At 36.0% G+C, this 42799-nt stretch carries 43 protein-coding genes and 1 pseudogene (1 of these 44 only partly in view); 37 read left to right on the top strand and 7 right to left on the bottom strand.

What is annotated here, in order from left to right:
- Positions 1-457, top strand: a pseudogene (locus HBN50_RS13540) (hypothetical protein); the annotation flags it as partial.
- Between the two features lie 45 nt (positions 458-502).
- Here the strand turns inward: HBN50_RS13540 and HBN50_RS13535 are convergent.
- Complete coding sequence (locus HBN50_RS13535) at positions 503-937, bottom strand: hypothetical protein (RefSeq protein ID WP_273870845.1); 435 nt, start codon at positions 935-937, stop codon at positions 503-505.
- A gap of 82 nt (positions 938-1019) precedes the next feature.
- Here HBN50_RS13535 and uvrC point away from each other — a divergent pair, with 82 nt between their 5' ends.
- Positions 1020-2882, top strand: a complete 1863-nt coding sequence (gene uvrC, locus HBN50_RS13530) for an excinuclease ABC subunit UvrC (protein WP_273870843.1) — start codon at positions 1020-1022, stop codon at positions 2880-2882.
- A 23-nt stretch (positions 2883-2905) separates the two neighbouring features.
- Here the strand turns inward: uvrC and HBN50_RS13525 are convergent, their stop codons facing one another.
- Entirely contained in the window at positions 2906-3118 is a 213-nt protein-coding gene (locus HBN50_RS13525; protein WP_273870841.1) for a hypothetical protein, read from the bottom strand.
- A 147-nt stretch (positions 3119-3265) separates the two neighbouring features.
- Here HBN50_RS13525 and HBN50_RS13520 point away from each other — a divergent pair, with 147 nt between their 5' ends.
- Both HBN50_RS13520 and HBN50_RS13515 read left to right on the top strand, forming a co-directional pair.
- Positions 3266-4132 (top strand): uracil-DNA glycosylase family protein, encoded by an 867-nt coding sequence (locus tag HBN50_RS13520; protein WP_273870839.1) that lies wholly within the window; start codon positions 3266-3268, stop codon positions 4130-4132.
- A gap of 134 nt (positions 4133-4266) precedes the next feature.
- Positions 4267-5391, top strand: coding sequence for a SpoIID/LytB domain-containing protein (locus tag HBN50_RS13515; RefSeq protein WP_273870837.1), 1125 nt, complete (start codon positions 4267-4269; stop codon positions 5389-5391).
- A gap of 25 nt (positions 5392-5416) precedes the next feature.
- On the opposite strand, the gene HBN50_RS13510 is transcribed toward HBN50_RS13515, so the two are convergent.
- On the bottom strand, positions 5417-6061 hold the full coding sequence (locus tag HBN50_RS13510) for a hypothetical protein (RefSeq protein ID WP_273870835.1): 645 nt from the start codon (positions 6059-6061) through the stop codon (positions 5417-5419).
- 196 nt (positions 6062-6257) lie between these two features.
- On the opposite strand from HBN50_RS13510, the gene HBN50_RS13505 reads away from it, so the two are divergent.
- The 4 genes from HBN50_RS13505 to HBN50_RS13490 all read left to right on the top strand — a co-directional run bounded on the left by HBN50_RS13505 (position 6258) and on the right by HBN50_RS13490 (position 9027).
- The gene (locus HBN50_RS13505; RefSeq protein ID WP_273870834.1) at positions 6258-7226 is read left to right on the top strand and encodes a hypothetical protein; all 969 of its coding nucleotides are present in this window, start codon (positions 6258-6260) and stop codon (positions 7224-7226) included.
- Between the two features lie 84 nt (positions 7227-7310).
- Positions 7311-8099: a DsbA family protein gene (locus tag HBN50_RS13500; protein ID WP_273870832.1), complete on the top strand. Its 789-nt coding sequence runs from the start codon at positions 7311-7313 to the stop codon at positions 8097-8099.
- Between the two features lie 103 nt (positions 8100-8202).
- Complete coding sequence (locus tag HBN50_RS13495) at positions 8203-8637, top strand: hypothetical protein (protein ID WP_273870830.1); 435 nt, start codon at positions 8203-8205, stop codon at positions 8635-8637.
- A 111-nt stretch (positions 8638-8748) separates the two neighbouring features.
- Positions 8749-9027: an HU family DNA-binding protein gene (locus HBN50_RS13490; protein ID WP_273870829.1), complete on the top strand. Its 279-nt coding sequence runs from the start codon at positions 8749-8751 to the stop codon at positions 9025-9027.
- A 56-nt stretch (positions 9028-9083) separates the two neighbouring features.
- On the opposite strand, the gene HBN50_RS13485 is transcribed toward HBN50_RS13490, so the two are convergent.
- On the bottom strand, positions 9084-9530 hold the full coding sequence (locus tag HBN50_RS13485; RefSeq protein ID WP_273870828.1) for a nuclear transport factor 2 family protein: 447 nt from the start codon (positions 9528-9530) through the stop codon (positions 9084-9086).
- Between the two features lie 99 nt (positions 9531-9629).
- On the opposite strand from HBN50_RS13485, the gene HBN50_RS13480 reads away from it, so the two are divergent.
- From HBN50_RS13480 to HBN50_RS13415, 14 genes are all read left to right on the top strand, one after another.
- Entirely contained in the window at positions 9630-10502 is an 873-nt protein-coding gene (locus tag HBN50_RS13480; protein ID WP_273870827.1) for a LysR family transcriptional regulator, read from the top strand.
- A gap of 216 nt (positions 10503-10718) precedes the next feature.
- A complete protein-coding gene (locus tag HBN50_RS13475; protein WP_273870825.1) occupies positions 10719-11264 on the top strand; it encodes a flagellar basal body-associated FliL family protein in 546 nt (181 codons plus the stop codon).
- Between the two features lie 46 nt (positions 11265-11310).
- Positions 11311-12330 (top strand): flagellar motor switch protein FliM, encoded by a 1020-nt coding sequence (gene fliM, locus HBN50_RS13470; protein WP_273870824.1) that lies wholly within the window; start codon positions 11311-11313, stop codon positions 12328-12330.
- 11 nt (positions 12331-12341) lie between these two features.
- Positions 12342-12710 (top strand): flagellar motor switch protein FliN, encoded by a 369-nt coding sequence (fliN, locus tag HBN50_RS13465; protein ID WP_337961806.1) that lies wholly within the window; start codon positions 12342-12344, stop codon positions 12708-12710.
- 11 nt (positions 12711-12721) lie between these two features.
- Positions 12722-13867 carry a flagellar biosynthetic protein FliO gene (locus tag HBN50_RS13460; protein ID WP_273870821.1) on the top strand — a complete coding sequence of 382 codons (1146 nt, stop codon included), beginning with the start codon at positions 12722-12724 and terminating at the stop codon, positions 13865-13867.
- Between the two features lie 29 nt (positions 13868-13896).
- A complete protein-coding gene (gene fliP, locus HBN50_RS13455) occupies positions 13897-14646 on the top strand; it encodes a flagellar type III secretion system pore protein FliP (protein ID WP_273870819.1) in 750 nt (249 codons plus the stop codon).
- A gap of 9 nt (positions 14647-14655) precedes the next feature.
- Entirely contained in the window at positions 14656-14931 is a 276-nt protein-coding gene (gene fliQ, locus HBN50_RS13450) for a flagellar biosynthesis protein FliQ (protein ID WP_273870818.1), read from the top strand.
- Entirely contained in the window at positions 14928-15710 is a 783-nt protein-coding gene (locus HBN50_RS13445) for a flagellar biosynthetic protein FliR (RefSeq protein ID WP_273870817.1), read from the top strand. Before fliQ ends, HBN50_RS13445 begins: the two co-directional genes overlap by 4 nt.
- A gap of 11 nt (positions 15711-15721) precedes the next feature.
- On the top strand, positions 15722-16798 hold the full coding sequence (flhB, locus tag HBN50_RS13440) for a flagellar biosynthesis protein FlhB (protein ID WP_273870814.1): 1077 nt from the start codon (positions 15722-15724) through the stop codon (positions 16796-16798).
- A 7-nt stretch (positions 16799-16805) separates the two neighbouring features.
- Positions 16806-18884 carry a flagellar biosynthesis protein FlhA gene (gene flhA, locus HBN50_RS13435; protein WP_273870811.1) on the top strand — a complete coding sequence of 693 codons (2079 nt, stop codon included), beginning with the start codon at positions 16806-16808 and terminating at the stop codon, positions 18882-18884.
- Between the two features lies 1 nt (position 18885).
- Positions 18886-20334 carry a hypothetical protein gene (locus tag HBN50_RS13430; RefSeq protein WP_273870808.1) on the top strand — a complete coding sequence of 483 codons (1449 nt, stop codon included), beginning with the start codon at positions 18886-18888 and terminating at the stop codon, positions 20332-20334.
- A gap of 40 nt (positions 20335-20374) precedes the next feature.
- Positions 20375-21280, top strand: coding sequence for an AAA family ATPase (locus HBN50_RS13425; RefSeq protein WP_273870805.1), 906 nt, complete (start codon positions 20375-20377; stop codon positions 21278-21280).
- A gap of 10 nt (positions 21281-21290) precedes the next feature.
- Positions 21291-22076, top strand: coding sequence for a FliA/WhiG family RNA polymerase sigma factor (locus HBN50_RS13420; RefSeq protein ID WP_273870804.1), 786 nt, complete (start codon positions 21291-21293; stop codon positions 22074-22076).
- A gap of 180 nt (positions 22077-22256) precedes the next feature.
- On the top strand, positions 22257-24647 hold the full coding sequence (locus HBN50_RS13415; protein ID WP_273870803.1) for a hypothetical protein: 2391 nt from the start codon (positions 22257-22259) through the stop codon (positions 24645-24647).
- A 14-nt stretch (positions 24648-24661) separates the two neighbouring features.
- Here the strand turns inward: HBN50_RS13415 and HBN50_RS13410 are convergent, their stop codons facing one another.
- Genes HBN50_RS13410 through mazG form a run of 3 tightly spaced genes read right to left on the bottom strand, consistent with a single transcriptional unit; the run spans position 24662 to position 26835 of the window.
- Entirely contained in the window at positions 24662-25330 is a 669-nt protein-coding gene (locus tag HBN50_RS13410; protein WP_273870802.1) for a PilZ domain-containing protein, read from the bottom strand.
- 60 nt (positions 25331-25390) lie between these two features.
- Positions 25391-26035 (bottom strand): dephospho-CoA kinase, encoded by a 645-nt coding sequence (coaE, locus tag HBN50_RS13405; RefSeq protein WP_273870801.1) that lies wholly within the window; start codon positions 26033-26035, stop codon positions 25391-25393.
- Positions 26032-26835 carry a nucleoside triphosphate pyrophosphohydrolase gene (gene mazG / locus HBN50_RS13400; RefSeq protein WP_273870800.1) on the bottom strand — a complete coding sequence of 268 codons (804 nt, stop codon included), beginning with the start codon at positions 26833-26835 and terminating at the stop codon, positions 26032-26034. Before mazG ends, coaE begins: the two co-directional genes overlap by 4 nt.
- 61 nt (positions 26836-26896) lie before the next feature.
- On the opposite strand from mazG, the gene ybeY reads away from it, so the two are divergent.
- The 15 genes from ybeY to HBN50_RS13325 form a co-directional block, all read left to right on the top strand.
- Positions 26897-27439 carry an rRNA maturation RNase YbeY gene (gene ybeY, locus HBN50_RS13395; RefSeq protein WP_273870796.1) on the top strand — a complete coding sequence of 181 codons (543 nt, stop codon included), beginning with the start codon at positions 26897-26899 and terminating at the stop codon, positions 27437-27439.
- 19 nt (positions 27440-27458) lie between these two features.
- Positions 27459-28584 (top strand): peptide chain release factor 2 gene (gene prfB, locus HBN50_RS13390; protein ID WP_273870862.1). Its coding sequence is split into 2 segments (ribosomal slippage): positions 27459-27530 and positions 27532-28584, totalling 1125 coding nucleotides; the frame shifts between segments, so codons are not numbered across the junction.
- 1 nt (position 28585) lies between these two features.
- A complete protein-coding gene (locus HBN50_RS13385) occupies positions 28586-29797 on the top strand; it encodes an ABC transporter permease (protein ID WP_273870795.1) in 1212 nt (403 codons plus the stop codon).
- Positions 29797-30453: an ABC transporter ATP-binding protein gene (locus tag HBN50_RS13380; protein WP_273870794.1), complete on the top strand. Its 657-nt coding sequence runs from the start codon at positions 29797-29799 to the stop codon at positions 30451-30453. Before HBN50_RS13385 ends, HBN50_RS13380 begins: the two co-directional genes overlap by 1 nt.
- Before the next feature lie 108 nt (positions 30454-30561).
- A complete protein-coding gene (bamA, locus tag HBN50_RS13375; RefSeq protein ID WP_273870790.1) occupies positions 30562-32886 on the top strand; it encodes an outer membrane protein assembly factor BamA in 2325 nt (774 codons plus the stop codon).
- Between the two features lie 33 nt (positions 32887-32919).
- Complete coding sequence (locus HBN50_RS13370) at positions 32920-33423, top strand: OmpH family outer membrane protein (RefSeq protein ID WP_273870787.1); 504 nt, start codon at positions 32920-32922, stop codon at positions 33421-33423.
- 89 nt (positions 33424-33512) lie between these two features.
- Positions 33513-34538, top strand: coding sequence for a UDP-3-O-(3-hydroxymyristoyl)glucosamine N-acyltransferase (locus tag HBN50_RS13365; protein ID WP_273870785.1), 1026 nt, complete (start codon positions 33513-33515; stop codon positions 34536-34538).
- 28 nt (positions 34539-34566) lie between these two features.
- Entirely contained in the window at positions 34567-35052 is a 486-nt protein-coding gene (locus tag HBN50_RS13360; protein WP_273870782.1) for a 3-hydroxyacyl-ACP dehydratase FabZ family protein, read from the top strand.
- 15 nt (positions 35053-35067) lie between these two features.
- A complete protein-coding gene (lpxA, locus tag HBN50_RS13355; protein WP_273870779.1) occupies positions 35068-35862 on the top strand; it encodes an acyl-ACP--UDP-N-acetylglucosamine O-acyltransferase in 795 nt (264 codons plus the stop codon).
- A gap of 19 nt (positions 35863-35881) precedes the next feature.
- A complete protein-coding gene (locus HBN50_RS13350; protein WP_273870777.1) occupies positions 35882-36829 on the top strand; it encodes a Gfo/Idh/MocA family protein in 948 nt (315 codons plus the stop codon).
- Positions 36829-37968 (top strand): lipid-A-disaccharide synthase, encoded by a 1140-nt coding sequence (gene lpxB / locus HBN50_RS13345; protein ID WP_273870775.1) that lies wholly within the window; start codon positions 36829-36831, stop codon positions 37966-37968. Before HBN50_RS13350 ends, lpxB begins: the two co-directional genes overlap by 1 nt.
- Positions 37958-39028, top strand: a complete 1071-nt coding sequence (lpxK, locus tag HBN50_RS13340; protein WP_273870772.1) for a tetraacyldisaccharide 4'-kinase — start codon at positions 37958-37960, stop codon at positions 39026-39028. Before lpxB ends, lpxK begins: the two co-directional genes overlap by 11 nt.
- Before the next feature lie 42 nt (positions 39029-39070).
- Entirely contained in the window at positions 39071-40234 is a 1164-nt protein-coding gene (locus HBN50_RS13335) for a DUF3108 domain-containing protein (protein ID WP_273870770.1), read from the top strand.
- On the top strand, positions 40234-41391 hold the full coding sequence (locus HBN50_RS13330; protein WP_273870768.1) for a glycosyltransferase family 4 protein: 1158 nt from the start codon (positions 40234-40236) through the stop codon (positions 41389-41391). Before HBN50_RS13335 ends, HBN50_RS13330 begins: the two co-directional genes overlap by 1 nt.
- 171 nt (positions 41392-41562) lie before the next feature.
- Positions 41563-42799 carry the 5' portion of a 30S ribosomal protein S1 gene (locus HBN50_RS13325; RefSeq protein WP_273870766.1) on the top strand. It continues 488 nt past the right edge of the window, so the window shows 1237 of its 1725 coding nt (coding positions 1-1237); it begins with the start codon at positions 41563-41565; its stop codon lies off the right edge, out of view.

Here is a 42799-nt window from a genome sequence, read left to right as displayed (position 1 = left end):
TGGTGGAATCGGTGGAGTCGGTGGTGGCATCGGTGGTTACCCTGGTGGAATCGGTGGATATCCAGGTGGAAGTGGAGGCGTTATCCTAGGCCCAGGAATGGGAGGAGGACAACTTGGTGTTGGAGGAATGTATCCTTATCCAGGTATTTCTGGTGGTGGAAGCTACTGGGGGAACTCTGGTGGAAACTATTACAACCAATATCAAGCTCAATATACTCAGCAAATGGCGAATGCGGCCCAAAATCAAGCAGGACAGGCGCGTCTACAAGGTGTTATGCAGGATAATCAGATTGCAAATCAGGCACTTCAGCAAAATTATTATGATGCAGCTTCTGACTTGAACCGTTCGATGTACTATGGTGGAGCAAATACTGGCTATGGTTACGGAGCTGGAATCTATGGTGGACAATCGTATGGAATGGGAAATATTGGAGCACAGTTCTCGGTTAGATTTTAAAAAAAATTGATATAAAAAAGAAAGGCCCCATATTTGGGGCCTTTTTTATTTGTTGTGAATAAGTGTTTTAATGTCGTGTCTAAAAATAACTTCAACTTTATCATGATCAATTAAGCGATCAACTACACCAGGACCAAATTTTGGGTGATCGATAATATCACCTTTCTCAAACTTCGCTCTAATACTATACGATTGAGACTTCGTTTGGGTATTGCTGACAGCTTCCATCCAGAGGTCTGAAACAGAAGTTGCTGAACTTCTCTTTTTTCCTAAGCTCGAAGCAGCTTTCTTCGTTCTTGCTGTGACTTTCTTGGCCTTAACTTGTGATGGATCTTTATAAGAGTGAGTACTCCCACAAGTTTTACATGTTACTTTATAAATTGTATTGACGTCTTTCATTGCAACAATCAAATGTGCCAAAGTAAGCTTACATTTGTTACAATAAGAAAGAACTTCTTTACCTACGCCAAGTGTCGTCATGGATGTCCTTTTTCTGGGTGGAGAATTAAAAGTTGAAGGCATAAGAATATTCAATATAGGCGATAAAGTAAAGGCTGAAAGTTTGAGCAGGATAAAGACTACACTCCTAGACAAGTCAAAAACGTTCCCACGCTTAGCGGGTTGTTATTTACTTAAAAAGGTAAAAAATGATGAAGAAGTAGTCCTTTATGTTGGTAAGGCCAAGAATCTTCGTGCAAGAGTTCGCTCGTACTTTGATAACTCCGCTAAATCACCTAAAACTGAGATTTTAGTCGGTCATGTAAATGAAATCGATTTTATTATTACCGAGAATGAATCAGAAGCTCTAGTCTTAGAAAATAATCTTATTAAAAAGTATTCTCCAAAATATAATATTCGATTAAAAGACGATAAGTCTTATCCCTATGTTCTAGTTGATCGATCGGAACCCTATCCACGCCTGCAATATATAAGAAAACCAAAGAGAAATAAGAATACTGAAGTCTTTGGGCCTTTTGTTGTCGGTAGTAATATTTCAGAGGTTCTTCGTATTCTTACAAAGTCATTTCAGTTAAGAGATTGTAATTTACGAGAATTCAATTCAAGAAAAGAACCTTGTCTCCTTTATCAAATGAAGCAATGTAGTGCTCCTTGTGTTGATTATATTGAAAAAGAAAAATACGACAAAGATCTTGAAGATGCTCTTCGTTTTTTTAAGGGCAAGGGAAAGGAGTCAATTGAAATTCTAAAAGAACGCATGATGATGGCCGCAGAAAGAGAAGAGTTTGAATTGGCGGCAATGATTCGAGATAATATCGCAACACTTGATAGTTTTCTTGAATTCTCATCCCAAAGAAATGCTGAACTTGATGACGACAAAGACATTGATGTCTTCTCTTTTCATAATGGTGATATTGAAGTTGATATCTCTCTGTATATGACAAGAGGAGGAATTCTTTTAGGCCATAAAAACTTTCATTTTCCAAAAGCGGATTGTGAGGATGAGATTATTGATGAGGTCATGAATTTTATGTTTCAATATTATGCTTCAACATATGATTCACCTCCTAAAACAATCGTGTGCGATTTCGATCAAGAGAGAGTGGATGTATTTTCTAATGCATTAAACCAGATTTCTGAGCAAAAAGTAGATGTAAGAAGAGAGGGAAGAAAATATGCCTCTCTTATGAAATTAACAAGAGAACACGCAAAAGAACACCAACGCGTTCGAGTTAAGAATGAAGAAAGTGTCTATGTGGGGCTTAATAAATTGAAAGAACTTCTTTCTTTAAAAGAGCGCCCTGTTTATCTTGAGTGCTTTGATGTTGCGATCTTTCAAGGAAGTTCTCCAACTGCTTCTCAAATTGTCTTCCATGATGGAAAACCCGATAAGAAATCCTATCGACACTATCATTTAGAAGAAAGACCTGAGGGAAATAACGACTTTGCTATGATGAAAGAGATGCTCCAGAGAAGAGTTAAGCATGGAAAATTACCGGATGTTTTTATCGTCGATGGAGGTAAGGGACAAGTTAGTATGTTCCTTGAGGTATTAAAAGAGTGTGAATTGAATGTTCCTGTTTGCGGGATTGCTAAATCAAAAGTAAATAAGACAACTTCTTTTCGTGATACGAATATTGAAAAGACAGAAGAAAGGCTTATTATTCCTGGCCGCTCAAATCCCTATATTTTAACAAGGTGTAAATCTTTATTTCGAATTGTTACACAGATGAGAGATGAGGCGCACAGATTTTCAAGAAGACTTCACCATAAACAAGAAAAGAAAAAACTATTTAGTTCTTGGTTAGATCAAGTTGAAGGAATTGGACCAAAAACAAAAAGAGAGATCTTAAAACGATTAGATATAACGAAAGCTGAACTTGCGGCCATGGATGTTGATGAAATTGAACAATATTTGATGGTAAAAAGAAGTGTTGCCCAGTCGATAAAAAAAGTCCTGTCATAGACAGGACTTAGATGTTTGAAGGTCTAGTTAAGAATGTGGATCTTCTTTCCACCACCACTTCCACAATCTGGACATCTCGCGGTTTCTTGAACGTAGAGATTCTTATAATCAGACAGGTGAGTGTGGACGAGTTTAGATCCGCAAACTTCACATTCATTTGTTATTTTATTCACTTGCTCAGCATCGCCGAAATATTCTTCAAAAGTTTCGAACTTAAAATCCACATCTGCTGCCATGCATTCTCCCTTTAGTACTGGAAATTAAAAGGCATTTTTAGTGCCAGTAAAAACCAATTCGGAACTCTAGGGGATCTCTTTACTAGTGATGAAATAAATGAGAATTTGGGTAATAATTTACCTACCGATCCCAATAATTAGAGAAATATGAAAGAAGTTTTTGCCAGTAAATTAAAATCCTTGAGAGCTCATGAGTCTAAACGTCATTGGCTTAATAAGAACTTTGCAGGAGAGTTAATGAACTCGCCTTGGTTCTTAGATTCTTTGCCTCTAGAGCGCTCTGAGAGCGCAGATCAGGTCGTTAAAGTAGAGTTGGCTACATCTGAGCAACCGGAAGTCGCATTAACGGTAAATGAGACAGTCATGGCCCCTAAAGTTGAAACGGTCCAAAGTGAGCCAGCTGCACCACAAAAGAAGAGTTCATTTCAAGAACTGTCTAAGACTTCGAAAGAAAAACCAGAATTATCAGACTTTAAACTTGCTAGTGAGTACAACAGTTTTAACGATTACCTAAAAGATCTCAACCCTGCGTGGACAATGGATATGATTCCTGGACTTGAGGACTTTGATCAGCAAGTTGATATTCTCTTTTACGGAGAGAAACATATTCTCGATCCGATGAGTGAGGACTTCCCTCCGCATTCTCTTTTTAACAATGATCGAGATCTTCTTGGAAAGATGATCGGAGCAATGAAGATTGCTAATGGTAGATTTATTCGATCAAGTATCTTCTTTAGTGATGAGCGATCAAAAGAAAAACTGGCATATGAGATTCAGTATTTTAAGCCAAAGTTTGTTATGACTCTTGGAGCGAGTGCTCTAAACCTTGCTCTTGGAAGGAAGGAGAGGCTCTCAATTGTTCATGGCCAAAACTTTCAGGGTCAAATAAATGGAAAGAGTGGACAACATAATTATTCAATTGTGCCACTATTTCATCCCGATTTCCTAGAGATCAATCCAAGTATGAAGAGAACAACTTGGATTGATATGCAAAAAGTTATGGAGCAACTTTAGGATAGCTTGCTTCAAATTTCTTTTTTTGATTAAATATTAGAGTATTGTTGTTGGTCTCATGATGAGACCTTTGGAAATTTATGACAGGAAGTTATAAGAAAATATCTCTATTAATAGCGACTGCTTTTTTTTGCATGAGTGCATTGGCATACTCGCCAATGTCAATCAAAGTGAAAGTTGCTAAGAATCTTGGACAAGTTCAAGTTAGCGGACTTGATTTACAGAGAACAATTCATAGCCAAAATGATTATCGAAAATATTCTGGTCGAAAGAGAATTCGTTTTAATTGTAAGCGGTTTACAACGAACAATGAGGCTAATGATACTTTGAAGCGTCCTCATTTACTGGCTTCTCTTAGTTCTCCAACCGGACTAATTAGTTTAGAGAAAAATAAATTTCAGGGGAAGCTTCACGTTGTTACAAATCCCGAGAGCGAAAGCTGTGATGTAATCAATGAAATACCTCTAGAGTATTATATCTCAACACTTCTTGCTAAAGAGATGAATGCTAAGTGGCCAGTTGAATCACTAAAGGCCCAAGCTGTTGCAGCTAGAAGTTATGCGCTTCATAAAATCTACAGCAAACAAGTAAAAAGAAGTTTAGGACATGAAGGATATTATGACCTTGAAAGTTCTGAAAAGCATCAAGTGAGTGGCAACTTCTTTGATTCTACAAAGAAGACGGCCTTGGCCTCCTATAAAACAAAGGGTGAGGTATTAGTAACAAAAGAAGGAAAGGTTGTTCCTGTCTTTTTCCATGCTAGTTGTGGAGGACGAACTCTGCGACCTGATCAAGTATGGACTAATAAAGTAGATGGTTATAAAGCTGTTCATTGTGGCGCTTGTGAAGACAAGAATAAGTGGAATGGAACAATTTCAAGTAAGAGGCTTTATAAATTTTTAAAATGGGTGGAGAAGAAGAATTATCTCGATTTTAAAAAGGACTTAACTGCAACTAACTTTCGTTTCCTTTCTTCTTTAGAGAGCTCTAACTTTGTTAGAGTCTATGTAGGAGATCGTCCTTACAAGATTAAGAAGGCCTATTTTAGGCGGTACTTTGGAAGAACAATTGTCGACTCCAACCACTTTGATTTTGAATATGACTTTAAAAAGAAAGTTGCTAAATTCAAAGGTCAAGGTTTAGGACATGGTGTAGGGATGTGTCAAATCGGAGCGAGAAGGCTTGCTGTTAAGAATCTTACATACAAGCAGATATTAAAACATTATTTTCCCGACTTAAAACTAGTAACGTTATATTAAAAAAGCTCCCAGTTGGGAGCTTTTTTTAATTACAATTTACTTTTCTAAATGTGGTGACAATATCTGTCTGGCTTAATCCAACATAAGAACCATTATATTGTTCAAGACCACTATTAAGTATTCTCGTCATTTGAGCTGAATCTACACTTCCATAACCACAGTGGTTGTCTTCATCAAGAACAATCCCATAAGGGGCTCTAAAATTTGAAAGAGTTCTTTCATTAACGACATAAGGAAAATTATTTGGAGTATATGAACATAATGATACGAAAACATTATAACCTACGACAGATGATCCGTTTGTTACTTTTGCAACAGCGAGTACATCCCCATAGATACTTGCACCAATGAAGATCTTTGAAAGTGGACCTGAAATAGGTCCTTCTGCAAAGTTTCCAGCAAGAGTCGTTCTCGTTCCTGAAGCAGAAGTGTTATAAGTATATACATTATTTAATCTTGTTCCTTGCGTACAAGAGACTTGATTGATAATGCTTAAAATCTCGCTAGAATTTACTGTTCCACCTGTATTAACATTCGGATCGTAACCAGAAAGATTACCTGAGTTAGATGAACTAACAACATTCTTTTTCCCACAAGAGACCATAAGTGTCAGTAGTAGAAAAATAATAGCTGTAATTCTGGTTTTTTCGCCAAACTTACGGACTTGCATTTGTTCTCTCCTTATCCCGGGAGGGACTTTAATCCTATACAAAATCCATATCGGTAATGTGGGCAAATACTTGACTCTTATTTTTAATTTAATTGAATTTTTTGACATTTAGCCGGTCAAAACTGAAAAAAATGTCAAATTCTCTTATGATTAGGGCCTCTTCTCCCGAAAAGAAAACATATTGAGGGAGTGTTTAGTGAAGAAGTTATGGACCTTATCATCTAAGATCTTTAAAGATTTATGGGTTGTCTTTAATATTAAAAAAGCATTAGAAGATGAAGAAATCAAATTTAGACTTCTAACAACTTTAAAAATTACTGGGATAACTTTCTTTACCTTCTTAATAGCTTTCTACTTCATCGCGGTAAACCTAAATATTACTCTTCTTTTTTTTGAGTCTCACGGTTACACAAATCTTCCGGAGTTTCGATCGATCTATTATGATTTTGTGTCGAGAAGGGCGATTGAGACATTTCCACTGATTTCTCTCTATTTGATATTTGTTGTGTTTACAAGCATGTATATCTCGGATCTCTTACTTAGACCTTTTAGAGCTATTGCAAAGTATTGTGATGACTACTTAGATGGAAAGAGCCCAAGTTATGACCCCGCTTTTTTCACCGATTTAAAGCTACTGAGTAACTTCAGTGAGTGGTTCTTTAATACGATCGAAAGCTTTTATGAAAATGAACGATCGATTACGCTGAAGATTCCAAAGAAATTTACAAAAATTCATCGCCCATTTTTAGAAAAGAATTTTCTATTTCACTATGCTTTTGCGATTATTCTTCTCTCTGTTGGTACTTTGTTTATTACCTACACAATCTCAATTGATGTTTACTCTGAAGTTATTGAGCTTGCGAGAGAGACAATATCTACAAATAAAGAAGTTACTTATTTTTTAAAAGGACTTGGAGTTGAATTTCAAAATACTCTTTATGGAATCATGGTTGTGCATGTATGCTTGAGTTTTTTAGTCGTGTTTCACCTTTATAATAAGGTTGCAGGGGCCTCCTTTGGTTTCTTTGCAACAATGAGGTCTTTTATTAAAGGTAAGTATGATGCAAGAGTCCATCTCGTGGGTTACTACTATGTGAGGGACTATTCGCGTAAATTAAATCGCTTTCTAAAGAAAGTTTCTGATGATTTCCAGGAAAAAAGTTAAGGAATGATGTTTCCCATTCACTAATTTACCATTTTGATTTAATATTCTCTTTAAAATAACAATTTTTAACAAAGGGTTTTGTTAATGAACAAGTTGATCTCTGTTGCTACTCTAATGCTTGCCTTCGCAATGACTGGGTGTAACGTCTCTGAAAAACAATTAGAAGAAGCATTGGTAAAGAATCCAGATATTCTTGTAAAAGCTATCGAAGCTAATCCTGGAAAGATTATGCAAGCTCTTCAAACTGCTGCTAACAGTGCTAGACAAGAGCTAGCTAAAAAGCGCGAAGATGAAGAAAAGAAAAGATTTGATGAGAGTTTTAGTAAACCACTAGAGCCAATGATTAGAAAAGACGAGTCTGTAAGAGGAACTAAAAATGCTCCTATTACAATCGTTGAGTACTCTGACTTTCAGTGTCCATTCTGTACAAGAGGTTTTGATACAGTTAAGAAACTACTTGAAACATATGAAGGTAAAGTAGCATTTATCTATAAGCACCTTCCACTAAGTTTTCATAAGCAAGCAATGATTGCATCTCAATACTATGAAGCGATCAGACTTCAAGATGAGAAAAAAGCATTTGAATTTCACGATCTTCTTTTTGCTAACCAGCAAAAAATTCAAATGGGAGAAAGCTTTCTTAAAACTATGGCAAAGAAAGTTGGAGCTGATATGAATAGAGTTGCTAAAGATATTAATTCTGAGGCAGTTAAAAATAGAATTAAACAAGACCTTGAAGAAGCTGCAAAGTTTGGAATGCAGGGGACTCCGGGGTTCCTAGTTAATGGTGTTCCTGTTAGAGGAGCTTACCCTCTTGATCACTTTGAAAAAATTATCTCAAAGCTAAAAGAGATGGGAAAAATTAACATCTAAGAATGTCTTCTAATCTAAATTTTCTATTAAGGGCCGAGCAATCGGCCCTTTTTTATTTGATATCGACGGCAATCTATATTTAAATAAGATTAAGGGGTTATCAATGGAAGATTTAACGTATTCAAATCTAGGTAATAAAATCACAAAAAGAGTTGGTCACGGTGAATTTGATCAAACGAGTTCTCTGAGTGACTTTGTAAAGTATGAGACTGAAGGTCTAATTACTGAATACGAAATTATTATCGCCTTTTGCAATGATCTCAAAAGTGTTCTTGATAAAGATTCTATAAAAGAAATGATCAAAGATATTTTAACGATAGAAAACAATTTAAATATTCTATCCAAGAAGCATTTTGTTCGCTTTGAACTTCCTGATTTAGAAGAGTTTTACAAAAAGCTTTCTCCAGTTTTATTGCAATCTGTTTATGAAAATGTTGATGGATCATTTGATATCGATAGCGTACTGCACGGCTGGATGGAGTCTTTAAGGATTGCCATAGAGGAAGAACTCTATCTTTGGCAAGAAAAAAACCTCTAAAAATTCCTTTTTTCAAAATATTCAAAAAAAAGAAAAAAAACCATTGTCAAAGTGCCTCTTGGAGAACACAATTTCTTATAACCCTATAAACACTAGCCTCTAGGAGTATGTATGAACAAGAAAGAGCTAATGGAAGCAATCTTAAAAGACAAAGAATTAAGCCACCTAACTAAGAAAGAAGCTGAGCTTTTCCTTAACAGAATGATGGACGTTGTTAAGAAAACTGTTAAGAAAGGTGACGATGTTGCTCTTATCGGTTTTGGAACTTTCTCAAAAGTTAAAAGAGCTGCAAGAATGGGTGTTAACCCAGCAACTGGTGAGAAGATCAAAATTAAAGCTAAGACTCTTCCAAAATTTAAGCCAGGTAAAGCTTGGAAAGATATGATGTAATTCAACCTTTTGGTTGTTACAAATAGGAAGGCACGCTAATGCGTGCCTTTTTTATTTTAAAACATACTATTTCCGCTAGCTGTATCAGTCTTAACTTCTTGTATAACATCCCAGTGCTCAACAATCTTTCCATTTTCTAGTCTAAAAATATCAACAATGGCCTTGCCTTTATCTTTCTCATTTTGTTTTGAGTGAACGTGGATCATTACTAGATCACCTTGTGATACGACTCTTTTAATACTCGCACTAGAATCTGGATTCTTTTTAAAGTAGCCAGTGAAATAACCATAGAATGGCTTTGCTCCGTTTGGAACATAAGGGTTGTGCTGAATGTACTTGTCTCCAATATATGTATCGGCGGCAAGCTTTGGTTTATGTTTATTAAAGGCCATGTCATAGAAATCAACGACAACTTGAGCATTTGATTTCTCTTTTTTATCTTGAATACTTGAACAAGATGTAACGATTAAAGCAATAAGTGAAAGTGTAATTAGTTTTTTCATAATTCCTCCTAAGTGTTTAGATATCATATGCGGAAAAATAGAATTCTATTAGTCGTATATTCTTGTAGTTATTTTACGAAATACCGTATAATTAGAAGTATGTATCTAGATGGAATTTATGTCTTTATTAAGGTCGTTCAACTTGGAAGCTTTACACTAGCTGCTAAGAGATTGAATATGCCAGTCACAACTGTAAGCGGTCGGGTTTCACAGCTTGAGCAAAAACTTGGCGTAACTCTATTAACAAGAACGACAAGGAAAATATCATTAACTCTTGAGGGGGAGCGCTTCTATAGAGGCTGTGAAAATGCTATTTCCGAGCTAGAATATGCTCATGAAGAACTGGGAACATCAAAAGAGCATGTATCGGGAACATTGAAGATAACTGCACCTAGAGATGTTGTTCGTTTTTTATTAATGGACATTGTTTTAGAATTCAAAAAGAAATACCCAGACATCGAAGTTGAAATGATGGCAACAAATAGACTGGTTGATCTTGCTATCGAGGGTATTGATTTGGCCGTTAGAGTTGGACCCTTGAAAGAGTCGAGCCTTATTCAATCGAAGATATTTAGCTCAAGTGCCCATCTCTATGCATCTCCAAAGTATTTAAATACATTCTCAAGCTCTTTATCTCTTAAAACGATTGGTGATGCGGAGTTTCTTCTTTATACAGGACAAAAAGAGCAAATAGAGTTAATGAAAGGCGATGCGACTTATCTTATTAGTGATTTGATAACATCGGTTAAGGTCGATGATATGGAGCTATTAAAAGAGTTAGCAATTAATGCAAAAGGAATAGCTTCTCTTCCTGATTTTATTTGCTTAGAAGATGTAAAAAAAGGACGTCTTCTTAGAGTTCTTCCAAGTTTTACGAGTGAACAATATCACTACTACTTTCTTTATCCATCAGCGAAGTTTTTACCACAAAGAGTGCGAAGCTTTATTGATATGGCCCGAGAATCGCTTTAAGTCTGAGCATTTTTATAGGGTATCAGAGTGCACCAGGGCCTGTGATGTCAAACAGTTGACGTTTATTTTGAAGAAAATCAAAGAATTTCGGCAAAAACTGCCAGCAAATCTATCTAGGGCTTGAATCTTGAAGCCGCAATTTGTATAATTTTTGACAGTAGTAGGAAAACAGTCGAAATTTTTTCCTATAATTTTTTAAACCAGGATGGTGAATAAATGGCAGATGGAGATGCTAACGAAGAATTCCAAGGTGAACCGGCTCCTGCTGGAAAAAATCCCCTGCTAACAATTGTAATGATTTTAAACGTCATCGTACTTGGCGTGATTGCTTATTTTCAATTTGAAAATCACAAAAAGATTTCGAGTATGCCTTCTATTCAAGACATTGTGAAAGAGGCGAATAAAGATACTGATTCTGATAAATCTGAAATGACTGGTGAAGCTAAAGAGATTGGTGGAAAACTATTTCCAATTGAAGGTGGCTTTACAGCAAACCTTGCTCAAGGTGATGGACCTAAGAGATTCATTAGAACAAACCTTGTACTCAGAATTAGTGATGAATCTGATGAGAATGAAGTTAAACAAAGAAAGGCTCAAATTAGAGACTCGATCATTACGATCCTTAACTCTAAAAGACCAGAAGACCTATTAAAGGTTCAAGGGAAAGAGTTTTTAAAAGAAGAGATTAAAGCAGCAATTAATTCTTTTCTCGTTAAAGGAAAGGTTGTTGACGTTTATTACGTCAGTTTTCAAATTAACTAAACTAACAAGGATTGTTAGTTGCTAAATTTTCCCAGGAGGGGAGAGTATGGCACAGGTACTTAGTCAAGAAGAAGTCGATGCTCTATTGAACGCCGTTAGTGATGGTGATGATGATGATTTCATGGCCGGAGGCGATGATGATTTCGGCGCCGATGAGGGTGATGAAAATATACAGCCCTATGATCTAACGAACCAAGACCGTGTTATTCGTGGTCGAATGCCTATTCTCGAAATTATTTACGAGAGATTTATTCGATCATTCAGGGTATCACTTTCTAACTCTCTTAGAAAAATTTCTACGATCTCGATGATTTCAACAGACCTTTTGAAGTTCGGTGAATTTGTAAACACACTCCCGATTCCTTCATGCATGTGTATCATGAGGTTCAATGAACTTAGAGGTCCCGCACTTCTCGTTTTCGAATCAAAACTAGCTTACGCAATCATTGATTCTTATTTCGGTGGAACAGATCGACCATTTACAAAAATTGATGGGAAGGAATTTACATCGATTGAACTTTCTTTCATGAAGAAAGTTATGGATATGGCGATTTCAGATCTTGAAGAAGCATGGGCGCCAGTTCATAGAATTGATGCTCAATACATTAGAACAGAAATTAACCCGCAATTTGTTGGGGTTGTTCCTCCATCTGATGTAATTATCGCAACGACTCTAGAAGTGGAGTTTGAGTCAGCTTCTGGAACAATCATGATCGTTGTTCCGTATTCTACAATTGAACCAATTAAGCAAAAACTTTCATCAAGTTTTCAAACTGATAATGATATGGCCGACAGTATCTGGACTCAGGCAATGAACGAACATATCAAGCAGGCCATGGCCACGCTTGTCGTTAAGCTTGGTGAAGCAGACATGACTGTTGGTGACCTCATCACTCTTGAGAAAGGGGATATTATCCCACTCAATCAAGAAGCTTCAGGTGAAGTGAGTGTTGAGGTTCAAGGTGTAGAAAAAATGAAATGCCTTATTGGAACTCATAAGGGTAATAGGGCCATTCAAGTAACAAATGTAGATAAAAGTATACCAGTCGAAGTACTGGACGAATAAGGGGTTAGGCCATGAATGAACTTGAAAATCAAGACAACGTAGAATCAATCAATGCTGTGAAAGTTCAAAAGCTTGCTGATGAAGTCAAAGCTGGAGATGATGCGCTTAATAAACTAAAGGTACAAAATTTAGATTTTATTCTCGATATTCCACTCAAGGTAACAGTTGAGCTTGGAAGAACAGAAGTTGTTATCAAAGATTTGTTACAACTAGGACAGGGTTCTGTTTTAGAACTTGATAAACTTGCCGGTGAGCCATTAGAAATTCTTGTGAATGGAAAGCTTGTTGCTAAGGGTGAAGTTGTTGTTGTTAACGAAAAATTTGGTATTCGTCTGACTGATATTATTAGCCCAATCGAGAGAATTGAAACATTGAAATAATGGGAATTGACATGAAAAAGACACTTACTTTTCTATCATCTTTACTTTTAATCACTAACGTAAGTTTGGCAAAAACTGAAATTAAGTCGCTAAACTTCGAAAAAATTAGTGCTGATAAGGCGAATGTTAAAATTCAAATGAATGGTGAGATGCAAGAAACTCCAGAACTAACGATCAAAGACAATATTGTTCAAATCGTAGTTCCTAGTTCATTTGTATGGCCGAAGATTGAAAAGAAAGTAACGGTTTCAAATAACTTTGATACAACGTTAATGGCCTACCAATTTAATAAAGAGCTCGTTAGAGTTAGAGCGATTCTTCCTTACTCACTTAAAGGAAAGGAAGATCAAGTCAGTTTAACTCTAAATGATGATAATGTTGTCTTATCTCTTCCAACGACAATGGCTAAAACTAAGTCTATTCCAGTTGTTTCAAAGAACACTGCCAGTGCCAATTCTAATAAACTCGAAAAATTTGATGAGAGTTATCTAGAGAAACTTATCAAAGATAAAGAAGTTAAAAAAATTGCAGAGGCAGCTAAGACAGTAGAGACAAAAGTAGAGAATAAAGCTGTCTCTAAAGATGTTGTTAGCACAAAGATGTCATCAACAATTCCTTTTGCAAAAGAGACGAAAGAAAGTAAGAGTGAGTCTTTCTCTCTAATGTCTTATGTTTCAAAGATTGTTGCTTTCTTAGCTCTGATTATCTTAGGCTTCTATGCTGTCATGAATTTAATGAGAAAAGGTGTTCTTAAAAAAGGAAAACTTGGTTTTTTAAATGATACTAAGTTAGTTGAGGTTCTAAATACAACTTATATTGCTCCTAAGAGAAGCGTCATGATGATCAAAGCTCATAATCAGGTCTTCTTAGTTGGATCGACAGAGCAAGGACTTCAAGCTCTTGGTGAAATTAATGATGTAACAGGACTTATCAAGCAAGGTGAAAAGGAAATCGCCGGAGATAATTTTGATACGAATTTAGGGCTCGCTGAGCATTCACAAAAAGATTTTAAATTGAAAGAAGTACAGGCTCCGGTTACTGAAGAAGAACAAGGGGAAGGCCTGGCAAACTTTTTGCAAAATAATCCAGTAGGTGATCAGGTAAAGCTATCTGATCAAATTAAGTCCAAGGTTAAGGGACTGAAATCTTTCCAATAGGAAGATTTCGGGAGAGCAGGGAAGCTTGAATGAAAACATGGAAGTTAACTAAATTATTGATTTTTCTATTAGGGCTTTTTGGCTCTGGTTCTGTTTTGGCACAGGCCAAAGTGGGGCTACCGGGTCTCTCTGTCAACTTCGGTCAAGGTGTTGATCTTGTTGATACTATTGAAGTACTAATTCTTTTCACGGTCTTAACTCTTGCTCCTGCTGTACTTATCTTATGTACATGCTTCACTCGTATCATTGTTGTTCTTTCTTTTATGAGACAGGCCATTGGTACACAGAGTATGCCACCAAACCAACTTCTAATTGGATTTGCTCTTTTTCTCTCTGTTTTCGTTATGAGACCAACGGGTGAAGATATTTATTACAAAGCGGTCTCTCCTTACATGAAAAAGCAAATTACAACGACTGTTGCTCTCGATCAAATTGAAAAGAGTCTTCGTGGTTTTATGAATAAGCAAGTTCGAAAAGCTGATATTGCCCTTTTTTACGATGTAACAGGTGAAACTCAACCAACAACAATTAATGATGTTCCAATACATTTTTTAATTCCTGCTTTTATTATTTCGGAACTTAAAACAGCATTTCAGATTGGATTTCTATTGTATATTCCATTTCTGATTCTCGATATGGTTGTCGCCTCTGTTCTCATGGCAATGGGAATGATGATGCTACCACCAGTTGTTATCTCACTACCATTTAAGCTTTTACTTTTTGTACTCGTCGATGGATGGCAACTTGTCACAGGTTCACTCCTGCGATCATTTAACTAAGGATTTATAATGGGTATTGATTACTTTACAGATATTTCAAATCAAGCCATTAAAGTTGCTCTAATGATTTCAGCTCCTATGCTTTTAGGATCACTTGTTATGGGTATTCTTGTATCGCTCTTTCAGGCTGTTACTCAGATCAACGAGCAAACACTTTCATTTATCCCAAAGATTCTTGTTATCGTTGGACTACTTGCCTTAAGTGCTCCATGGATTTCAGATACTTTAACAACTTTTACGAGGGATCTTATTATTAGTATTCCTCAGATGGTAAGAGGCCAATGATAGACATTCAGATTACTGACATTTCTATTGTTATCGCTTTTTGGCTCGCTTTCACAAAGATGTTAGCGATCAATTTTCAATTGCCTATTTATGACAATCTTCCAATTCCTGGGATTGTAAAAATTCTCTCTACACTACTTATTACATACTGCTTTTTTCCATATATTCAAAATGAGATTTTAAGAGATATCGCTTATGTTGGTGTTGATCATTTTACGATGCTGACAATTATCTATTCTATTATTGGAATTACTATTGGCTACCTTGTGAAGTCAATCATGCAAATTTATATTTCAGCTGGTTCGATTATTACTCAGCAAATTGGTTTTGCAGCCGTTCGCTACTTTGATCCAAGTTCGGGTCAACAAGTTGGTCCATTCGAAAAATTAATTCAATGGTCGATTCTGATCATTATTGTTTCAAGTGGCGCTTTAATCCCAATGTTTAAAGGTGTGTTTTCATCATTTTTTACTGTTCATGCTTATTCTCTTGGGAAGATGGCAAGTAGCCATATCTTCTTTATGGATCTATTTAAGGGGATTTTCTCTGCAGCTCTAATGCTTGCTTCTCCTCTTATTTTTACAAATATGCTGATTAATACAATTTTGGGGATTATCGCTAGAACTGTTCCTCAGATGAATATTATTATGGTCAGTTTCTCAGTTAACATTGGACTGGGATTGTTAGTTTTCTTTGCTACATCAGAAGAGTTCTTCCATGTAGGTTTTAAGATATATACAGAAAAGCTTGGAGATTGGTTCCAGCTACTTATTCTGTAAAGGTGTAAAACGTGGCCGAAGAGTCAGATCAGGAAAAAACCGAGGACCCATCCGCCCATAGGATTGAAGAATTCCGAAAGCGTGGTGAGGTTGCTTCTTCTAAAGAATTAACGAGCGTTATTGTTTTAGCGGCGTGTATTCTTACGCTTACTCTTTCGCTTGTCTATGTCTATGAAGTATTCACTGAATATATTGAATGGCTCTATATGTTGGATGTATCAAATGCATTCAAAGAAAAGGCATTTAAAACAATCATAACAAAAACTGTTTTTGTTGGAATTAAAAGTGTGGCACCAATTTTTGCTGTTTCTCTTTGTGTTGGTGTTGCGATGAATGTCGCGCAAATTGGTTTTCTCTTTTCTCCTGAAGTTTTAACTTTTAAACCTGAAAGAATCGATCCAATACAAGGTGTAAAAAAGCTATTTTCAATGAAGTCTGTAGTTGAAGCGATAAAAGGATTTTTTAAATTCATCTTCGTTATGGCAATCGTATATGGATTTATAAAAGATGATATCCAAACATTTGGTGGTTTTCTTCACATGGATTTCTTCCAAGCTTTCATCTACGGAAAAGATATTCTTGCTAAGCTTGGAATGAGTATTCTTCTTGGACTTCTTATTATTGCTGTCTGCGATTTTGCTTATCAGAAATTCTCTTACAAGAAAAAACTGATGATGACAAAAGAAGAAGCAAAGAGAGAGTCGAAAGAGCAAGATGGTAACCCAGAAGTTAAGCAAAAGATTCGTGCTGTTCAGCGTGAAATGGCCCAAAAACGCATGATTTCTGAAATTCCAAACGCTGATGTTATCGTAACGAACCCAACTCATATTAGTATTGTTTTAAAATATGATGATCAATCAATGGTTTCACCAATGGTTATGGGAAAGGGTGCTGATCACCTTGCATTAAGAATTAGAGAAATTGCTAAGGAGCACAATATCCCAATTGTTGAAAATGTTCCTCTGGCAAGAGCACTATTTAAAACAGTTAAAGAGAATGAACCAGTTCCGAGAACGCTTTATAAAGCTGTCGCTGAAGTTCTGGCATTTGTTTACAAGCTTAAAAGAAAAAATAAGGCCCTAGGGTAGGTAGATTATGGAAGGGAATTTTGCTGATAAATTGAAAGCCTTAACACAAAACTCTGATTTAGCGATTGCTATAGGGTTATTGTTAATTCTTTCTGTCATGATTGTACCGGTAAATCCGTTTTTTCTAGATTTACTTCTGGCCCTTACACTATCGGCATCTGTCGTTATTCTTCTTGTATCTGTTTATACTAAGAAGCCACTTGATTTTTCTACATTTCCTTCGATCCTACTTGTAACAACATTATTTAGACTGTCACTTAACGTCGCTTCAACAAGAAATATTCTTCTTAGAGGTGGTAGTGATGGTACGAGTGCTGCTGGTGAGATCATTCGCTCATTTGGAGAGTTCGTTGTTGAAGGGAACTTTGTTGTTGGTATCATCGTCTTTATCATTCTTGTTATTATCAACTTTATGGTAATCACAAAGGGTGCTGGGCGTGTTGCTGAAGTTGCTGCAAGATTTACATTAGATGCCATGCCAGGTAAGCAAATGGCCATTGATGCTGACTTAAATGCTGGTCTCATTGATGATCGTGAAGCGAAACGTAGACGTGCCGAAGTTGCTGAAGAAGCTGACTTTTACGGGTCTATGGATGGTGCTTCGAAGTTTGTTCGAGGAGATGCCATTGCCGGTATTATGATTACGGCCATTAACATTATTGGTGGAATCATTGTTGGTGTTGCACAAAATGGGCTTGATGTTGGATCTGCCGCTCAAACATTCACACTCCTTACTGTTGGAGATGGTCTTGTTTCTCAAATTCCTGCTCTTATCATTTCTACTGCAGCTGGTATCATTGCCACAAGAAATACAAGTGAAACAAACTTAGGTACTCAAGTTGGGCAACAATTTAAGTTACATCCTAAAGCTGTTTATATAGCATCAGCAGTTCTTTTCATCTTCTCTTTAATTCCTGGACTTCCGAAAATTCCATTTATGACAGTAGGGGCTTTTTTAGCTTATCTGGCAAATAGAATGGAAAAGTCGAATGTTATTGAGAAAGAAGAAGCTCAGAAAATGGATGTTGAAGAGAAGAAAGCTAGACCAGATAATCTTGAAGACCTTCTGACACTAGAACTCGTTGAGCTAGAGGTTGGATATGGCCTTGTAAGCCTTGTCGATGCTGAACAAAATGGTGATCTGCTTGAAAGAATTACACATATGAGAAAGCAATTCGCTTTAGACTGGGGTGTAATCATTCCTTCTGTTAAAATTAAGGACAATCTTGAACTTAAGCCAGGAGGGTATAGTATCAAGATCAAAGGAATTGAAGTCGCTCAAGGAGAATTGGTTTCTGATCACTTCCTAGCAATGGATCCAGGTACAGTTATTGATAAAATCGATGGTATCGAAACTATTGAACCTGTTTTTGGATTACCTGCAGTATGGATTTCTGAAGAGCAAAGAGACGATGCCATGTACAATGGTTATACTGTTGTCGACTTATCAACAGTTGTTGCCACACACCTCACAGAAATTCTTAAAACAAATCTACAAGAACTCTTTGGAAGACAAGAGCTTGTTAGAATTCTTGATAACTTTAAAGAAACAAATCCAAAACTTGTCTCAGATCTTGTACCAGATATTCTTCCTCTTGGTGCGATCTTAAAAGTTATTCAAAATCTACTTAGAGAAAATGTATCAGTTAGAGACTTAAGAACAATTCTTGAGGCGCTTTCTGAATATGGAACTTCTGCGAAAGATCCAGAACTTCTAACAGAGTATGTTAGACAGTCGCTCTATAGAACAATTACGGAATCGATTAAGAGTGAAGCAGGGGAAATTCCACTATTTACACTTGATAGAAATATTGAAGAATCTATTGCTGGTAACTTAATTCAAACTGAACATGGTCAACAACTTTCTTTAGACCCAAAAATTACCCAGACGATTCTTGCAAGTCTTAATGAGAAAATAGAAGAGGCAACGAATATGGGAGAGAAAATGATTGTTCTTTGCTCTCCAGTGATTAGAAATCACTTTAAGAAATTAACAGAAAAGTTCATCCCAAATTTAGTTGTAGTAAGTCATAATGAATTGAGTCCAGACGCAAATATTAGGTCTCTTGGAACGGTGAGGTTGTAAGATGCATGTAAGAAAATTTGAAGCAGATACGCTTGATGAGGCGCTTAAAGACATTAAAGCGCAATTAGGTCCAGATGCTATTATCCTAAAAACTATTACGAACAAAGGTTTGAAGGGCGCATTTAAAAAGAAAAAAATTGAAATCACAGCAGCAATTTCTGAAAGAAGCTATGTGAAAAAAGATAGAGTGGATCAAGTTCTTTCAAGTGAACAGAAAGAACAATTCTATTCAAATGATTCGTCTTATATTTCAAACATGATTGATGGGCATTCTGAAAATCAGAAACTTGAAAAATCTATGAGCTCAACTGTTGGTTATGGTAAAGCTGGTCTTAATAAGCAAGTTAACTCAGTTGCAACTAAGGCAAAAGACCTTTCTTCAAAACTTAAAAGTAGTTTAGATGATTTTTTAAGCCATGAACAAGAAAGTGAAATTAATGAACAAGAACAAATGAGTCTTGATTCATTCGAAGATGCGATGATGGAAGAAACTTCTGTACCTCACCAATATGAAGAACCACGTCGTGCTTCCAATGATTATGTAGAAGTGCACAACAATCAGCATTCAAATGTTTCAAATGAAGAGATTGAAGTTCAGAAAAAGAAAATTGATGAACTAGAAAAACAACTATATGCGCTGACTAAAAATGTTGAAAAACTCGAAAAGAAAGAAGCGAGTGGAATTTATCAGTTGAGAACAACCCTAAAAAGTTTAGATATTAGCGATAACTTCATTAGAAGTATTATTAAAAAAGCAACATTTGAACTTACAGAAGATGATCAAGATAACCCTGATATCGTCTTTGAATTTGCTCTTAGAGAGATGCTTGGGGAAGTAGAGACGGCCATGCCTCTTTTTTCTTCACTTACTGAAGAAAACGCTCCAGTTGTAACTGTGATGATTTCAGATTCATCATGTGGTCAAACGAGTATGGTTCAAAAACTTGGGGCCTTAAAGTCTGATGCCGTGATTATTCGCAATCTGAAAGTTGGAGAAAAGAAGGGACCAGATTTTACTGAAAAAATGTTTGGAATTGATGTCGTTACTGTCGATTCGATTGCAGAAATTGTTTCTCAAACAAGAAAATCGGTCGAAAATGGTAAGTCAGTTTTCATTGACTATAAAAATATGAACTCAGATCTTAATGATATCAAGAAGTTCATCGACGGTATGAGAAGAGCTTTCAAGAATGTGGAAGTATTGATCACACTATCGGCCATTCACTCAGAGATATATAATAGAAAAGTCATTTCACGCTATGGAAGTTTAGCAAATGGAATGATTGTATCAAATCTCGATCTTTGTTTAAATTTTGGAGCTCTTTTCAATCTTTCGATTGAAGTTGAAAATCTCCCATTTAAGTTTTTTGGGACTGGTGAAGTAGTACCTGATGATATTGAGTCAGCAACAGCTGAGAGAGTTTTAGCAGGTATTTTTCAGTTAAATTAATTCACATCTAGGATGGATGTAAATTTTTTTTGGAGACAGGATGTCGAGAAAGAATGTTAGTGACTGGCTATTGTCACAAAATCGCTATGAAGGCGAATCGCGCTTTAGCGATAAAAAACTAGAAGGTAAAGCAACTACTATTTCAATTACTGCTGGAAAAGGTGGAGTGGGGAAGACTTCAGCTGCCTTGAAAATTGCAAAAACTCTAGCAGCTCAAGGTTACAAAACGTTGTTAATCGACTGTGACTTCAATCTTGCTAACACTGCTGTCAAGCTAGGATTGCCTGTAAATGATGATTTCTCAGCGCTTATAAAGGCCGAAAAAACTTTTGAAGAGGTCGTTCATAAAGATGGTCAGTTTCATCTTCTTAGTGGGTGTAACGGCAATTTAGAGCTCTTTGAAAATAAACTAGAATTTGAAAAAATCATTCTTGATGTCATCGTAGGTCATGAGAGAGAGTTTGATTTTATTCTCTTAGACAGTCCCGCAGGTCTTCAAAAAGATACACTGACAATCAATGCTTATAGTGATTATCGATTTGTCGTAGTTACTCCAGATAAATCTTCCATCACAGATAGCTATTCTCTTATCAAAATTCTCAATAATAAATATGGCGTAAAGCATAATCACTTACTAGTGAATAAAGTTTCTAGTCTTGGTCAATATCAAAAAATTGTAAAGACTTTGAGTGAAACAATCGATCATTTTCTTGGAGGACGTGTAAACGTTCTTGGAAGTATTGGTTATGAAGTCAGCGCAGTCGATAAATTTGACCAGACACTTTTTGGTTCGGCAAATTCTGCCATCCACAAAAATTTCATAAAGGTCGTTCATAGGTTCACCGAGGAGAACTTTGGTACTCTAATTTCTTCAAAAGAGAAATTTGAGATGCCCTTTGCTAATTCCCGAAGTGGGAAACAGGATGTTCAACCAACAATTTGCTAAGGAGTGCTAAATGTCTTCTCTAACTAAGAAGCTCAAGAACCTAAAGGATTATAGATCAACGATCGAACCAAAGGTAAAAGATGAAATCGTTGTGGAGTATGCTCCACTGATTAAATATATTGCACAAAAAATTGCTTCAAGACTTCCTGCAAATATCGAGTTGGACGACCTCATTTCATGTGGTGTAATCGGCCTTATGGATGCAATCGAAAAATTTGATCCATCGAGAGATAATAAATTTAAAACATATGCAGAATTCAGAATAAGAGGAGCTATCCTCGATGAGCTTAGAGCTCAGGACTGGGTTCCGAGAAGTATCCGTGAGAAGGCGAAGCTTGTTGAAAAAGCTTATGCAAAACTAGAATCTGAGCACGGTAGACCTGCAACAGATGAAGAGATGTGCAAAGAGCTTAATGTTTCACAAGAAGAGTTTCACGATCTTCTTACTAAGTCGAAATCAGTTTCAGTTTTAAATATTGATGATTCTTCCACTTTCAATAGAGGAGACAAGAAACTCTTCGCTGGTTTAATGGAAGATAGTAAGCATGCAAATCCATTTTCTGCTGTAAGCAGTAAAAATATGAGAGATAAGATCAAAGAGGGGATTGGGCAGTTGCCTGAAAAGCAAAGACTTGTACTTTCTCTTTATTACTTTGAAGATTTAAATCTCAAGGAAATTGGTCAAGTTTTAGATGTAACAGAGTCTCGTGTTTCTCAATTACACACTCAGGCCATCATGAAATTAAAAGCTAAATTAAGAACAGTATTTGAAACACCTGAGGACATGGTAAGCTAAGGCTTACCATTTCCTTGGTCTAAAAAATCCAACCAAATTCGTCAATTTAAAACCGGCAAAAAATTCCAGTTTTTCCTTTCTATTTCAATACTTATAACTCATAATACTTGCAAGGGTCACATCGTAATGTGATCTATAACACAGGAAGTGATTATCAATTCAGCCATTAGGGAGTACAAGATGTCTTCTAACTTCGGCAAGTCTTTGCAAGTTTATTATTTAACAGTTCTCGTTCTATTTACCTCTGCCTTAGGTTTTGGAGCTCATTTTTATTGGAAAAATGGTGCCGCAAATATTGAAGGTGTTACTGCTGTTTTTGAAGCAACAACTCAGATTGATGAAATCAAAAACAAGAACTCTTTAAAAGAAATTAAAACATTGGTTGAAAGTGATCGTGTTCGAACTTCTATTTTAAAGTTCGATCAATTATCTAAAGACGTTAAAGAGCTTAACAATGTTGAAGAAGTTGAATCATATGATTCTTTAAAATCTTCTCTTGTTGATGCTAGAAACTCTCTACAGTCATTAATTTCATTTCCTGAACTTACAAATATCTTTTTGGTATTCAGTAATAAAATTGGTGCTTTTGAAAATTATGTTGTTGAACATAATTGGAAAACACTAACAAGAATGTCTCGACGTATTAAGGCCCAAGTGTCGCATGGAAGAGTAAAAAGTCCTGGCTTTTTTAAGGTTTCCGCTCTTTCTAATCTTGTAAGACGAATTAAAAAAGATATTCATACGATGGAAACAGTAACAGAGAACTCTGTTCTTTCTCGTGCTGATAAGAATCAAATCGCTATCAAACTTAAACTTCTAATGACTGAAGTTGAGATGGTAGAGAGATATGTTGATAGCTTAAAGTCATTTTACACGAACTATACAATGTTAAGTGATTCGTATCAAAAATGGATTAAAGAGATTGAACCGGAAATCTCTTATAAGAAATTAGCTTTTGAAAAGAACTCTGAAAAAGTACTTTTCTTTATCTTTGCAATGATTATCTTTACTCTTATTGCAATTGGTTTCGGTTCTATTGTTTACAAGAGAAATAATCTTTCTAATAAGAAGAAGCTTGAAGATAAGATTATTGATAGTGTTAAGAATGGGATCGTTTCAATCGACACTCGCTTTGATGGTAGCTTTTCTCAAGACTTTATGTGTGAATTTGAAAAATATAGAGAGTATGTTCATAAGAGAATGAGCTTTGGCTCTATTTTTCAAGATGCTATGCCATTTAGTTCACTCCTATTAGATTCAAATCTAAATCTTGTTTGGGCCAACTCTCTTTTTTACGAGCATTGGAACTTAGAAAAGAATAATAAAGATAACCATGTTACATGGGACTACTTACAGCGTTTTACAAATCTTGGAGAAAATGATCCGGTTCTAAGTGCTCTTAATGAAGGCATTGCTGGAATCTATAATATTCAAGTTAAAAATGATCACGACGAAGAGGCCCTTCCTTATGAAATGTATGTATCTCCTGTAGAGTATGCATCTCAAAAAAGAATCATGATCTTCTTTTATCCATTAAGAAGTATTGAAGAAGCTCTTTCAAATCAGTCGAGATCACTTGTTTCTCCTGTTTCAAAAACACTAGATGCATTAACTAATGGTGTTTTTAACTCAGAATTTAAAGAGAAAGTTAGAAAAGATTTCGAAATCGCTGGTACTGTAGATGTTTTCGACAAGTTCATTAAGTACAACGAATTTGTAAATACACAAAAGAATGGACTTCTCGATGAAATCGAAAACTTAGAGAACACTCTTTATGATCAATATAAATTATTAGATGATATTGACCGAGCATGTTCAGAACAAGTTGATCTTCAAAAGAATACGATCTCTCACATCAAAGGCACGAAAGAAAATATCGTTTCTATGGTTGAACTTAGAAATGATATTGAAACTCTTTTGAAGCAGACGATTAATACAACTCAAAATTTATTTCAAGATGAGATGACACTGTTGACTCATGCAAGTGATTTGAATGAAATTATTGATGAGAATAAGAAGGCCTTCACAAATGTAATAAAGACGAAAGATGAAGTGAAGGTTCTAAAAAATAATATCGAACAATTCAAAACTAAACTTATGCAAATGCTTGATCAACTTATGACAGCTAGAAAAACTGAAAGTGGGCAAGCTAAAATTGATCATGCTTTATCTAAGATGAAACTTGAAATGCAAAGTTTTGAAAAGAATTTAGCGGCCTTTTCTCAAATGGCGACAAGTCTTGATGTTGGGCTTTCTAAAATGCAAATTATCATGAGTAAATCTGATACGCCGAATTTGATAGGAATTAAAAATAAGTTCAGTGTCTCAAGAGATCACTTAGAACAAGATTTTTATATGGCGAATAAGCATATAAGAAATGCTCAAATGCTGGATGAAGAAGTGATAAAATCGATTAAAGGACTTTTCAATAGCTTTAAGCAATTAAGAGAAAAGCACTTTGAAACAATGGATCTTCGAAAGCAACAAAACTATGAAGCTGATGAGTTTGTTAGTGAAGATGTTGCGAATGATCATTTAAAAGAAGATGTTCAGCCGAACCAAACAGTATAAATAACGTGGGAGGGTTATCTTTTGATAATCCTCTCTATTTCTTTTTTTCCCTCTTCATTTAATTCTTCTTCAAATTCAACACCAATTCTTATTCCTTCGATATTATCTTCTTGGCTGAGGTAAGCGATTTTTCCAACAATCGCCTTTGAAAGTTGTGTTTTATTCAAGCTGGTAAAGACAAGGTGGTCACCTTCATAGAAAAATTTATGATTTTCTTTTTTAGCGACAATACCAAATCCCTTTGTCGAATAATCGATAAGATCAAAAAGGACTTTTTGACCTTCAAGCCTATTCCCACTTTTTATATGAGCAAGAATTGTCGAATCACTATCGATTTGATGACGTTGGAAGAATCGATTTTCGTTGAGATAGACTTCCTCAGGATAAGAAAGTGAAATATCTGTTTCGTTGATTTTAAAATTTTCGGTTTTAAAGACACATGGTGGTGAGTCACAATAAAAATATAGAGGAAGCGCTTGATCTATTTCTAGGGCATAAGAGCTGGCCTTTAATTTTACGAGAATTTTCTTTTTATTGAGAATCAAATGATCGATTGTTACTTTGTGAATATTCCTGCACGGTCCGGCATTTTGCCATAGGGTGAATTCACTTTTTAAAGCGTGAAGCTCTAAGAGTGCTTTCAATATGAGAGATGAACTTGATTCTGGACGCATTTTTGCCATGTCGATATTTTGATCGGTTAGACGGCTAAAGTGAAGAAAAAATATTGTATTTCTGAGAAATTAAGATTCCTTAAGTAAGATATTAAAAATATTGAGGGCTTCTACTTTTGCTTTTGAAATATCTTCAGAGTTGTCGATGACAAAGTCTGCTCTCTCTTTTTTAGAATCAATTGGAAGCTGAGAGGCGAGAATCTTATTGATAATTTCACTAGAACTCTTATCTCTTTTTGCTACTCTTTCATGTTGAATTTCTTGAGAGGCATAGACGCAAATGACTTGATCAACAAGTTGATCTAAGTTTTTTTCATAGAGAAGAGGTACATCGTAAATAACATACGGAGCTTTTAGCTCTTCAGACTTCTTTTTGAAGAAGTGTGGTAAGAGTGAGTAAATATAATTTTCAATTTTCGTCTTTAGTTTTGAATCATTGAAAACTAAGGACCTTAAAGTTTTAAAATTAACTTGATCATTCTCTATCGATTCAGGGGCGACTGAAGAGATGAACTCTTTCGTCTCCTTTAATCCATAGATCTCCTTTACAAGCTTGTCTGCGCAAATAATAGGTAAGCCAAGTTCAACGAGATATTCTGATATCGTTGATTTTCCTGTCGCAATACCGCCGGTCAAAGCAATAACTGGAATTTCAAGATTATGTAATCTCGATTCAGAGGATTTTGTAATAAATTCTTTTTTTAATTCTTTCATTTATTATTCTTTTCTCTTCTTTTGGCCTCTTCCCAGTATGAGTCGAGTTCCATTTGTGTCTTCTGTTCAAAGCTTTCCGAATTTTCATTTAAAATATCTTCAACTGTATTAAAACGTTTTACAAACTTTTTGTTGGCCTTTCTAAGAGCATCTTCTGGGTTGATATCTAGGTGCCTTGCAAGTTGCGCGATAGAGAAGAGAAAATCACCAAGCTCTTCTTCAACTCTCTCTTTATTAACACCAACACCAGGAGCGAGTTCTTCTTTCATCTCCTGCCACTCTTCTTCAACTTTATAGATCACTTGTTGATGGTCATCCCAGTCAAAGTTAACTTTCGTTGTTTTCTTCCCAATTTTATGTGCAGAATGAAGTGCCGGAAAAATCGTGTCTTCGTGATCGATATAGTATTTCTTTTTTTCTTTTTTTTCTTCTTGTTTAATTTCTTCCCATGCTTTTTTAATTTCTTCTACGGGAATATTGTTTTCATTAGAGTCAAAGACGTGAGGATGGCGACGAATCATCTTTTCAGCGAGTACTTTTGAGACACTTTCAATATTAAATCCACCTGTCTCTTCAGCAATGACACTATGAAGAACGACTTGTAAGAGAACATCTCCCAATTCTTCTTCCATTTGCTTAAGATCGCCTTGCTCAACAGCGTGCATATACTCATAACTCTCTTCGAGGAGGTATTTTAGTAAAGAGGAGTGTGTTTGCTTAAGGTCCCATGGACAGCCATCTTCTGGATGCCTGAGCTTTTTGATTACTTCTACAAGTTTTTCAAAATTTGGGTAACTCATTATTATACTCCTGCTTATTTTTTTGATACCTTATATAGGTAGTACTATACAGGATTTATTAATGAAAATCAGACAAATTGAAGCTGAAAAGTTGATTTTACACTTTAGTGATAATGCAAGAACTCATGAGAGCTCAAAAAAGCTTGAGAAGTATTTAAAAGAGGGACTTATCGTCTTGTCTAAATTTCTTTTCAGCAAGAATTTAATTGTTAAGAATAAAAAAGTTCAGGCCGTTGAATTGAGCCTGACTCTTTGCGGCGACAAAAGGATAAGAACTCTCAATAGAGACTATCGAGGTAAAGACAAGGCAACGGATGTTCTTTCATTTCCTGTGCACGATTCACTACGCCCAGAAGGGGAAGATGATTTCTTTTTCTTCGATAAGATTTTAAATCTGGGAGATATTATTATCTCTCGTGATGTTGCTAAAAAACAGGCCAAAGAATTTGAAATAACTTACGAACAAGAAATCCTTCATTTAATGGTTCATGGACTTTTACACTTATGTGGATATGACCATGAAATTGACGATAATGAAGAGAAGATCATGTTTGATTTAGAAGAAAAACTAGTAGCTAAAATTTATAAAGAGATAGGATTTTAAAATGGATCAATCACTAAGCATTGCTCTTTCTGAGAAGAAATCAGAAATAAAGAAATTTGAAGACAGACTAGACCAACTTAGGAGGTCACTTTGAAGTAGTGCGAAAAAATGCTCGACTCGAAGAAATTCAAACTATGGAAGCAATGCCTGGCTTTTGGGACGATAATGATAATGCGACCAAAATTCAGAAAGAAAAGAACATCCTTCAAGAAGTGGTAGGCACTTATAATGGACTAAAAGAACTTTACGAAGAATTTGGAGTCCTTGTTGAATTTGCCGAAGATGGAGAAGATGAAGACTCTGCCAACGAAGCACTAGAAGTTTTTGAATCATTCTTAAATAATTTTAATAAAGCTGAACAAAAAGTCCTTCTTTCAGAAGAAGTCGATCCTAATAATGCAATTGTTCAAATTAATGCGGGTGCTGGTGGTACAGAGTCTTGTGATTGGGCCAGTATGCTTCAAAGAATGATTATTCGCTGGAGTGAATCAAAGGGATTCAAAATTCAATTATTAGATGAGCAAGCAGGGGATTCAGCTGGAATCAAATCTTGTACAATGATGATTGAAGGAAATTATGCATATGGATTTTTAAAATCTGAAAGCGGTGTACACAGACTTGTTCGAATTTCTCCATTTGATTCAGGAGGAAGAAGACACACTTCTTTTTCTTCGATGTTTGTCTCTCCTGAAGTCGATGACAATATTGAAATTGAGATTCTAGATAAAGATTTAAAAATTGATGTTTACCGTTCTGGTGGAGCTGGTGGACAGTCCGTTAACACTACTGATTCTGCTGTTCGAATTACGCACTTACCATCGGGGATCGTTGTTACTTGTCAAAATGAGCGCTCTCAATTGCAAAACAAACAACAAGCAATGAAAGTTCTACGCTCAAGACTTTACGACCTTGAAATGGAAAAGCGTCGTGAAAAAGAAAACGAACAAGAGGCCCAGAAAAAAGATATTGCTTGGGGAGCACAGATTCGATCTTACGTTCTTCACCCTTATAAAATGGTTAAGGATCACAGAACGAATTGCGAATCTTCACAAGCAGAAAAAGTTCTCGACGGTGATCTCGATAGCTTTATGGATGCCTATTTAAGATGGAGTGTTGGAGAAGTTCAAGAGGGAGAAACCAACTAAGATGGGAAAACTCTTTGGTGATCTCTATTCAATCTTGCTTAATGATCGGTCTTCCAAGAGATTTTCTCTTGGCGTTGTGCTAGGACTTGGATTTTCAATTTCAATTATTCTTTCAACACTTGGAATTATGGATGGATTTGAATTCGCTCTCAAGCAGTCATTAAAACTAGCCTCTGGGGATATTACAATTTCTTCATCTCATGGATTCTTTGATTACGAAGAAGATCTAGGTCCAGAATTAAAAGGTTATCATTTTAAAGAATATACAGGGATTGTTAAAACTGAGGGCTTTCTTGTTCTCGATGATTCTTCTATGGGTGTTCTTGTCGTGGGTGTAGACTCTACTCCTTATAGCTCAATTACAGGACTTGACTTGTCGCTGAAAGACGATGAAGTGATCCTAGGAAGCGAGCTTTCAAAAAGAGCAGTTCTAAAAAAGGATGATTATCTCTCGATTGCTTTTGCCCAAACAAATAAAGAGGTAAAAGGCCTACCTGAACTTTTTGATTTTAAAGTTAAAAAAGTTGTTAGCCATGGAATATATCAAAAAGATCTAAGAATTGTTTATGTTAATCGCAAGACTCTTCAAAATATTTTAGAGCTCGATAACAGGGTTAATCAGGTCGTAGCGAAAGTGCCAAGTCCATTTAACTATGAAGAGCGTCCTAAAGATTACACTGACCAAGTCGATCTTATGGCCGAAAAACTAGATATGAACTTAGGCTATACTTACAATGTTAGAACTTTTTGGCGTGAGTTTGATTATATTATTAAAGCGGTTTCAGCTGAAAAGAAAATGATCTCTCTTGTTTTACAGATTATCGTCATTATCTCTATTTTCAATGTTGTTGCCTTTATTATTTTTCTCAATGAAAGAAAGGTTCAAGAGATCTTTCTCTTTCGTGCTCTTGGGATGGGAGAGAAGAAGATAAGAAGAGTGTGGTACTTGCTTTGTATTTTTATTTGGCTTTCTTCTTGTGTCGTTTCTATTCTATTTGTTGAATTTTTCGATTTCTGTTTACAGAATCTTCCAATTTTTAAATTGCCTGGAAATGTTTATCAACTTGGTGAGTTGAAACTAGAAATTAGTTTTTTTAGTTATCTCTTAGTCTTTTTTAGTGCTCTTGTATGGATGTACTTTTTATCTTGGTTCACAATGAGAAGACTATCAAAGAGATCATTGCTTCAGGCCCTCAGGCAGGAGTTTTCTTAATGTCATTAATAGAAGTTAACCAACTTAAAAAGAGTTTTGGGTCCGTTGAGATTTTGAAAGGGATTGATCTTTCTTTTGAAGAAGGTGAGCATTATGTCATAAAAGGATCTTCTGGTTCAGGAAAATCTACTTTTCTCTATTTATTGGGGGGATTAGATAGGGCAAGTGAAGGAAGCGTTCATTTCCAAGGTTTTGATATCTCAAAATTTTCTGATGAGAAGTTAGCACAGTTTCGAAATCAAAATGTTGGTTTTGTCTTTCAATTCCATTTCCTTCTTCCCAATCTCACTTGTCTCGACAATATTTTACTTCCAGCTAGAATTGGCGGGCGTAAAGAAAAGAAAATCAAAGAAAACTCTGTAAAACTTGCGGACTATCTTAACGTTTCGCATTGTTTGAAGAAATATCCTTTTGAACTCTCTGGTGGTGAACAGCAGAGAATCAATATCATTAGGTCCCTGAGTTTAGCTCCAAAATTACTGCTATGCGATGAGCCTACGGGGAACCTCGACTCTGAAAACTCAATGAAAGTCACAAAACTACTCAAAGGGTTAGCACAAGAGTTTAACTCGACCATGATTATCGTAACGCACGACGGTGCCGTTGCGAATAACTTCCAGCATGTATATGAAATGAAAGATGGGCTTCTTGTTTAGACGAGTGGTGTTATAAATTCCTTTTGTAAGAATGCGTCTATCTTGATACTTTTATAAACCAGAGTATTTTTATCCATTGGACGTGGAATTTATCTTCATGGAGATTTGATGCTTAGAAGAGAAAAACTCTCTAAGATTTTGAAATATTTAACACTGACACTAACTCTAGCTGTCGGAGTTTTTTCTAATTCTAGTGCCTTCGATGACATTGGAAAGCGTAAGAATCTATTCAAAATTGATGAGATCGTATTTAAAGGTTTGAAAAAAGTTGAGCGAGAAGCTGTTCTTGGAAAGATCAATTCTAAAGTTGGGATGATGCTAGATAGTCATCTGCTTAAAAAGGATCTTGAGAGAATTTATCGCTTAAAATACTTTGAATCAGTTGAGGCCCTTAGAGAAAAGTCTAAAGGAAAGAATCAACTGGTTTTCGTTGTTAAAGAAAAGCCCGTTATTTCAAAAATTCTCATTGAGGGGAACGATGAAGTCGATCGCGATGATCTCGTTGCAGTCTTAAAAACGAAAGAATTTTCAATTGTTGATGTCAATACTATCAAACAAGATGTTGAAGCACTTCAAAAGTATTATGAAGAGAAGGGTTTCTACCTGGCTTCAGTTGATTACGATATTAATAAGGTTGAAAACGATAACGTTGAGCTAACATTTGAAGTTAAAGAATTTGATAAAGTTCGCGTTAAGAAGATCACTTTCTTAGGAATCAAGGCATTCTCTGAAGATCAACTTAAAGGTATTATGGAAACGAGAGAGGAAGAACTTTTCTCTTTCATGAATAATGCGGGTAACTTTAAAGAGTTCAATTTTCAAATTGATATAGAGCGTGTGAAGCAATTCTATCGCAACAAGGGATTTCTTCAAGTTAACGTTGGAGCCCCTGATATTACTGTTTCAGAAGATAAGCGATGGGTTTTCATTACTCTTAAAGTAAACGAAGGTCCAAAATTTACTGTTAATGATATCTATTTCAATGGAGAAGTTCTTTTCGATGAAGGAAAACTCCTTGAAGAGCTTCGCATGAAGTCTGGAAGTACATACTCGGAAGAAATTCTTAGGGCCGATATCCAGATGCTGACTGAAAAGTATCAAGATGAAGGATACGCTTTTGCTAACGTCCTTAGAACTCTTGATGTCGTTCCTGGTGAAAACAAAGTCAATGTAGAGTTTTCTTTTGAGAAAGGGAAGATTGCACACTTTGGGAATATCGTTATTAAAGGAAATACAAGATCACGTGATAAAGTTATTCGTCGCGAATTAAAAATTGAAGAGGGGATGAAATTCTCCGGATCTAAACTTCGTGAGTCTAAAGAAAATGTTAACCGTCTAGGTTTCTTTGAGCCTGGAAGTGTAATCTTTAATACTGTTAGTGTTAAGGGACGTGATGATCTTCTCGATGTCGAGATTTCAGTTAAAGAAAAAAACACAGGGCAAATATCTCTGGGAGCTGGTTACTCAACAGCAACAAAGGGATTTATTCAAGCCTCTGTTACTCAAAACAACTTTAGAGGTCTAGGGCAGTCTCTCTCATTCACTCTAAACCTTTCTAATACGCAACAGACGTTTAGTTTAAGTTTTACTGAACCATACCTATTTGATTCTAAGTGGACTGCTGGAGGAGAAATCTTCTCGACAAAGAATGAACAGCTTACTTCATATGATTATAAGAAAGTCGGTTTTGCTGCAAGAATTGGGTATCCTGTTTTTGAATACACAAGACTCTTTCTTACATATAAACTTGAAGAGACAACTCTTTCAAATATCGAAGATGAAACGATTAACGAAGAAGCTGAAAATGGTATCACTTCTTCTGTTAGAACGGCTCTTGTTAAAGATAAAAGAGACCACCGCTTTGAACCAACAAAAGGTTATTACTTAAGTTTTGCAACAGAGTATGCCGGTGTTGGTGGTGAGAAGAAATGGTGGAAAAATGAGGCCGATGCTCGTTGGTTTAAGAGAGTTTATGGTGACCTCATTTTTAGATCAAGACTTTATACAGCTAAGCTAGAAACTGTTAATAGTGAATTGATTCCAAGAAATGAGAGATTTTCTCTTGGTGGTTCAAGAAACCTTCGTGGATTTACAATTGAAGATATTGGCCCAAAGAAGACAATTCAAGTTACTGAAGATGGTAAGACAAAAGATAAGACTTTCAATGATGGAGCTCAATTTACGGCCTACACAACTCTTGAATTAGAGCACCCTCTAGCAAGAGAAGCTGGTCTGAAATGGGTACTATTTTTTGATGCTGGTAACGCAGTTGATATCGATAACTTTAATAAAGTATACATGGACTATGGTTTTGGATTTAGATGGTTCTCGCCATTAGGTGTACTTAGATTTGAATTTGGTTTCCCAATCAACCCTGATGATGAGGGAGAGAAAGGTAGCCAATTCCACTTTGATATAGGACAATTATTCTAATTTATAGAAAACGGATTTTTTAGGAGCGTTTTAATGAAAACAATTTCAACTTTAATTTTAGCCCTGGCATTTTCAGTTCCATCATTGGCCCTAACTGTTGGAAAAGTAAATGCACAAAAAGTTCTTACAACAATCAATGAAGGTAAGAGAGTTGGTGAGAAGTTAAAGAAAAAAGTAGAAGAGAAGCAAAAGATTCTTAAGAAAGAAGAAGATAAATTCAAAAAAATGCAAGAGGACTTTCAAAAGCAAACTCTTGTTATGAATGATAAAGCGAAAGCTAAAAAGCAAGCTGAGCTTCAACAAGCTTATATGAAGCTTCAACAGACTATGGGAAGTTTTCAAAATGAAATTAGAGATATGGAAGCTAAGCTTCAGGCTCCAATCGTAGAGAAAATTAAAAAAGTTGTAGAAAAAGTTTCTAAGGATAGTGGTGTTGATATCACTGTTGAATCAAGAACATCTCCAATTCTTTTTGCAAAAAAAGAAAAAGATCTAACAGAAGATGTTATTAAAGCTTACAACAAAGAACATAAGTAGAAAAAACTCTTCATTGAGTCTTTAGATAGAGGGGGAGCTGTATAGTTCCCCCTTACTCGTTTTATTGACCTAAGAAAAAGAGAAGAATAATGAAATTAGCTGACTTAAAAATACTAGACCCAAGCTTAGCTCCTTTAGATGAAAATACAGAAATAGAGATTCAAGGTTTAACAACTTTTGATTTTCCTAAGGCACAGAGTGCAGCTTTTATTAAAGATAATAAGTTTCTAAGAAAGGTGCGATCAAAAATTGAATCAAATGATTGGTCTGAGTCTTTTCTTATTTTAGAAGCAAAGTTTTTGGATCGTATTGATGGCGAAGACTTAGAATTCTTAAAGTCTAATTTTAAAGCTCTTTTAAAAGTTGATTCAGTTGCTCTTTGTATGTCTTTTATTTCAAGGCCATTCTATGATGAACTCTATTTAGAGCTTAATGACATGGTTGATGGAAGACAAATGGGAACAGCATCGGTTCATCCTACTTCATGGATTGCTCAAGGCGCGCACATTGGAGAGGGTGTAATAATTGGTGAAGGTGTTAAAGTCCACTCTGGTGCAAGAATTATGTCATTTGCAAAAATCGACGCGGGCAGTGAGATTTTTCCAAATGTTACCATCTATCCTTATGTTGAAATTGGAAAGAATTGTAGAATTCACTCTGGAACTGTTATTGGTGCTGATGGGTTTGGTTATAACTTTGATAAAGGAATCCACCATAAAGTATGGCATATGGGTTCTGTTAAAATAGATGATGATGTCGAAATTGGAGCAAACTCTTGTGTTGATCAGGGGACCTTTTCTCCAACTTTAATTGGTAGAGGGACTAAGATTGATAACCATGTTCAGATTGGACACAACGTTGTTCTAGGAATGGGGGTTATTCTTTGTGGTCATGTTGCAATTGGTGGAAGCGCTAAAGTTGGTGACTTTTGCGTTTTCGGTGGAAAAGCTGCCCTTGGTGATGGGTTTACTTTAGGGAAAGCTTGTCAGGTTGCAGGTGCCGGAATGGTTAATTGTGATTGGCCAGATGGTTCTGTTGTCGGTGGTCATCCTGCTCGTCCAGTTAAGGAGTGGATGAAAGGGATTGCTTACTTAAGAAAAATGTCACTTCAATAAAATTTGGGAATATTTTTGGGGGATTAATATGGAAATGAATAAAGAAGCAGTAATGAAATTTCTTCCACACAGAGAGCCTTTTCTCTTCGTGGATGCTATTGAAAAAGTTGAACACAATAAAGAATTAGTAGCAGGAGAACTTCTCTCTCAAAAAGAAGTTGTTGGATCGAAAGTAACAGCAATTTACAGAACGAAAGAAGATCATCCTATTTTTGCAGGGCACTTTCCTGGTAAGCCAATCTTTCCTGGTGTCTGTCAGGTCGAGATGATGGCGCAAAGCTCTAGTTTTTGTTTAAAAGATTGTGTTGAAAGTGGAAAAGATGTTGAGATGGATGTTGCTCTTGTAAGTGTGAGTGCTGCAAAATTCAGAAAACCAATTTTTCCTGGAATGGACCTTGTCATTGAAACAGAATGTACAAAGTCTAGAGGACCAATGTTAGAAAATATCTGTAAGGTTTTTCACAATGGCGAACTTATGAGTGAAGCAACTGTGATGGCCTCTGTACGACTATAATTTAAAAGAGGATTTATGACGTTAAAAATTCATGAAACAGCAATCGTCGACAAGAATGCTAAGCTCGGTGAGAACATCGAAATTGGTGCCTATTCAGTAATTGGGCCAAATGTTGTGATTGGAAATAATAATAAAATTCACTCTCACGTTGTGATTGAAGGGCATACTGAAATTGGACAAAATAATGAATTCTTTCAGTTTTGTTCTATCGGAGCAGCGCCTCAGGACTTAAGTTATAAAGGTGAGCCAACGAGAACAATTATTGGTTCAAATAATGTTTTTAGAGAGTATGTTTCAATTCACAGAGGAACTCTTAAAGATAAAGAGGTTACGACGATTGGAAATAACTGTCTGATGATGGCAAAGGCCCACGTTGGTCACGACGCGATCATTGGCGACAATGTTATTCTTGTAAACTCTGTTAACGTTGCAGGCCATGTTAAGATTGGTGACAAAGTTATCATTGGTGGTGGTTCAAATATTTCACAATTCGTAACACTTGGTCGTGGCGCTTATATTGGTGGTGCTTCTGCTATTGATCGCGATATTCCATTTTTCTGTACTGCCTATGGAAATAGAGTAAAGCTAAAAGGAATCAACATTATTGGTCTTAGAAGACAAGGTTATGATAAGCCAGTTATTTCTGAGTTCGTTGATTTCTATCGTACAATGGAATCTTCAGCACTCTCTCCAAGAGCATTCGTTGATCATGATGAATTAATGGAAGAGTACAAAGATAACACACTCGTTGAAGAACTTAGAGTATTCATTAGAGAGAGTGAGATTGGACTAGCTCCATTTGTTAAGTAATTTTTAAAAGAGGTTCATAATGAAAAAAGTGAAAGTTGCAGTTATAGGATATGGTCACCTTGGTCGTTGGCATGCTCAAAAAGCTGAGGCTCTCGAAGGTTCAGACTTCATCGCTATCGTTGAAAAATTTCCAGAGGCTCAAAAGAAAGCAAAGGAAACACATCCTAATGTTCAGGTTGTTTCTGATGTTGAAGAAATTATGGATCAAATCGACGCTGCTGTAATTGTCACACCGACTAGCTTTCATTATGACCTTGTTATCAAGTTGATTGAAAACAATAAACATGTATTTTGTGAAAAACCAATGACATCGACTTTTGAACAAGCTTTAAAAGTCGATTCTCTTTTAAAAGAAAAAGAAGGACTTGTTTTTCAAGTCGGGCACAGTGAAAGATGTCATCAAGTCTGGGATTATAAAAAAGACTATATGGACTTTTTTAATTCTAAGGCCGTCGTCAATATTAATCGCTACGCACCTTTTAAAGGGAGAGCAACTGATGTTGATGTGGTACAAGATCTTATGATTCACGATATTGATTTAATGCTCTATCTTTTTGAAGATATGCCAGTGTCAGTAAAGTCGAATGGCTTTAAAATGAGAACAGATAAGTGGGATCATGTAAGCAGTGACTTTTGTTTCGAAAATGGAAGAGTTGTGAATATAACTGTTGGGCGCAATGCTGCTAAAGAAGTGAGAGAGCTTGTTGTAACGAATGAATTTGGACAACTAGAGTTTGATCTTTTTCAAAATAAACTTTTAGTCGCGAAATCGAGTGAACAAAGTGAGTTTGTAAAAGAAATTTCTTATGAGCGAAGAGATCACCTTCTTGTAGAGCAAGAGAAGTTCTATTCATCCATTTCTATGGGAGAGAAGATCTTTGTCGATATTCAAGACGGTTTAAGAGCAATGGAAGTTATCGCTAAAGTTAACGAGAGTCTTGAAACAAATAGAGAAGTTCAATTCTAATGAAAGAGCAATGCTTAATTATCGCCGGAGAAAAATCTGGTGAAGAACATTGTCTGAGCTTTTTTGACTCGATTAAAGCGAATCGCCCTGATTGCCATTTCTTTGGCGTAGGAGGCAATGAACTCGCTGCAAAAGATATGGAACTTCTCTATCACTTGAAAGATTTTTCAAGTTGGGGTTTTAGTGAAGTTATTGGGAAAATTCCATTTTATATAAAGGCCTTTAATCACATTGTCGACGAAGTTAAAAAGAGAAACTGCAAGGTTGCTATCCTTATCGATTTTCAAGACTTCAATCTAAGGCTTGCAAAGAAACTACAAAAAGAAGGCGTTAAAGTTCTTTATTATGTCGCTCCTCAAGCGTGGGCATGGAAGGCCTACAGGGCCAAAGTTCTAGAAGAGACAGTTCATACACTCTTTACGATTATTCCTTTTGAAAAAAAATGGTTTGGAGATAGAGGGGTTCAAAGAGTCCGCTCTGTGGCCCATCCTCTTTGGATTACTTATAAAGATGAGTTAGAAAGCTTCAAAAGAGATCGTTCTTACAGTGAAATATCAAAGGAAAAGAGGTTACTTCTTCTCCCTGGAAGCCGTAATTTTGAAGTTAAAAACCTTCTTCCTGACTTTGTTGAAACAGTGAAAACTCTAAGAGCAAAAAGTAATTTGAAAGTTGGAATTGTCTGTTCTTCAAATGTTGATAAGAATTTGTATGCACCTTACCTAGATTCAATTGATGTCATTTTTGATAATGAACAATTGAGTGAAGCATTAAAGTGGGGGGATTGTTCAATTGCAGCTTCTGGGACAGTTACCTTAGCTACAGCTCTTTTTGGGCTTCCAACAGTTGTTTGCTATAAATCATCCTTTTTCAATGAATTTATTTACTATACGTTTATTACCTATGATGGTCCGATTTCTTTGGCCAATATTTTTAGAAATAAAAGAATCTTTCCTGAGCTTGTCCAAGAGGGATGTTCTCCTTACACAATCGCTAAGGCCTTTGATTCGTTAATGGGCTCTAAAGAGTCGTATGAAAATATTGTTGATGAACTCAAAGTTGTCTTTGACGAAGTTCAAGGAGAGCATTTTGATGTAGGTCAATATATGAGTGAAGTGATAAAAGAAAGCTATGAAAACTAGATTACTTAGACCTCTTATTTATATGGTAGGACTCCCATTCACGTTTCTATGGGAAAATATTTATCGCATCAGACGTTTTGCTTATAAATATGGTTTTTTAAAGCAAAACAACTTTCGTGTACCTATTATCTCAATTGGTAACTTAACTTTTGGTGGAACAGGAAAAACACCTTTCACATTATGGGTATCAGAGTATCTAGAGACTCTAGATAAAACAGTTATGATTCTTATGCGGGGTTATAAAGGGAAACTTGAAAGTTCAAGTGGAATTATTCGCAGTAAAGCGAAAATTAGAGGGAATCCCGTCGACTATGGAGATGAAGCGCTCATTCTTTCGAGAAGATTAGAAAAGACTTCAATTGTTGTTGGGAAAAATAGAAGCGAAAATCTCGACTTTTATTTTAAAGATGAAGAGCCAGATGTTGTTTTATTAGATGATGGTCACCAGCATTTAAAATTACATCGAAATATCAATATTCTTCTTTTTGATTCTCTCTTGCCAATAAATCGTTATAAAGTCGCACCTCTAGGCTATATGCGAGAAAGTTTCTCTGCCATTAAAGATGCCGATCTTATTGTTTTAGGTCGTTCTGATCAAGTAAGTGAAAAAAGAAGACTCAAACTCAAAAAATTTCTCCATGAAAAGTCTAAGGGGACAATTCCATTTGCTGAAATTGGCTATAAACCAACTGGGATTATGGATTGTTCATTTAATAAAGTTATGGATGTTGAAGGCCTAAAGGAAAAAAGAGTCATTTGTGTTTCTGGTATTGCCTCTCCATTGTCTTTTTATAGTTTAGTTGACTCTCTAGGTGCAGATATCATTCATAGGGAATCATTTCCAGATCATCACTACTTTAAACCAGAAGAAATTAGTCGACTTCTTGATCTTGCTGAAAAAGAAGATGCACTTATTTTAACGACTGAGAAGGATATCGTTAAAATCAGAAGGGTTAGTGATAATGAAAGAATTGTCTATCTCGAAATAAAAGTGAACTTCTTTAGTGGGGAAGATAAAGCTAAAGAAATTATTTCGCGAGCTTTCATTAATTCTATCTAAAGGGTACAATTTTTTTCAAAACACTTTCCTAAGGGTTTGATAATGGGACAATTGTTGAGAAAAAAACTCCCTTTTCTATCTATTGCATTTTCAGTCTTCCTATTGTCTTCTTGTGCGACAAAAGATGATCGTCTATTTGATGAAAATGAGAAACAAGCTAATGATCTCGTTGAGGTTTTTAAACTCGATGAAAAGAATTTTAATAAATTCAAAGTTACAAAAATAGCGAAGAAAAAAACTGTAGCTCAATCAAAAGTTGAAGAGAAAAAAGAAACAGCTCTAAAAAATACTCCTAAAAAAAAGATCAATAAAAAGGTTAAATCTAAACCTGTGCCTGAACAGAAAAAGGTGAGCGAAACTCTTCCAGCAATAAAACAAGAGAACGTTCAAAAAGACTTATCAGTTGTTAAGACAAATCCAAATTTCATTTACCCTGATGACTATCCTGAGATCTATAAAGATTATGATAGGGAATCAAAGAAAACATGGAAAAAGAGATCTCCTCTTTTTTATGAAGGAGAAGAGTTCACAATTGCTGTTCGTTACTTAGGAATTACGGCGGGCCATATTAAGCTCCAATCTCGCGGGCGAGTGATGCTTGGAGATAAAGAAGCCTATCATGTGAAGGGAATCCTTAAGTCCGCAAGCTTTTATGAATATGTCTACAAATTGGAAGATACTGTCGAGACGTTTATGGCAACGGACAACCTTATTCCTCTTAAGTACACGCTCTTTCAAAGAGAGAGCGGTCAAAATGTTGATGATCTCCAAGTCTTTGATCAGGATAAGCTTAAAACTTATTTCTGGTATAAAAGAGTAAAAGATGGAAAAATTAAAAAGAGAGAAAAGAATGAATATATCCCAAGATATTTTCAAGACTCGTTTTCAGCTCTCTACTTCGCTCGAGGCCTACCTCTGAAGATAGGAGATGAGTATCGCTTTCCTGTCGTTACAAGGGCCAAGCTTTGGATGCTCAAGATGAAAGTCGACAAAAGAGAGTCGATTGTCGTCAATGGAAAAAAATATGATGCTTTAAAAATTAAAGCTGAGACGAGATTTCCTGGAGTTCTAAAGAAAAAGGGCGATATTATCTTTTGGTACTCAGCTGATGAGACAAGAAAGTTATTAAAGTTCGAAGCGAAAGTTAAAATAGGTGCCATCGAAGGTGAGCTTATTAATTATAAAACAGGGGATAAGATCGAGTAATGCAAATCGATATCTATAAAGACCAACAAAATATTCTCTATGTTTGCCCAAGTAAGTATTGGGGAACAAGAGAACGTATGGCCTTAAAAGATATTAAAATTGCTCGTGATGTTGGTCACAATGTCTTTCTCTACTGTTTGCGCGATTCTTCTTTACACGAACATGCTAAGAGAGAGAATATTCATTGCTTTTTTCATCAGGGAAAGAACCGTATTAAATTTCGTCATTGGTATCGATTAGGAGAGTTGAGATCAATTATTAAGAAGTTTGATGTTAATATTGTTCATTGTTACAACTTGAACTATCTTTGGCCTCTTAGTTACTTTCTAAGAAAAGAAAAATATAAATCCCTCATATTAACTCTTAATCGAGATTTAAAAAGCTTCTATTTAAATTTCTATTTTCGTCCCTTAGTTTCTCGCATTGATCTCGTTTTCTTACCAATGAAAGAGATGCTTGAAAGTGTTCGTGGTCATTTAAACATCCCTCCTATGAAAATGGAGTTTATAGGCCTGGGTCTTAAAGTAGATCGAAAGGTTGAGCTTGAAAAATCGAAAGAGTGTTGGGATATCGGGTTATTTGTTGGTGGACATGAAGAAGATGCGAGCAATATCATGCCCGTTCTTCGTTGCTTAAACTCCCTTGTTCATGGACCTTTTTCTGAGCGAAATTTTAAGCTTCACCTTCTTTCAGATAAAAAGTGGATGGAGTTTGTGATTTTCTCGGAAGTCGATAAGTTTATAACTGAGAATAATTTAGAGGATCATGTCGAATTTCAAAGAGCAGAGAGTGTAGAAGAGTATCAAAAGAATCTACACTTGTGGATTGCCGTCAACCCAAGTGAAGCTCTTGAAGATTACACGATGACTGCACTTGTAAATAAAGTTCCTGTGGTCACTCCTCGAAACCCTTCTAGTATGGAAATGATTCGCCAGCTTGGAAGAGTCGGAAAAACTTATAAGTCCGGCGATGCGAGAGATCTTAAAAATTGTTGCGTTGAAGTTCTTTCTAAAAGTAACCAATATTGCCAGAACTTGACTTTTGTTCGCGAGCAAATTGAGAGAATGTTTGGCGGTAAGACCTACAAAAATCAAATACTTAGTCTGTATGAGAAGTCCTTGAATAAACGTCTTCGACTCTACCCTGTAAAACGATAATTTCTCCAAATTTTTCCTGTACGTGCGCGGAATTTTTAGGTATTCTGCGCGTCAAGTTTTTAAAAAATTCTGCGATGCCTCAGTAGGGGATAAGTGGACTCGGTTTTACCGGGAAAATAAAAAGAGTGGATTCTAGGGGTGGAGCCCTGGTTTTCATGAAAGAGGTGCTATATGGCAAATACATTTGAAACTCCAAAATGGATGCAAGACTACGAAGTAGTTTTCGGTGAAGACGTTGAAACAAAAGAAGCGACGGAATTCGGAAAACTTCTAGCTGAGCAAAAAGAAGAGAATTTTACTGAAGGTGAAGTTTTCAAAGGTAAAGTTGTTCGTATCGGTCAAGACTATGTAATGGTTGACATCGGATACAAGCAAGAAGGTCTAGTTCACGTTAAGGAATTCCTTAACTATGACGGGACTCTTAAAATCTCTGAAGGCGATGAAATCGAAGTTTACCTAGAGAAACTTGAATCACGTCTTGGAAACCTTGTTCTTTCTAAGGACAAAGCTGAGATCCTTAAAGCTTGGGATAAAATTTCTGAAGCTTGTGAAAAAGGAACTCCAGTTGAAGGTACAGTTGTTGCTAAGGTTAAAGGTGGTCTATCGGTAGATATCGGTGTTAAGGCTTTCCTTCCTGGTTCACAAATTGACCTAAGACCAACAAGATACCTAGACAAGTACATCGGTAAAAAGATGGAATTCAAGGTTATCAAGTTCAACAAGAAAAGAGGGAACATCGTTCTTTCTAGAAGAGCTATCCTTCAAGAGGAGAGAGGAAAACTTAGAGGTGAAATCCTTTCTCAAATTCAAGAAGGTATGGTTGTTAAAGGGATCGTTAAAAACATCACTGACTACGGTGCATTCATCGACCTTGGTGGTATTGATGGTCTTCTTCACATTACTGATATGTCTTGGGGACGTGTTAAGCATCCTTCAAGCCTACTTGCTATCGGTGATGAAATTGAAGTTAAAATCCTTAAGTTTGATCAAGAAAAAGAAAGAGTTTCTCTTGGTCTTAAGCAGGTTCAACCGAACCCTTGGGAAAAAGCTAAGGAAAAATACACTGCTGGTACTAAAGTTAAAGGTGAAATCGTTTCTGTTAAAGATTACGGTGTATTCATTGAGCTTGACGATGGTATCGAAGGTCTTATCCACGTTTCTGAAATGTCTTGGACAGGGAAAATTAAAAACCCAGCTAAGCACTTCAACGTTGGTGAGTCTATTGAAGCACAAGTTCTTGACGTTGATGTTGAGAACAAGAGAATCTCTCTTGGTCTTAAGCAACTACAAGACAACCCTTGGAATGCTATCGAATCTAAGTATAGCGTAGGTTCTAAAGCTACTGGTAAGATCAAATCTATCGTAGAATTTGGAATGTTCGTTGACCTAGGTGAAGAAGTAGACGCTC

This window comes from Halobacteriovorax sp. GB3, assembly GCF_028649655.1.
Classification (GTDB): Bacteria; Bdellovibrionota; Bacteriovoracia; order Bacteriovoracales; family Bacteriovoracaceae; genus BSW11-IV.
This window is presented reverse-complemented; position numbering and strand designations above follow the sequence as displayed.

Excerpts from the sequence above, each read along its gene's own strand:
- HBN50_RS13365 (WP_273870785.1), top strand. The coding sequence starts at position 33,513 with ATGAAATTAGCTGACTTAAAAATACTAGACCCAAGCTTAGCTCCTTTA.
- HBN50_RS13485 (WP_273870828.1), bottom strand. The coding sequence starts at position 9,530 with ATGAAAAAACTAATTACACTTTCACTTATTGCTTTAATCGTTACATCT.
- HBN50_RS13335 (WP_273870770.1), top strand. The coding sequence starts at position 39,071 with ATGGGACAATTGTTGAGAAAAAAACTCCCTTTTCTATCTATTGCATTT.
- HBN50_RS13415 (WP_273870803.1), top strand. The coding sequence starts at position 22,257 with ATGTCTTCTAACTTCGGCAAGTCTTTGCAAGTTTATTATTTAACAGTT.
- HBN50_RS13480 (WP_273870827.1), top strand. The coding sequence starts at position 9,630 with ATGTATCTAGATGGAATTTATGTCTTTATTAAGGTCGTTCAACTTGGA.
- HBN50_RS13475 (WP_273870825.1), top strand. The coding sequence starts at position 10,719 with ATGGCAGATGGAGATGCTAACGAAGAATTCCAAGGTGAACCGGCTCCT.
- HBN50_RS13385 (WP_273870795.1), top strand. The coding sequence starts at position 28,586 with ATGGGAAAACTCTTTGGTGATCTCTATTCAATCTTGCTTAATGATCGG.
- HBN50_RS13420 (WP_273870804.1), top strand. The coding sequence starts at position 21,291 with ATGTCTTCTCTAACTAAGAAGCTCAAGAACCTAAAGGATTATAGATCA.
- HBN50_RS13535 (WP_273870845.1), bottom strand. The coding sequence starts at position 937 with ATGACGACACTTGGCGTAGGTAAAGAAGTTCTTTCTTATTGTAACAAA.
- mazG (WP_273870800.1), bottom strand. The coding sequence starts at position 26,835 with ATGAGTTACCCAAATTTTGAAAAACTTGTAGAAGTAATCAAAAAGCTC.
- HBN50_RS13370 (WP_273870787.1), top strand. The coding sequence starts at position 32,920 with ATGAAAACAATTTCAACTTTAATTTTAGCCCTGGCATTTTCAGTTCCA.
- HBN50_RS13380 (WP_273870794.1), top strand. The coding sequence starts at position 29,797 with ATGTCATTAATAGAAGTTAACCAACTTAAAAAGAGTTTTGGGTCCGTT.
- HBN50_RS13445 (WP_273870817.1), top strand. The coding sequence starts at position 14,928 with ATGATAGACATTCAGATTACTGACATTTCTATTGTTATCGCTTTTTGG.
- fliQ (WP_273870818.1), top strand. The coding sequence starts at position 14,656 with ATGGGTATTGATTACTTTACAGATATTTCAAATCAAGCCATTAAAGTT.
- HBN50_RS13520 (WP_273870839.1), top strand. The coding sequence starts at position 3,266 with ATGAAAGAAGTTTTTGCCAGTAAATTAAAATCCTTGAGAGCTCATGAG.
- HBN50_RS13500 (WP_273870832.1), top strand. The coding sequence starts at position 7,311 with ATGAACAAGTTGATCTCTGTTGCTACTCTAATGCTTGCCTTCGCAATG.
- lpxB (WP_273870775.1), top strand. The coding sequence starts at position 36,829 with ATGAAAGAGCAATGCTTAATTATCGCCGGAGAAAAATCTGGTGAAGAA.
- HBN50_RS13495 (WP_273870830.1), top strand. The coding sequence starts at position 8,203 with ATGGAAGATTTAACGTATTCAAATCTAGGTAATAAAATCACAAAAAGA.
- HBN50_RS13510 (WP_273870835.1), bottom strand. The coding sequence starts at position 6,061 with ATGCAAGTCCGTAAGTTTGGCGAAAAAACCAGAATTACAGCTATTATT.
- ybeY (WP_273870796.1), top strand. The coding sequence starts at position 26,897 with ATGAAAATCAGACAAATTGAAGCTGAAAAGTTGATTTTACACTTTAGT.
- fliN (WP_337961806.1), top strand. The coding sequence starts at position 12,342 with ATGAATGAACTTGAAAATCAAGACAACGTAGAATCAATCAATGCTGTG.
- flhA (WP_273870811.1), top strand. The coding sequence starts at position 16,806 with ATGGAAGGGAATTTTGCTGATAAATTGAAAGCCTTAACACAAAACTCT.
- HBN50_RS13460 (WP_273870821.1), top strand. The coding sequence starts at position 12,722 with ATGAAAAAGACACTTACTTTTCTATCATCTTTACTTTTAATCACTAAC.
- bamA (WP_273870790.1), top strand. The coding sequence starts at position 30,562 with ATGCTTAGAAGAGAAAAACTCTCTAAGATTTTGAAATATTTAACACTG.
- lpxA (WP_273870779.1), top strand. The coding sequence starts at position 35,068 with ATGACGTTAAAAATTCATGAAACAGCAATCGTCGACAAGAATGCTAAG.
- coaE (WP_273870801.1), bottom strand. The coding sequence starts at position 26,035 with ATGAAAGAATTAAAAAAAGAATTTATTACAAAATCCTCTGAATCGAGA.
- fliP (WP_273870819.1), top strand. The coding sequence starts at position 13,897 with ATGAAAACATGGAAGTTAACTAAATTATTGATTTTTCTATTAGGGCTT.
- fliM (WP_273870824.1), top strand. The coding sequence starts at position 11,311 with ATGGCACAGGTACTTAGTCAAGAAGAAGTCGATGCTCTATTGAACGCC.
- HBN50_RS13330 (WP_273870768.1), top strand. The coding sequence starts at position 40,234 with ATGCAAATCGATATCTATAAAGACCAACAAAATATTCTCTATGTTTGC.
- lpxK (WP_273870772.1), top strand. The coding sequence starts at position 37,958 with ATGAAAACTAGATTACTTAGACCTCTTATTTATATGGTAGGACTCCCA.
- HBN50_RS13525 (WP_273870841.1), bottom strand. The coding sequence starts at position 3,118 with ATGGCAGCAGATGTGGATTTTAAGTTCGAAACTTTTGAAGAATATTTC.
- HBN50_RS13425 (WP_273870805.1), top strand. The coding sequence starts at position 20,375 with ATGTCGAGAAAGAATGTTAGTGACTGGCTATTGTCACAAAATCGCTAT.
- HBN50_RS13410 (WP_273870802.1), bottom strand. The coding sequence starts at position 25,330 with ATGGCAAAAATGCGTCCAGAATCAAGTTCATCTCTCATATTGAAAGCA.
- HBN50_RS13350 (WP_273870777.1), top strand. The coding sequence starts at position 35,882 with ATGAAAAAAGTGAAAGTTGCAGTTATAGGATATGGTCACCTTGGTCGT.
- HBN50_RS13360 (WP_273870782.1), top strand. The coding sequence starts at position 34,567 with ATGGAAATGAATAAAGAAGCAGTAATGAAATTTCTTCCACACAGAGAG.
- HBN50_RS13515 (WP_273870837.1), top strand. The coding sequence starts at position 4,267 with ATGAGTGCATTGGCATACTCGCCAATGTCAATCAAAGTGAAAGTTGCT.
- HBN50_RS13430 (WP_273870808.1), top strand. The coding sequence starts at position 18,886 with ATGCATGTAAGAAAATTTGAAGCAGATACGCTTGATGAGGCGCTTAAA.
- HBN50_RS13490 (WP_273870829.1), top strand. The coding sequence starts at position 8,749 with ATGAACAAGAAAGAGCTAATGGAAGCAATCTTAAAAGACAAAGAATTA.